A 57,671-nucleotide genomic window follows, 5' to 3' on the forward strand; every position below is an offset into this window, starting at 1 on the left:
GCCCGGAGTTATAGAAGCGTTAAAAACTCCGGGCGCTAACGCTTACGGCTCGCCGGCCAAATTTTGTTGCTGAAATGGCCGCGCGGATGTGGTAAGAAAGATCGTAGACAGTAGGACTGTGGACGATGGTTTTTCGTAGGCCGGAACAAGCTGTGCGCAGTTCCGGTACGAAGCGGCACAGAGCAATAGGTGCCGGAACTGCGCGGAGCTTGTTCACGGCCTACATCTACAGTCCTCCCAATTTGCTTTGCAACATTTAAGAGGCCGCAAACCAAGCAAACCTCGCAAAGCTGGCAAACCTGAAGAGATACTGTTAGCCAGATTAATAATTACGAGTCGGAGACTCGTACCACACTGGATTTAAAAAACAATGATTCATGACAAATCGAAATAAACCCGGACAAGTTGGAAGAGTTGGAAAAGTTGGACGTCTTGACCAGCGGGCGATGGCGATCCGTTCGTCAGTACCCATACCGCGCGATGTAGTCGGCCCAGCGCTCGCGAATGACCTGACGTTGTTCCTCGGGCAAATCGTATTGATTAGGCCGATAGTTTTTGACTTCGGCCAAATGTTTTTGCAGAGACGGTTCGATCTGTGAAAAGTCGTCGAGCTCCAGCTGTTCGTAAACCGTACGAACCGACTCCAACGGGTTTTTCACCAGGTCCTCGTACTTCAATTCGATGAGTTGATTGCATGCGAGCAATTCGCGGTCGGCATTATAAGCCGCGTACATTCGCTCGAAAGTGCTCAGCACAAATTCATCGAGCCACAATTCATCACCCAAAGCCTGCACGCGTTGAACTTCGTTGAGCGATTTCCACAAACCAATGGTCGAGATAAACACTTCATAAGGATCACGCACGATATGCACGAATTTGGCTTGCGGATATAGCTGCCGCAGCGTGCGGACCCGTGCCGTGTGCGGCGGCGACTTCACCACGATCCGGCGAGGATCGCGATAAGTCACGCGGCGGAAGAAGTTATGCAGGGCAGCGCACCAATCTTCGCGCTGGGCATCGGTGAGGTTGTGCAGATCGAGATACTCTTCATCGGCAGGGCCGCGCTTGGGAAAGAGCATCGACAAATAGGGCGTTGGAACACCCAGGTTGCACAAAGCAAACTCGTCTTCTTGAGGACGCTTCCAACCCGCGGCCATGTTGTCCATGGGACGCCGTTTGGGGATGAGGATGCTCGTGAGGGGCGCAAGCCAACTTTCGGTAAGCACAAAATGATGGGGGACGAAGCACTGGTAGGTGCCAGGGAAAGTATGCCGTGGGTCGCGAATCAAAAGCTCGTGCAGGAACGTTGTTCCGGAGCGCCAATGCCCAAGGATGAACAACGGCGGCTGAGCGAGATCGACTTTTGCGATCCGCCGAGAGTAAATCAGGTGATCGAGCGTGGCCAGCGCGCTGTTGATAAATGTGACGCCGGTGATGCTCAGCGCCGTGTGCAACTTGCACAAGCCGACGTTGAAATCATTGCGAGCGAGTGTTTTCATCCACGTCGAGAAACACATCCCGTGCCAGAAGCGGGGTGTGTACCACGGCACGGGATTCTTGACGACTCGCTTATTGCGAGGAGCGGACAGTCGTTCGGAGATCACGCTCATCGCTACTTACTGATCTTGAAAGTCGGGAAGTTTATCGGGCAGACGTGTTGGGGAAGCGCGTCGCTGGGAAACGAACATTCTCGCGAGGCCAAAAATCATCGCCGCGAAAAGACAGCCTCCCACGACCAAGCCCCAAAGGCTCGGCTGCGCGGAGGGTTGTTTAAGCCACGTGACCGAAGCCGCCAGTATGATAGGAGTATAACGCTGTTGCTGGGCCTCTGTCTCCCCTGGGCCTTCGACGACTTTCCGCGAACGATACCGCCAGCCCTTGAAAAAGACGCCGTCGAACCGCACTCCCGCGCGAATCGCGTCGCCCGTGGGAAAATCTGCTGGCATTTGTGTCACGCAGCAAACGACCGGCAAGTTTTGCGAATCGGGCGTAAAAACTTCGAGTTCGTAGTACTCGCTGATTGGCTGTCCTACGGCAAGTTGTTCCTCGTCGCTTACGGATATCCGTACCGCACGACGAGCGGTTCCTTCGAGACGCACCAATTCACCCACCACTTGGCGGGGCTCCAAAAAAAGTGGTGCGACCGACGACAAACCGAGGTCTGCTTGTTTATTGATAGCAGTTGTCAACGCCGCACTGCGCTTCGAGTCGGGCGATTTGCTGAGTGCAACTTGCCGAGCAATGCTGGCCAGCGTTTCTCGTGCGAGTTCGCTGGTGGGAATTTTTTGCAATATCGCGAGACAAGTATAAAACGCTTGTGCCTCGCGGCCTTGTTCCGGAGAGATGAACGAACTCCCTTGCACGACGTCATCCCACAACGATGCATCCATGCCAAAGCGGGCGAGCAACAATTTGCCATCCGGCAGGCCGCTCGTGGGAAACCAAGCGAGATGGGTCGTCAAGAAAAGGGGCACTTCACCGGTATTGAGCAGCACGCCTTGAAACGACACCGCTTCGGCAAGGGGTTCGGTAAGGTTCCAGCGCTTGGGCACGCGAGTTGTTAACAGATCGATGCTGTTATTATCAGAGAGTTTCAAACGACAACGAAAGAGAGTTTTGATGTCCGATTGTTCGGCGAGTTTGCTGGGCAAAGATAGAGGTTCGATCGTTTCAACGGTTCCGGAGACTTCAAACAGTTCACCAACGTTTTCAGGAGCAAATTCTTGATTTGTCAGAATCCAGCTGGGTAGCTCGTTTCGATGTTGTTCGAGTCGCGAGACAATTTGCGAGATTGTCTTCCAGTTTGGTTCGCTTGGTTCGTTGGCTGAGATGCCGGTGAGATCGTCTGGACCGATATCGACGATTTCGAGCAAGCCGCGGAAGCCATTCTTTGTTGAGCCTGTTTGGGCTGAGCAATGGCTGGCGACCACGACTAGAAAAAGTAGTGCAGTAAAGAGGCGGAATGATTTCATCGCTCGGCCTCTGTGATCTCGGGGGGGAGTTTAATAATGATGTTTTGCTTACCAAGAGAAGAAGTAGGACGACGAGATTGCCGCCAGACGAACCAGCCGACGAATGATGCTATCGCAGCGCCGATAACAATTGCGGCCACAATATTTTGCCAGTTCACGTTTTGCCGTTTGATCGGGACAACTGTGGGAGGTTGCCAGTTGACGTTACTAGCTAAAATCACCGGCGCGAGGCCTAGCCCGTCTTGCCAGGCATACGACCAGTTTTTGAAGAAGATACCGTCAACGTGCAAGTCGGCATGGATGTCGTCACCGCGTGGAAATTTTGCAGGCAGGTTCAAACTATAAACAACCAACGGCCAAACACCGCCGCCCGTTGGTCGAATGACAAGACGATGATATTCATCGATCCCGATGTCATTGGTTGGAGCTTTGATCGTTTCCTCGCGCATGGCCGTGCCAGTAATAGTAACGACTTTACCGCGGTAAGTGTCTGGTTGCTTGATGAATTGGGCGTAAGTGATTTCACCGAGGGATTCTTGCTTGAGATTTTTTGAAGACAATGTTTGAAGATGTTTAAGGGTCGCAAACCACGCGGCATTCTCTTCCACACGGAAATAGGTATTGTCCTTCACGGCTGACAAATCAACAGCGGTTGACTTGGAAGAATTAACCACAGGGGCCGTTTGTGGCTGGCTCGATTCGGTAGACGTGGAGGCTAAGATCGCCACTTCAGGTTCGACATTTGAACCGTGAGAAGATGGACTTGTCGGTTCTTTTTGGACTGAGGGTGTAAATAACGAGTCAAACTTTTCGACGGTTTGGGGCTCCTGAAGAAAACGCATGAAGACAACGACCAGACAAGCAGCCGCGAACAGCATCCACAACCGCCAACGCTCGCGCACCGGGCCACGGCTTCGTCGTTGTTGTTCAATAGGTGAGCCAAATCTCAGCAAAAGTGCTTTTCCTTTAGTGGCGGATTTCAAACTTGTCATGATCAATATTAAGTGTAGTTGGCTAGTTCGGCCGGGAGCAATCAAGCCTTATAATCGTTCTATTCGGCATAGTTTACCCGTTTCCTTGCCGCCGGGGCTGCTGTTCCCGGCCTGAACATTGTGTAAAATAACTTATTCTGCCGGAACAGAAGAACTCCCCTCGGATCCACCAGACATGCCGCGTGATAGTCGGGCCCACGCTGGTTCGTTGCACGAATGCGCCGTCCTCTATTTGAGTTCCTTGCTTGCCGAGCGTAGCAAGGTCGGGTGGAAACTCTGTGCGTATCTTGTGGTGTGGGTGATCGTTGTCACCACTTCTGTTGCTTGGGGGCAAGACAAAAAAGCCCCCGAGGCCGACATTCCCACGCGTTTTCTGGAGAAGTTGCGCGAGCGGGGTTGGAATGACGTGGCCATCGACTACCTCGAGCAGGCTGAAGATGATCCGCTCACAACACAAGAATTTCTAGCTGACCGCGACTATCATCTGGCCGTAACGCGAGCGGCTATGGCTCGTCAAGCGGTGGGAGAAAATGAACGCCAGAATTTACTGCAACAAGCGGTCGAAGGTTTTCAAAAGTTTGCCAAAGAGCATTCTGGCTCTCCCCAATACATTTCCGCCTTGAGCCAAGTGGGCAACATGCTCACCGAGCAAGCGCTGGCAACGCTCAACAAGGCCGATCGGCTACCCAAGGAAGCGACGGCAGAACAAGAATCGCTTCGCGCTAGCGCTCGTGAGAATATTGAGCAAGCGGCGGCGGCGGTGAATCAACTGTTGACGAGTATCGACGACCAATTGTCTCAACTTCCTCGCGGAGCAGAACTTCAGGCCGACAAGGGTGCCGCGGCACTTAAACAAGACCTGCTAGCCAAGCAAGCCGAGGGACGTTTTCTGGCGGCGAATCTAAAGTTTGAAATCTCGCGAGCTTATCCCATCGATGCTCCGGAACGAGAACTAGCACTTGATACTGCTGCGGCATCGTTTGCAAAGCTGCGTAAAGACTATGAAAACAAGCTGGTCGGTTTCTATGCAGTGCTTTATGAAGGGCGCTGTTATCAGGCTGCTGGGGAGTTGAATAAGGCCCTCAAGACATTTGGCGAGCTCGTCAATCAGCCCGTCGGCCAGGCGGATTTTCGCAAACTTGTCTCTCGTGCGTACCGGTATCGCGCCGAATGCTATTTGGCCGAAGGGGAATATTACAAGGCGATCGAGGAATGTAGCGAATGGCTCAATCAGGCGAGTTCTGATGAGCTGAAACAGCCCGAATGGTTGGCGGTTGAATATCAATTGGCAACGGCTTACTCCGCCAAGGCGAGCAAGGACCCTGGCGGCGAAGATGCCAGTCGTCTCAGGACAGATGCTCGAAAACTCTTCCGCGAAGTGACGCGCCATCCTAGTGAATTTCAGGATGATGCACGGACCGCATTAGCTCTATCGGGGAACGAAGATTCCAGCCAAGTAGAGGTGACAGGTTTCGCAGATGCGTTTTCGGCTGGCAAGGCGGCACTTGAGCGAATGTCTTCAGCTCAGATGGCTGTCAATCTTGCAAAGGACAACAATCCTGAAGGCGTGGCCGATATTGAAGACCAAGTCTCGGCAAGTCGACAACAAGCGATCGATTACCTGCAACAAGCCTTGCCGTTTATCGATGAAAAGATCTCCCAGGATGATGCTGCGGCGGCACGTTATTACTTATGTTGGCTGTACTGGGACACCGGCAAGAGCCAGCAGGCTGCTGAATTAGGCCAGCTCATTACCGACGAACATGCCGAGACTCAATATGCACCCACGGCCGCCCGAGTCGCGCTCGGTGCGTATGAACGGCTTTACTTGGAAGCGAAGCAAGCCAATGCGCCCGATGCCGATGTCTATGCAGATAAGCTTCGTAGTATCGCCGAACTGATTATCGAGCGCTGGAACGATACCGAAGCAGCGACCAATGCCACAGAATTGCTGATCTCCCTTGCGATTCAAAAGAACGAATTCAATGAAGCTGACCGTCTACTCAATGAATTGCCTGAAGAGTCCCGAGGAGCGGCGGGGCTGAGTTTGGGCGGTTCATTATGGAGTCAGTACCTCCAGAAAGCTTCCAAATCACCCAATCAGACAATTGCGCAAATCGAAGGTCTCAAGAATCGGGCAGGAAAGCTGCTCTCAGCGGGTTATGAAGCGTTTGCCAAATCCTCGGATGTCACGACTGCTCAAGCCGCAGCAGTGCTGTATTACGTCCAGTTTCTGTTAGCCAGTGGAGACTCTGCCAAAGCTATTGAGGTGTTAGAGAATCCTTCGATTGGTCCTTTGAGTGTGATCAAACGGGGGGGCAAGGACGAGAAAGGACGGGCCTTTGCTTTAGAAGCAAGTAAGGCGGCACTGCGGTCGTATGTTTCTGTGGACCCTCCAAGGACTGATGATGCCATCGCCATGATGGAGCAATTGGAAAAGATCACCGGCGATTCCCCACAGGCTAGCAAGCAACTTACGGGAATTTATGTGACTTTAGGATTGCAGCTTCAAGATCAAATCAAGCAGCTCACCGCTGCCGGAGAGAAAGCAAAAGCAGCGGGCGTTGCCGCGGCATTTTCAAGCCTGCTCGAACGAGTGGCACAACGCGGCGACTCGAAAAGCTGGGCCGTGCAGAATTGGCTTGCTCAGACCAGTTTGCAACTGGGCAGCGGACTGAGCGGCAAAGATGCTGACCGCTATCTCAGTCAAGCGGAAGACGCCTATCGCAAGATACTAGCCGAGATCGGCAAAGACCCAAGTTTCGCGCCCAATGAATTGGCCGCCTTGGCGGTAAGAAAAAAGCTCGGTGAAACATTGCAAGCTCGGGGCAAATTTGCCTTGGCGGTGGAAGAATATGCCAAGATTCTTCAAGAGAAGCCCAACATGCTCGAATTGCAGCAAGACACCGCAGCTGCGTTGCAGGCCTGGGGAAACGTCGCGAAAGATCAAAAGACGTTGGAGAAATCGATCCATGGTATGACCCCCCAAGCCAACGGCAAGAACTTGATTTGGGGCTGGCTGCAGATTGCCGTCGTTTCTGATGCTGCCAAGCGGCAAGCCTTGCATCCTCGAGGTGACACGCCCCCGAATCAGGACTCAGCAGACAAATTTCAAGAACTCTATTTCGCAGCTAGATATCATGTCGTCGAAACACGTTTTCAAGCTGCGAAATTGTCAGATGTGGAGAGCAGAACCAAGCAACTTGAAGCTGTACGTCAGAATATTAATGCCCTGAAGCAGCTTTACCCAGATTTAGGTGGCGCCGATTGGCAAGCAAAGTTTGAGGCGCTCTTGAAAGAGGTTAATGTTTTGTTGAAGGAGGCAGGGAAATGAGCAGTCTCACGAGAATTAGCCTCGCGGTTGTCATTGTTTCCTTTTCAACGGTCGCACTCCACGCTCAAGCGACGGATCGCGTGCAGCGCGAGAGCGGCATCGATTCCGGGCAGATTACGGCAGTCACACCCCTAGGGGTTAGGATTTCCAAAGGGGGTGTTACCAGCAAAATCCCCGCTGAGGAGATCGAGAGCATTCAATACGCCGAGGAACCGCCAGAACTTAATAGCGTGCGTACACAATATCGCCGTGGCCGCTATGATACGGCTGCGGAGCGGCTTCAAAAAATTGATCGTACGAAAGTCACGCGTCCTGAAGTAATTCAAGATCTCGATTTTTACACTGCGGCTTGTAACTCCAATCTAGCGTTGGCCGGGAAGGGCGATCTTAAGAAATCGATCAATGAAATCGGCTCTTTTCTGAGTGGTCAACGCACGAGCTACCATGTTCCTGCGGCGATTGAGTTGCATGGCGATCTGTACCGCGCCGCCGGTGATTTGGATCTCGCTCGCAAAAAGTACGAAACTTTGGCCAAAGCTCCTTCTCCTTATTACAAATCGCGGTCGGCCTTGTTGATTGCGCAACTCCTGCAAGAACAAGGCAACCACACGGAGGCCCTGGCCCAGTTCGAAGGCTCTCTTCTTGCCGCGGGGACAAACACTTTAGCCGACGGCATGAAAAAGGAAGCGACTTTGGGGCGGGCCGTGAGTCTGGCGGCCACGGACAAAGTGGGCGAAGGAATTACAGTCATCAGGCAAGTCATTCAGCAAACTCCACTCAACGATACCGAGGCTTTGGCTCAGGGTTATAACGCCTTAGGGGATTGTTTACTGGCGGCGGGTAACAAACGGGGCGCCCGAGAGGCTTTTTTGCACGTCGATCTCTTGTTCAATGTTTCCTCGTCTGAACATGCCAAAGCTCTTGCTCGGCTGACGGATCTCTGGAAAACACTGCGTCAGCCGACCCGAGCCCAGGATGCCCAGCAACGGTTAAGCGACGAATATCCGCTAAGCCGTTGGGCGAGATGATAAGAGGAGTTGATTGTGGGAATTGTAGGGGTGCAAAGTTTGACATAGCGGTTGCATTCCGAGTTGGCCCGGCACGGTCCCCAGAGTACATTGAAGTTTCTAGCGATATTTTTGAGCATCCTTTTCGGATTGCGGAGCAGTTAATCATGCCAATGTTGCGTTCGGTTCGTCTCTTCGTGCTGTTGTTGGTCGCGATCTTTCATGTTTGTTCCGTGCCATCGACTCTTAGGGCTCAGGAGGAAGCCGAAGTGGTCGTTGAAGAAGATGCGGCTCCGGTGGCAGAGGCCGAAGTCGAGCAGATCAGCTACTTGCAATGGGCCGCCCAATCGCTGGGATGGATGTATGGCATCGCGTTTCTGGGCATGTCGTTTTCGCTGGTTGCTTTGATCATCATGAACGCGCTCTCGTCGCGTCGCTCGAATATGGTGCCGAGTCTGCTCATTGAGGATTTCGACAAACTGATCGATGCCAAGCAATATCAACAAGCTTACGATTTGGCAAAAACTGACGAATCGTTCTTGGGTCACGTGCTGGCGGCCGGCATGGCCAAGGTTTCCACCGGATATGAAGCAGCCGTCGAGTCCATGCAAAATATCGGTGAGGAAGAAAATATGAAGGTCGAGCATCGGCTCAGCTATCTGGCCCTGATCGGGTCGATTGCTCCGATGGTGGGACTTTTGGGAACGGTCGACGGCATGATCAGGTCTTTTAAGGTGATCGCCAATACCACGACCGGTGCCCCTGATCCTCAGTCGCTGGCCGAAGGGGTTGCGACCGCGTTGTTTACGACGTTGGTGGGCTTGCTGTTGGCGATCCCGGCAATCGCGGCATTCAACATCCTGCGAAACAGAATTGCCCGGAATGTGTTGGAGATCGGCGTCGTGAGCGAAGAAATGATGAGTCGTTTCAAAAAGTCGGCCTAAGCATTTGTCCTGGAGAGAATCGCCATGCGTATCAGGCGAAGAGGCCCGCAAGGTATCGTCGAAGGGGATATGACCCCGATGATCGATTGCGCCTTCCAATTGATCTCCTTTTTCATGTTCGTACTGAATTTTAACGACGTTGAACAAGACCAGCGAGTCACTTTGCCGGCCAGCGAATTGGCCAAGCCACCGGTTGCTCCCTACGACTATCCGCTGACAATTCATCTCACCAAGGACGATCATTTCGTGTATGGCGGGGAAGAACTGACGACGTTCGACGCGTTGCAATCTCAGCTTCTCAAAGAAACACAGATTATCAATCGGCTGACCGACAAGAAGATTGGCGACGTGACGGTCATTATCCGTGCCGACGAGGATGCAAAGACTGGCATGGTGCAGAAGGTGATCCAGGCTTGCCAGAAACTTGCCTTCGAGCGATTTGCCTTGCGCGGCAAGCAGAGTGAAATCCGCACGATCGGCGGCGGATAGTAAGACGTTTTCGGAACTTCTTGTTTCTCGCGCTTCACTTTTTGAATCGTTGCTATGAAATTCAACAGACACAGCCGCCATGACGAAGTCTTCGTGCAGATGACGCCGATGATCGACATTGTGTTTCAGTTGATGGTGTTCTTTGTCTTTACATTTAAGATCGTGCTGCCCGAAGGGGATTTCAACATCCGCATGCCGTCGGCTCCGCAAAGCTCGGCCAGCACGCCCAGCGAATCGCCGCTCTTGAAAGTGCGGCTGCGGGCCGACGAGAACGGCCAACTGGCCGGCGTGCAATTGGGAGACGTGGCGATTGCGGGTGACGCCCCGTTCTATCAACTGCAATCTAAGATTCGCAGCCTGATCGGCGACGCGGCGGGGCCTGGTTCCTCGGATCAGGAAGTCGAAATCGACGCCGATTTCAACTTGAAATACCGTTATGCCATGAACGCGATCACGGCCGTCACGGGTTATGTCGACGACAACGGTGAGCAGCATAAGCTCGTGGAACGGGTGCGGTTTTCGCCGTTGGCGACTCAGGGTGAGTGAGGCCCTGTGTCGTGGCGAAAATTTCGGGCGCGGACTCTCGCATTCACCGTTTCCCCGAAGGTATAATCACCCCCATGAGCACAGCCCAATCTTCTTTGTTCGAAAACGGCGATGCCGTGATCACGATCGTGCCGCTCGGTGAACTCACCAACGGCCAGGAAGCCGATTTCTTCGCTTTGCTGGCGGCTAAGGAAGAACTGACCACTCGCGACGGCAAGCCTTATTACCGCGTGACGTTTCGCGACGCGACGCGTGAGGTAAGTTTCCCCATCTGGAGCGATACCAGTTGGGCGACCGTTTGCAAGGAACAATGGACCGTCGGCGAGTTCTATAAGCTGCGTGCCCTTTATCGCGAAACCAACTACGGGCCACAATTGGAGATTCGTAAAATTCGCGGTGTCATTGACGCCGACGCCAACGATGGATTTACTCCAGCCATGTGCCTGCCGGCATCTCGTTTCGATCCGCAGGAAATGTACGAAGAGTTGATCGCCATCACGCGGGACATGATCGACGACGAAGAATTGTCGAACTTCGTGCAATCAATCCTAAAACAGTACCAAAGCATTTTGCTGACGTTGCCCGCGGCGAAGTATCACCACCACGCGCATTTGGGCGGGTTTTTGGAACACGTGCTGAATGTGGCGAGATCGTGCGTTTACTTCGCGGAAAAATACACCGACTTGTATCGCGATTTGCAGCCGCCGCTGGATAAGGGCCTCATCATCGCTGGCGGGATTCTGCACGACATCGGCAAGGTCCGCGAATTGACGACCACTCCCGCGGGTGCCGAGTACACGGCTTCCGGGAATTTGATCGGCCACATTCTGCAAGGCCGCGACATCGTTCGTGAAACGGCGCTTCATTACCCTCTCGATCCTGAAAAACTCCTGCGTTTGGAACACATCATCGTCACGCATCAGCGTCTGCCGGAATGGGGTTCCCCCAAACCGCCGATGACGCTTGAGGCTTTCATCGTTCACCATGCCGACGATCTCGACGCGAAGCTGCACATGATGGTTCTCGCGATCGAAGACGACGCCGAAGGACCATTCACGACGACTCGCAACCCGCTGCGGCAGAAGATCTATCGCGGCGGCGGCTTGGAAGAGGAGTGAGAAATTATGATTTAGGAATTATGATATATGATTGTAAACAATCAGAAATCATAATTCACAAATCAGAAAGTCTTCGCTTGTCTCATTTCAAGACTTCCAACTTGTCCAACTCTTCCAACTTGGCAGGGTTTATTTTGATTTTGTCAGTGCTTTATTTTTTCGTGTGGGATTAATTTTTTTGGTGTTAGCGCGCAGCTTCGCCGTCGACACTACGCTGAGCGCGGTGATTGTCATTCCCGCGCAGGCGGGAATCCAAATGTAGGCCGCGAACAAGCTCCGCGCAGTTCCGGCCTACAGGGACCATCGTCCACAGTCCTACTGTCTACGGTCCTTCATACCACATCCGCGCGGCCAAATCGCCTAGCCAAAAATAAAATTAGTTGCGGGGTCGCGATTCGAACAACATTACGGCATCGGGACGATGCCGGCTAACCCTATGCGGCCTTTGGGAGCTTTGGCAGCTTGCGGCCTTGGAGTTGATAGACGTAGGCCAGCACTTCGGCGACGGCGGCGTAACTGGAATCTGGAATCGGGTGGTTCACCTCGACTTCTTTATAAAGCAACTGCGCGAGCGGCTTGCGTTCGATCACGGGAATGTTGTTCTCGAGCGCTAAGCGGCGAATCCGCTGGGCGATCACTCCGGCCCCTTTGGCGACGACGACGGGGGCGCGCATCTCGTCGGGCTTGTATTGAATCGCCACGGCGAGCTCGGTCGGGTTTGTCACGATCACGTCGGCCTTGGGAACTTTGTCGCCAACGCGATTGAGGGCCATTTGCCGCTGCACGGCGCGACGGCGGGCGATGATCTGCGGATCGCCCTGCATGTTCTTCATTTCATCGAGCACCTCGCGATGGGTCATTTTGAGGTCTTGCTCGTGTTTCCATTTCTGAAACGCGTAATCGAAGATCGCGAGCACGAACAAGGCAATGCCCACCCAATAGGCAGTCGACAGCAAAATGTCGATGAGGAAGACGCCCAGTTCGGCTGTGTCGAAATCGTTGGAGTACAGCACTTGGGCGTAGCGTTGGTAAACGACAACCGCCGCAACGACCGAAACGATGGTGATCTTAAACATGCCGAAGCCAAGTTTCACCGCGCCTGAGATAGAAAGAATGCGTTTGAGGCCGCTCAAAGGGCTGAGGCGGCTGATGTCGGGAGAAAGGCGATCGGGGACAAACATGAACCCCGTTTGGAAGATGCTCGACATAGCGCCAGCCAGCGCCAAGAGTCCGAGAATGGGAAGCAATACGGCGCCCCAAGTGCTCAATAAGAATTGTGACTCGCTAATCCAGTCGGTGCTATGAAGTGTGAGTTGATGCACGTCGCCGAGCTGATGGCGGAGGAAGCCACCAGCGAGGTCCACCGCGGCACCGCCCCACGAGCGAAGTAACATCACTCCGATGATCAGCAGCGCCGCCGATCCGAGGTCCTGGCTGTGTACGACTTGACCCTGCTTACGCGCTTCATCGCGGCGATGCTGGGTGGGGTCTTGTGTTTTTTCGCCCGACTCTTCGGCCATGTTCCGTTACTACCGATTTAAGGGGCGGGGGAAGCGGGTGTGAGTGCGGACTTCAAAACGTCGAGGGCTGTGCCCGTTTGTTGAGGGAAGGCCCAGGCGATCACACCGACGGACGTAAACAAACAGCCGAGCGATAACAGCGAGTTGACGCCGAAGCCGACGGCGAGGATGTTGATTTGGGGGAGCGTGCGGCCAATGAGACCGAGCACCAGCGTTGCTAAGAGTAACGCGGTCATCGCGGGTGCCGCGGCGCGGAGGCCAAGCGCGAAGCTTTGTCCCATCAAGATGGTGAGGGCGTTCACATAGTCGGAGCCGAGATTGGCTTCACCCGGCGGCAAGGTGTGAAAGGATTCGAGCAGGGCATCCATCGTAAGGCGATGACCGTCGAGCAGCACAAACATGGTGAGTGTGAGAAAGAAAAAGAACTGCGAATAGACGGATACACTTTCTTCCAGTTCGGGATCGAAGGCTTCGGCGATCGCCGTGCCACCGAGTTGGCTGATGATTTGGCCGGTGATTTGAATCCCGTTGAGGAGGATCGTGATTCCCACGCCGAAGAGCATGCCGATGAGGACTTCGCTCAGCAAATGCTTGGCGAAAACCGGCAAGTTACCCATATCGACGGTCGAATGCTTAGCTAGTAGAGGCGTGACCAACAATGAAATCATGAGGGCGATGAGCGCCCGGCCTTGGAGCGGCATCGAGCGATTGCCGAAGATGGGGGCGGTCATGATGAGTGCCCCAACGCGGCCGAGCACCAGCGTGTAGGTGCCTAAGTGAACGAGCAGCAGCTTTTCCAGCAACGTCATGACAAATCGCGGGGGACGCCGCTACAGCGTGTTAGGGATGTTCGAAATCAGCCGTTCGGAATAACTCACAAGTTGCGACAGCACCCAGGGGAGCGAGAGTGCCAGCGCGACCGCCATAGCGATCAGTTTCGGCACGAACGCAACCGTTTGTTCTTGAATTTGCGTAAGCGCCTGCATCAAACCAATGATGAGGCCCACGATCATGCCCGCCAGTAAAATTGGTGCGGCGATGAGCATGGCGATATAGAGCGCCTCGCGGCTGAGATCGATGGCTTGTTGTGGATCCATGATTGATTATCCCAGCACGAAAAAGCTATCGAGCAACATTTCCACGACCAACCGCCAGCCATCGACCAGCACGAACAACAGAAGCTTGAAAGGCAACGAAATCAGCACGGGAGGCAACATCAGCATGCCCATGGAGATGGTCACGCAGGCCACCACGATGTCGAGAATCACAAACGGCAGATAAACTTGAAAGCCAATCAAAAACGCCGTTTTCAACTCGCTGAGCATGTAAGCTGGCAGCAAGGCTTGCAGCGGGACGTTCTTTTCTTCGCCCGTGGCACCGTAATAAACGTAGTCGGGATACTCGCCGGTCTCGGGATTGATTTCCTCGGGCATGTAACGCAAGAACAAATAGACATCGTCGTCGTTTTCGGTGCGAACAATCTGATCGGCCATGAACTTACGAATCGGCTCGGTGCCACGGTTCCAAGCTTCTTCCATGCCGATTTCTTTGTCGGTGTAGGGCTTGATCGCATCGTTGTAGACGGCCGTCCAAACGGGGCTCATCACCAACAGCGTCATGAAGAGCGCAATGGAAGTGATGACTTGGCTGGGAGGAAGCTGCTGCGTGCCGATGGCTTGTCGCATCAGGCCGAGGACGACCAAGATACGGACAAAACTGGTGGTCATCAGCAACAGGGCAGGGGCTAAGCTCACCACGGTGAGCAGCAGCATGATCTGAATCGAAGAAGTCAATCCTTCAGGACTGGTCCATTCCTGAGGACCTCCCAGATTGCCCGGCAGAAAATTGGGACCGGCCAGCGCCGAGGGACTTGCGGCTGTTTGCGCAAGCGCATGATCACCCACCGCCACAAAGGCAGTGATGAGTACAAGCGAGCGAATTGCCGTGCGAAGATCCATGAAAATTAAACTATCCGCGTGCGGTGCGTGCGTAGGTTGCGGCTTCTTTGCCGAGAAAACCGCGCGTGGGTTCCTTGGCCATTTGTTGCAGCATGCGTTGGAATTCGACCGACGTACTTTGCTTGTTCCCCTTCATGCAGAGGGCGAGCAAGCGTTCAACTTCCGCCGGTTCGGTCACTTCGGTAATCGTGTCGGTCCGGTCGCCGGAAATGGAAATAAGGACGAGCTTATTGCCGACTTGCAGCAAATGGGCGAATTGCTTGGGAGTGAGTGGAATGCGTCCCAACATCGCCACGGCGTCACGTGGCAACGGAGACATGGGGTTCGGACCGCTGCGGCGCATCAGAGTCAAGCACAGCAGGAATAATCCTACGACAAGGACCAAGCCTGCTCCGGCGGTGCCAAGTGAACCAAACTGGGGAAGCTGAAAAGGGAGTTGGCTGGTACGTGGCTTCTCGCCAGGGACAGCGGGCAACAGATCGGCCCGTGAAAGGGGCGCGAGACGGCGCACATCTTTGGGTGGTTCGGTTATCGCGGGTGTCGTCGTTGACGTTGGGATCACGGCTGGATCGTGGCGAATTATTGTTTCAGGAAGCGGGGCAGGGGGCGCTTGTTCAAGACTGAGATTGGTTTCAGCCGCGGCGGGAAGGGGTGCGGCCGTGGTTTGTGGTTCGGCCTCTTTGCGATCGAATGAGAACAGGACGTTGGGATCAGATTCTTGTTGCGCGCGGAGGGATGCTGTGCTCATCGTGAGCAACATGACAAGCACGCAGGAAGCGATAAACATCCGCTGAAGGATCATGATCGTTCGCAATTGACTGGAAGGCTGATGAAGCACTGCTGGGCAAGCCAGCAGTGGCACCCACAAGATAAGGCAGCAATGCACCCATAAACGCAGTGGGGCTTATAGAAATCGCCGTGGAAATCAGCCAGATCAGTTGCGTGTTGCAGGCACTCGCTAGGCGGTGCTAGCAAGGCATTTAAGCGGCTTCACCGACGATCAATTCGGCGACGCGAATGCAGAAGTTGTCGTTCAAGACCAAGACTTCGCCGCGGGCGATCAGCCGGCCGTTGACGAAAATATCAGCCGGATCACCGGCGAGCTTATCCAGAGGCACGACGGCCCCTTTGCGGAGTTGCAGCACGTCTTCCAAGTGCATGTGCGTGCGCCCAAGCTCGACCGTCATATCGAGTTGCACGTCGCGCATGAGTTCGAGCGTGGCAGCATCGGAATTGGCCGACGAGCCGCGGAATTTTTCGAATTCAAAGGTTCGCATGCCTACAGGAAGGGGCTGCATCGAATCTTTGCCTGAATCAAGCGAAGCCAGTGCTTCCTCGGCTTTGTTGAGTAGCAATTCGATGTCGTCTTGGGAAACTCCCTCATAGCCAACGGTAGGCTTGGCACTGACCGAGGGTTTCACGGGCGGAGCAGCGGCTGGAGCACCCGCTCCGAGCAGAGCGTCGATATCCGACTGATCGACGGACTGGCTTGGCGCTGGATTCGCTTGGCGCAGCAGTTCTTCGATTTCGTTTTGATTGACTTTTTTCGAGTCGTCCGCCATGGGAATCCTTCCAAACGCGGTATGCTAGCACGCGTCCTGCGTGCATCATGCGAAATAAGCTTGGCGAACTGAGTCGCCTTTATCGGTATCGGCAGATTTACCGTTCGATAAACGAAAACTTACTGAAGATTGCTTCGTTCAGCAGCGGCTTGCCGAGAGTGCGATTCGTTTTCTCTAAAATTTGGCGTTTCAGCAAGCCCAAGTCCGGATCGCTCAGATCGGCGACTTCGGCCGCGCGGACGGTTACGAGAATCTGTTCCCGCAGACGAACCTGATTGGCTTCGTATAAGTGACTGAATTCTGGCTCTTCTTTTGCTAGCACCGTGCCATAAAGTTCGAAGTCGATATTCAAACTTGTGCCGGTGTCGGTATTGAACGTCACGACGTGATAGCTGCCGAGCTTAACTTCGCGCATGTCGTGCGAGCCTGGAGCGCCGTGGGCGTCGGCGTCGATTTCTGCATCCGCGGCCGCGACTGCGGCGTGTGCGTCCGCTTCCTCGGCTTCTTGGACGGCATCGGCAGCGACGAGCTTCTCGGCGATATCAGTGGTTTCCTTGGCCGAGGGCATTAACATCGAAACGCCTACCAATTGCAACAACACTAGAACCGAGACCACGGCCAAGGCTTTGATGAGGGTCATGAAGCCGGGCTTTTTGACGGCAGGTGCTTCCGCTTGGGGCGCAGGATGGGCAGCAGTCGCAGCAGACATGTCTAATCCTTCGAGAAATCACGTTCACTGAATTACGCGCAATTGTAGGTCATGATTTTGCACGCTTTCTGACCGTCGGCGGAATCGTTACAACCGGTCCGAATCCTCCTCAAGCAAGCGAATTTCTACCCGGGAATTCTCGCGAAGTCGCAGCACGTCTGCGCCGTTGTAGAGTGGTTCGCTCATCCCCGCATTGGCCAAGCGGATGCGGTTGGGATTGATGCCTTGCTCGACCAGGAACTTCATCGTGCTGTGGCAGCGACGGTCGGCAAGGTCCCAGACGTCACGAATACCGCTGTGGGGATCAATAGTTATCTGAGTGGCATGGCCACGGATCTCGATGCGAACTTCGGAAGCGTTGAGTTGCCGTGCGATTTGGTGCAGGGCTCGTTTGTTTGCTTCGGTAAGCTCGGTTGCTGATTCCTCAAACAGGAAGATGCCACCGGGAAGCGTATCGTCTTGCTGAAGGGCGTCGGGGATGTCGTCCCCTTGAGCCGCCACGACGAGATTTTTCTCCGACTCGCCGTGTGCGGGGTTATGGCCGAACTGCTCTTGGAGCAAAGTGACAAGCGATTGAAACTGCTTGGGGGATTCAAAATTGCTCATCGACACGAGCATGATAAAGAACGCCAAGAGCAACGACATCATGTCGGCAAACGTGACGAACCATTCCGGGACGGAGTGGGTTGGTTCTTCTTCAAATTCAAATGTGTGCATCAACTCACCCTCCGCATCAGGCGGCACGGCGCTTTTCGGTGGCGGTTTCTTGCCGTATCGTGGGGCGGATTTCGCTCAGCGTACGATCAGGATCGAACGATTTGAGCTTTTGTTCGAGCAGGCGAGGATGCTCGCCGGCTTGGATTGCCAGCACACCCCGAACGATGAGCTCCATCGCCAAGAGTTCCTGACGGCTGGTGAATTTGAGTTTCTCGGCTATGGGCAGAAACACCACATTGGCCGCCAGTGCTCCGTAGAGCGTGGTGAGCAACGCCACCGCCATGCCTGAGCCGATTTTCGACGGATCGCGCATGTTGCCGAGCATCATTACGAGCCCCATCAAGGTGCCGATCATGCCAAAGGCGGGCGAGAAACGACCCATGCAATCGATCACCCCCTTGCCGTCGCGATGGCGGTGCGCCACCGCGGAGAGTTCGGTTCGCAAAATATCTTCCGTCACCTCGGGGCGCGTGCCGTCGATGGCCAACTGCACGCCCAACAGCAGAAAGGGGTGTCGAATCTTTGTAAGCTGCGTTTCCAACGAAAGCAAGCCATGACGGCGGGCCAACTCGGCTAGGCGTACAATTTCGCCCGACAGCTGGGGCACGGATTCCAGCCGGTAGAACAACGACTTGGCCGTCACGCGAAACACACTGGCGAAGTTTCGCAGAGGAAACGAAACCAGCGCAGAGGCCATTGCTCCCCCCAACACGATCAGCGCCGAGGGGAGATCGATGAACGCCGCGAACGAACCGCCACCGAGCGCGATCGAGCTCACGATCAACGAAACGGCAACGGCGAGTCCGAGCAACGTGGCGATATCCATAAAACTTTCAGCGATAAAAACTCTTAGCTAACCCGGTTCAAATTACCGCTGAAGCGCCATCAACTCATCGAGCAATTCTTGCACGGCTGTGATGACTCGCGCGCCGCCGCGATATTGCGTCGACGCTAGAATCAAATCGATCAAGTTTTGACCGATGTCTGTGTTAGACAACTCCACGGCACCAGCAGTGAGCGAACCGATACCGGCATCGCCGGGGATGCCGTATTGCGGCTGTCCCGAGTTCACGCCGATCGTGTACATATTGTTGCCGACTTGGAGCAAACCGGTGTTGTTAATAAACCGAGACATCACGATCTGGCCGAGCGTTTGGCCGATGCCGTTGCTGTAGACGCCACGGATTTCGCCCGTTTCGGTGATTGAGAAGTCGGTGAGCACGCCGGGCGGGAAGCCGTCCTGCGTGGTGAAGTTGAGCCGACTTGTGCCCTGTTCCTTGCCGTTGGTTTGCGAGAAATCAAGTTGAAAGTCGAGTGGCGATTCCGAGGCGGTGTCATTTCGTTCGATCACCACCGTGAGGTTACCGCTGTTGGCGAGGTCAAACACGCCATTGTCGTCATAGCTGATGAGACCCGTGCCGACCACCGTGCTGTCGCCTGTGAGGGGCTCGTTATCACCCGAGGTGGCGAACCAGCGCCAGACGGTCGAACTGTCGTTCTTTTGTTCGACCACCGTGGTGAGTTGTACAGTCAGCGGCACGCCTAGACTGTCGTAAACGACGAACTCTGTGGAGGTTCCTTCTCCGGCAGCCTGTTGAATCTGATCGAAACCCAAGTTTTTGGTTTCCGGCCGACCTGTGGAAGTTGGCGTGAATTCTAAAGACGCCGGTCCGATTTGTAGGGCATTGGCGATACCTTTGTTGGCCTCAACAGTGATCCGTCCGTCGAGTACTACAATTGAGGACGCATCGGGGACGTTCGTGTCGATACCCATCGATTCTTGCAAGAATCGCATGTAGTCGAGAACCGTCGACGTTGCAGTCACTTCGAAAGTTTTGGTCGGAATCGCTTTGCCACCTTTGGTCGCGTCAAAAGTGAGGACACCCGGGCCGGAGAAGACCTTGGTATAGTCACCCCCGCTGCGTTGGACGACGTCGGTCAGCAATGTGTCGTTCGTAATCTTGGGGCCATCGAGATCGATCAAATCTTCGTTTTCGATACTCGCATCAGAGGCGGAATCCATGTAGCTCTGTTGACCCGCAGGGATAGTCGCGAGTCGATGGAATTGGCTGTTGTCGTCCGAGGTGGTTCGATAAAGACGGATTTGAGTAAAGCCTGCGGCAATGGCATCAGCGGAGGGTTGAGGGATATCGGTAATACGAATTCTTTGATTGGACGAATTGATCGAGATCGGTCCTTGCAAAGAATTTGGCCGTGTTTCGATGCCATCCGATAAGCGGTAGTAGGTGACGTAGTAACTGTAGTTGCCAGAGTTTTCTAGGGATGACGTGTCGAGAGCATTGGCTGGAACAGTCAACGCTCCATCAAGCACGGTATCGGTAAAGGTCGTATCCGTGGCGTTCAGGGGCGCGGCATTGACTCGGTAATATTCCACGCCACCCGCTGTTGTGCGGTAAATATTACGTCCTACATAATTCGCTCCATCGGCAGTGGGCAGATTGCTGAGATCAATATCACCGCCGGTCGAATTGACCGTGAAAGCTGTGGAGCCCGCGGATTCATTGCCATCGGAGTCTACATAAGTGACTCGGTAGGAATATGCGCCCGCGGGAATCGTGGCCGATCCGTCGCCAGCGCCGGTCGAGGTGGAAACATCAATTGGCGGAGTGGAAAGAAAGCTGCCAGTGGCGAAATTTTGCGGTATGGGGAATGAAGCGTTGCCTAGCACATCCGATTCGATGATGTTGGCAACACCGACCGCGGCACTGGGGCTCAGCGTTCCCGAAAACGATGCCGCGCTGGTGACCTTGTTGACCACGCTGCCGCCGATGGGAATCACGAGCGGTTCGAGATTCTCTGTGATGACGCCGTTGACGGCGTTGTAGCCGAGCACGCGGTTGCCGTTGATCGTGATGACTTCGTTATTCTGGTTGGTTTTGAGTTGACCATTGCGAGTGTAAAGCTGCTCCCCTTGGCCACCTTGGACAATCAAAAAGCCGTCTCCTTGAATGGCCACATCCAAGGGGTTCGAGCTGATCTCGATGGTTCCTTGGGTGAAGTCGGGAGAAATTTCGGCCACTTTCACACCTAAACCAATCTGCCGAGGGTTGGTGCCACCATTGCCACTGCCGGGAGCAGCACCGATGCTGACCGTTTGCAAGAACTGGGTCGCGAAGTTGACGCCCGATTCCTTGAAGCCAACCGTCTGCGCGTTGGCGACGTTGTTGCCGGCGACGTCGATGATCGTTTCGGCGGCATTGAGGCCCGTCAAAGCCGTGCTTAGTGCGGATTGCAAACCCATGGTACAGTCCTCGCGTTCAAATTTGGGGTCGTTGGTTTGTGGGGAGCGCGCTCCGCGTTGCTTTGCAACTCGTCGCGGTTAACACACGATTAGGTTTCGGTGGTGTCGGGGTCGGGGGTGGTGTCGGGATCGGTTGGATCGGGATCCGTCGTGTCTGGGTCGGTTGGTTCTGGTGCCGTGGCGGGGGGACGGATTTCGCCGACGTTGTTGAGGCTCACTTCATAAGTGCGCCCTGCGTTGAGTACCATTCGCGGCGTGCCGTTGAGCACGGTTGCGGAAAGGTCTTCATCGGAGGTGGTGTCGTGGAACGTGGCGGTCTTGCCACTATTGATCGTGCCGACCAAGTGATACTGGCCCTCGCCGCCGACCTTGGTGCGATAAATTTGCTTGGCCTTAGATGTTTCCGGAAGGTTGGCGAGCATGACAGACTTGCCGTCCGCATCCACGGATACGGGGGTTGTTGTTTCGATGCCCAAGAGCGTACCGTCGGAGGCTTCCCAGGTGATCATGTAGCGATAGTCGCCTTCGGCCAGTTCGCCTTCTTCGTCGGAGACACTCGCCCCTGCGTTTTCTTGGAGATGAAGCTTGGCGACACCTTCTGAGATGCCGACTTTTTTGACCGTACCGGTGACGCGTTGGTTGTCGTCAGAAATGGCGTCGATCTCGGCACCGATCAAGTTGGTGGCACTCGCGATGTTCTGACCAAGCAGCACCGAGTCGAGCGTTTGCGTGAGGCTTTCGCTCGCGGCGATCTCGCGCATCTGGCCGATCTGAGCGAGCATTTGATCGTTTTCCATCGGATTGAGCGGATCTTGATTCTGGAGCTCGGTAATCATGAGCTTCAGAAAGTCGTCGACGTTCATATCTCGGATCGCACTGCTGCCCGATTGGTTGCCGGTGAGCGAATTGGCGACGGTGTTGATTTGCGACATATTAGGAATCTCGGTTTGTAGTGAAACCTGTGTGTGTTATTAAATTCTCACGTCGAGGCCGGCGTCGGTGGCAGTACCCGAACTGCGTGTCACGCGAGTTGTGAGAATCTCGCTGTTGGTCGATTGTGTGCGTATGCGATTTTGCGCGACGCCACGCTGCGATTGTTGTTCTGTTTGTTGTTCGCGGGCATTGGCCTGGCCGTCGGGTTGCCCTCCTTCGCGGCGGATATCGACTTCGAACTTTTCGATGCGAATATCTTGCTCGGCGAGACGTTGGCGCAGCGCTGGCAGATTGTCGAGTAGCACTCGGCGGGCGTCGGCCGTTTCGGCTTCAAGGTTGGCGGACAGCACGCCGTTGCGAACCGCGATCTCAATGCGGAGTGAACCCAACTCGGGGGGACTGAGCCGCAACTGAATGTGACCCTCATTGTTCTGTGCCGAACGGAACGCGTTGGCGACACGCTGCACGAACCGGGCGCGATCGATTGTGGGGAGCGTCGGATCGGAATCTTGCTTGGTGACCGGGGCGGAATTCGCTCCGTGCCAACTTGTTGACGGTTGAGCCGTGATTTGGCCTGTGGTCGTTGGAGTGGCTGGAGTTGTCGCTTCGGGTGTTTTGACGCTGAGTTCCGACGTTTTGCCATCGGATTCGGAGATGGTTTGCGTGGCCTCTTTCGCCGCCAATTCTGGAATTTGCGTGTCGATTTCCAGAACCGATATTTCTTCGGCAGCTTCGTCTTCGGAGTCGGTTGTAGGCGGCACTTTCGAATCAGCAGTTGCGTCTTGTGCGATGACAGGATCAACAATCGGTGCAGCAGGTAATTCGGCTTGCGATTCTCCAGCACCTTGCTCGGCAGTAGCAGCGGTTTCTTCGACCACGGCAACCATCGTATCTGTGGTGAATGTCGAGTTATTTGCGGCCGTGGTGTCGGACAAAATCGGTTCGGTCTTTGTCGCGGCAGCCAATTCGTCAATCCACTGCGGAGCCGTCGCTGATTCGCCTGTTGGCAATTGCTCGGCTTGTGGCATCACCGTGATGGGCTCCGCGGTCAGTTCTTCCCCCGTGAATTCAACGGCGGTGATGATCTCTGTGGGCGGAGTGACAGTCACGCTTGCCACGGCGGACAGTAACACTTCGTCGACGATGGTGGCATCGGTTTCCTCGTCGGTCGCAGTTTCAGATTCGATGAGCGTGGTGTTGGCTTCTTCGTCGGGTGACGACGTGGTTCCTTGTTGGTCGCCGCTGGTGGTCGCACTCTCCACGGATTTACGCGTCTGAGTGCTTTGATCTTTGCCAGGCTTTTCGGAGGCTGTTTGTGACGAGGCCGCTTGTCGAAGGTAATTATCAAATTCTTCGGCCGAATCGCGCGCGGCAGCCGGCGCGGCCGGCTTGACGGGCGTGGTAGTCACTTTCAGCAAAGTGTCGATCGTGGAACTCATGACAAAACTTTCCCTATCGCCTACTGAGCATCGAGGGGAGTCGAGGCAGCCATCTTTTTCAATTGTTCTTCAACAAACGGCTTGATCGGATCGCCGTCGAGCATCTGTTCTTGAATCTCGTAAAGCATGTCGAGGTCTTCGGCCGAGTCGAACGTCTTGAGGATGTCGCTCCGCTTCTTGGCCGACATGCCGTTAAGCAGCAGAATCACTTGTTTGGTGCGGTTTTCCTTGATCATGGCGATCAACAAGGGCTTGGCTTGTTTCTTGGGCGTCAGGTTTTGTAGCTGATTCCGCACAGCCAGCAGGCCATCGTTTTCAGCCTCTTTCTTGACTTTTTCCAGGTAAACTTCGACCTCGCGGTGATAGCCTTGGTAGAGCTGATTCTGTGTATTGAGCTGACGGAACTTGGCGTCGAAGTTGGCTAACTGCTTGTCGAGGTCGTCTCGCTTGGATTGCAAATGGAGCGTGGCCACTTGCAGAATCTCTTGGCTTTGCTCGTAGGACGTTTCCTCGGGGGGAACTTCGGGCTCGGTGATCTCGTCGTTCTTCTGAGCAATCTTTTCGAGATCGACATCATGCAGCAGCGCGACCAAACGAAAAATCTTGTCGTCGTCGAGTTGCCCCGAGTGACGCAGATAACCGTAGCAGGAGAGGGCTGTCACGACAGTCGCCGTGCAGAAGAATCCCACCAACGGAAATATGAGACGGATCAGGCCAGCCATAAGTCAGCCTCCTGGCCACGACGCGCCGCGACTTCATCGAGCACTTTGGTTTCGGCCCGCAATTGCTCGTGGCGATGTTCTTCGAGTTTGTGTTCGCGGAGTTTTTCCAAAACCTTCACTTGGCGATCGGCTTCGACCACGACCCCGCGGCGACGTTCGACTTCCGCGGCGAGCAAGCGGTTTTGTTCTTGCATCGTGGTATATTGGCCCGCCAAAACCCCTTGATACCGCTGGGCTTCGAGCAACTGTTCGACGTTAAGTTGTTGTGAAGTCACACCCGCGCGGCGGAAGGCCTGAAGCTCTTGAATTTCGGCAGCCACCTGGGCCATCTGTTCTTCCAAGATTCGTTGAGCTTGCACCGCTTCGGCCAGCTTCGACCGCAACTCGTCGCGCTGGATTTCGCGGAGTTTCTGGAGGGTCGCTAGTCGGAAGTGGAATTTGGCCATGATTTATTTTTGTTATGCCGGTTGAGCTGTCGGGGCGGGGGCTTTCAAATTTGCCGCGCATTGTTGGGCGAGCTTTTGCACCGTGGCGTGAATCTCGGCGAGTGGTTGCTGGTGATCGACGGCTTGACGTAGGAGTGAATGAATGTCGTTTCGCATCGCCACGGCGACGTCGAGTTCGCGGTTTGTGCCGCGACGATAGGCGCCGATGGCGAGCAAGTCTTCATTCTCGTGCAGCACGGCAAGCATTTTCCGCAGCATTTGCGCTGCGAGGCGATATTCGTGCGGCGTGACGTCGCTCATCAACCGGCTTATGCTCCGCAGCACGTCGATCGCCGGGAAATGGCCGCGTTCGGCCAGTCGGCGTGACAGCCAGACGTGCCCATCGAGCAAACCGCGCATCGTGTCGGCGACGGGTTCGTTTTCGTCGTCACCTTCGACGAGCACGGAATAAAAAGCTGTAATACTGCCGTTGGGGGTGCGCCCGGCGCGTTCCACGAGTTGCGGCAGTAGGTTGAACACCGAGGGTGGAAAACCACGCGTGGTGGGGGGTTCGCCAGCGGAGAGACCAATTTCGCGCTGCGCGAGCGCGAAACGAGTGACTGAATCCATCACCAACAGTACGTCTTTGCCGGCATCACGAAAATGCTCGGCGATTGTTGTCGCGGTGTACGCGGCTTGAATTCTCAGTAGCGCGGGGTCATCGCTCGTGGCAACAACAATCACACTGCGGGCGATTCCCTCGTGGCCAAGTTCGCGTTGAATGAATTCATTGACTTCGCGGCCACGTTCGCCGATGAGGGCAATCACCGAGACATCGGCATCAGTATAGCGGCCCATCATGCCCATCAGCACGCTTTTGCCTACGCCCGAACCCGCGAAGATTCCCAAGCGTTGGCCGCGACCACAAGTGAGCAAACCATCGATCGCACGAACGCCGGTCGCCAACGGTTCTTCGATGCGTGGCCGCTGAGTAGCAGGGATGGGTTGGACTTTTAAGGGACGTCGCGACGTGAGCAACGGCTGGGGACGCCCATCGATGCAGCGCCCGCGGGCATCGATCACGCGGCCCAGCAAGGCATCGCCAACGCTCAAGGTGCGCGAGCTACGGACGAGCGTCACGGGGCTGCCACGACGAACTCCTTCAAGACTGCTGTACGGCATCACCAGGGTGAGCTTGTCGCGAAAGCCCACGACCTCGGCTTCGATCAATTCGCCCGACTGTTTGGTGATGGTAACGAGCGCACCCACGGGGGCTGGAAAATCCGCAACCGCGGCGGTTAAGCCGATGGTTTGCGCGACGCTGCCGGTGAGGCCAGCCAGCACGGCGGAATCCAGAAGTTCGGGGGCGAGTGAGTTCATGGCGACTTGTAAAGCGTGTTAGCTAAGTTCCTGAGCAATCCGTGCGAGTTGTGTTTCGAGTTGTTGATCGATGCTGCCGAACCGCGTGTCTAACCGACAGCCACCTTGCGAAATCTTCTCGTCGGCGACGATTCGGGCTGGTGAGATCGGTGAAAAAGTCAGGGCCAGTTGTTCCACTTGGCTGCGCAGCGTGGCCAGATCATTGGGGTGAAGCCGCAGTGTGATTTCTTCAGCACCACCAGCAAGCGTGAGTGCTTCGCGAATCCATTCGAGCGTGAGCTCGGGCTCTTGGGTGAGTTCGCGGCGAACGATGCGTTTGGCGATGCCACAGGCGATTTGCACGATGGCTGATTCCCAATGACGCTGCCAATCGGCACGCGAGTCAACGATCTGACCGACAGCCGCATTAAGCGCAGGTGTCAGCGAAATCATTTGCTTGGCGACTTTCTCATCGAGTATTTTCTCGATCGCGGCTTCGGCGGCTTTGCGGCCCGCTTGTTCGGCTTGCGAGCGAATCTTTTCAGCTTCCTGCTTAGCCTGCATGACAATCTTGGCGGCCTCGGTGCGAACTCGCGCGAGATAGTCGTCGGCTTGTCCCGAGAAATCGCTCAGGTCGTACGCCACTTGGCGCAGCGGCGTGCCCGTGGTGTGAGCTTGCGTCGAGGATTTGATGATCGTGGCCATGCGGTTCAGTTCTTGTGATAGGCAGCGGCTTGGCGGAGGACTTCTTGTTGGGCGGCGAGCAAATCGCTCAAGCGAATCGGACCGATGTCGCGAAGTTGTTGGCGGAAGGCCTTGGCTTCGCGGCGCGGCAAACCACGCAGTACGCGTTTCAAAGTTTTTTCGCCGGTTCCCACGAGGGCGAGCGACACGACTTGTGATTCACATTGCGACAGCGCGCCGAGCAAGGCTTCGTCGGAAAGTTTTTCTATGCGCGTTTGGCATTCGGCCGCGGTGAGTTGAGCGAACGGATCGAGTTGTTGTGTGGTTTGAGACGCTTTGGGAAGCGGTTCGTAGCGCATCGGAGGCCGCAAGGTTTCGCGTTGCGGCGTTGATTGGCAATATTCACTGGCGATTGTGGAAGTTGCTTTGGGCAACCTGCCGCCAATCACGGTCGAATGATTTGGTGATGCAGGAGTCGTGGTGCGGCTCATGATGCGTTCGACCATTTCGCGACCAGCGGCCATTCGTTCCTGGCGCCGACGATGATCGTGAATCCACTGTGTGACTTGTGCCTCGATCACGCGGATCGCGTGTTCGTCGGTCGTGTCGAGTTCGCCCAATCGGTCGAGAATGTCGGATTGTTGTGCGGCAGGGAGTTTGTTCAGTAGTTCAGCGGCGCGACTGGGATCGAGTCGTGATAGTACGACAGCAATTGTCTGCGCACTTTCGCTTTTGAGCATCTCGACCAGAAACTCGGCGTCGTTCGCCGATAGGCTTTGGAGCAAGTGAGTTGGTTGATGTAGGACCGGGGAATAATCGTCGTGATCGATTCGCTCTTGTAACGAGGCTTCTAATTCCACGCCTGTCGAAGAATGTTCCACGGGTTGAGCCAAGCTTTGCCGGAACTCGGCAACGATTCGGCGTTGTTCGTCGGGATCGACGTCCGTGAGCTGATCAAGTTGCAGGCGGACGCTACGGGCCTGTTGCGGCGAGAGCGTGCTCAGAATCCGATCGCTCCATGCCTCGTCGAGGCTGGCAACCAGAATAGCGACTTTGCGTAGTGATTTGTCTTGAATAGTTTTCATATGGGAGCTTCAGGTCTTAGCTGGCGTTAGAAATCCAGGTGCGCAAAATGGCCGCGGCCGAATCGGGGTCTTCTTTGACGATGGCGGTTAGTTCGTCGCGGAGGCTGGTGCCTTTCTTCAAACGAAGACGGGGCCGTTCTTCGTCTGCTTCCTGTTCCTCTTCGCTGGATTCGGATTTGTCATTCGTCGTGGAACCCGTGCCTCCAGCGATGGTCAGCGTAGGATTGGCCGCGGCGGCGAGCGGTTCCGGCGTGGGCAAACCTTTGACGAGCGAACGCAGCATCACAAGCCCGACCAAGACCAATCCACTCATCGTGAGCGTGTTGAAGTTTTGGCTCGTCCAGACGAGAGCATCGCTGGCAATGGATGGCTCTTCGATGGTTTCTGGCGTGAGTGTTTCAAAGAACGAAACCACGACGTCGCTCAAGTTGTATTGAGCGAGCTCCTTGGGTAGCAGCGGCACGACCGCGGCTTTGACGGAATCTTCCACGTCTTTCTTATAAACTTCGAGCGTGGTGTTGATATCGGCGGGCAACGGTTGATTGGGATCCTCGCCTTTGCGTCGTTGTTGCTCGCGATACATCGAGATGAGATAACCGGTGGGTACGGCCACTGCCGCGCGGACATGTTCGGGAACGAGGCCGGCTTGAGTTGTCAGTTCGTCCTTGGTTGGAACAAAGTAATTTTGTTCCGATTGTGTGTCTGATTCGGTGTTCTTGACGGTCACTTCGTTGACACCTTCCGCTCCGCGGCCAGGACCTTGTGCCACCAAGCCGGGGCGGCCCCCTTTGTTGAGGTGCTGGGTGTCGATAACTTTTTCTTGGTTCGATTCGCGCAAGGCGGTGGCTTCTCCTTCGGCTGCGATCGTGCGAGTTTCGGCCGTGAGCGTCGGACTCAACTCAGCGGTCACTTGCACCTGCACGCCGGGGATGTGCATCAGCAATTTTTCGATCTTGCCCTGCATTTGACGCTCGAAGGCCACCCTATGTTGAAAATAGGGCGTATCGAACGACTCGGGAGAGATTTCATCGCCGAAGGTGTTGCCGTCGCCCAAGTTGATGACCGTAACGTCATCGATGTTGAGATTGGCGATCGCACCAGCGACGGCCTTACGAATGAGTTTTGTGCGCTGCGGATCAAGCGACCGTCCCGGGGCGGGGCGAACACTGACGGTCGCGCTGGCTTGAGCAGCACGCGACAGGCCGCGAGCTTCGGTGACGTCGTAAATGACTTTGGCTTCTTCAATGCCGTCCATAGCGCGGATGATCATTGAAAGTTGTTGTTCGCGCGCGGCCTTCAAACGTTCGCGGCGTGTTTTGTCGTCGACGAACGGCCCCAAATCGAGCGCCTGCAAAATGATCGAATCGTGATTGGGGGGCAGCGCACCGGCGTCGGCCACCGCACCCAAATACTCCGCCATTTGGCTGCGGGGGACCATGATGCGATTGCCATTCCGTTCCCAGCCATTAAGGCCGGCTTGGGCAATCGCGGCTTCCACGCGGTCGGCATCCGCAGGGCGGAGCGATTCGCCATTGAAGAGATAAGCTTCGGGTCCCGCACCGTTTTGTTTGACAAGAAACCCGAGGCTCACGCCAATGACGGCCACGAGCAGCACGGAGGTAACCCGAGCAGCAGGGGTCATCGACAGGAACAGATCGCGGATCTGGGCGAAGGCTTGATTCAGGAAATCCATCCATGGACCTCAATTTGACTTGTACTAACTTCTGAGTTCGGGAGTGCAACCTGCTAGTATCTACACACGAATTTCTCGCACCTCTTGGTAGACCTGCATCATCTTGTTTCTCATTTGCATCATCAGTCGGAACGCGAGATCCGCTTTTTGGACGGCCGTGAGGACTTCCGCAGGATCGGCATCGCCACCGGTCATCATGGTTTCGACGGCATGGTCGGCTTGATTCTGCATGTTGTTGACGTCGCGAATCGAATCGACCAGGAAGTCTTTGAACGATCCGGCGTCAATCGTTGTGGGTTTGTTCAGCGCGGCAGGCGAGGAAATCGACTGCTGGGCAAACGACTGGGCGGGGGTAATAGCACTCATGGCTCGGTAGTTGTCGGCGTTGGCCCCCCAACGTGCGATTACGTCAACTTACGAGACAACAACTCCTTTCTTTAATTGCGGGTCAAAAGGCGTTTAGGCCAAAATTTGCAGGGTGCGGTTGCTGATGTCTTTGGAAACTTCAATTACGCCGACGTTGGCCTCGTACGCGCGGGTCGCTCCGAGGGCGTCGACGAATTCGGTGGTCATGTCAATATTTGGGTAGGCCACATAGCCTTCGGCGTCGGCGTCGGGATGGCCCGGTTCGTATTTCATATTGGGTAACACCGTGGAATATTCAACGCGGTCGATCTTCACACCCTGGCCGCCGCCGGAGGTGGTGATTTCGTCGTCCGTTTGAAAAATCACAAACCGTGGGGTGTATGGTTCCACTTGGCCGGACTCATTGCGCGTCGTGGAGATATTGGCCAGATTCGACGAAATCGCGTCGAGTCGTGTCCGCTGGGCAATCAAGCCGCTCGAACTGACATCGAAGACCGAATACATCGTTGGTTACTCCTTACACGCTATTAATTTGTCCGACTAAACACGCTCGGTCACGGCTGCCCGGAGCAGACGAAACTGAGCGTTCATGATCGTTAACGCGACATTGTGCTGGGTTTGGTTCTTAGTGATTTCAGTGACCTGTTTTTCCAGGCTGACGTTGTGCTCATCGTGAAACAAAATGTCGTCGGTCACCTGGCGAACCTTATCCCAAGGTTCTTTGGCGACGTCCATAGGCTCGGCACCGTAGTAGTCGCTGTTTGCATAGGATGGCAACTCGGCGGCGTGGCGATGGGCGGAGACGGCTTCCTGCAGCTGTGTTTGAAATTTTTCTACTGACAAATCGCGGGACTTGTAGCCCGGCGTGTCGATATTGGCAATGTTGCCCGCCAACACGCCGTGGCGTGCTTGCGTGAAGTTCACGACCTGCTCGAGCGCGGGCAGGGACGATGAATCAAACATGTTCGACAGCATGGTTACCTCGTGGGACTTTGGCCCAATGGCTTAGCTGGCACGCAAGCAAGTCACGTACCGACGAAGTTCAAATCAACTTTTGTGTTTCAAACGGTTTTGGAATTGCTTTGTTTTGTCCCAGTTTCAATGTATTGCGTGTTCTACTCGTGTTTCGTTTCTTGTGCAGTTTACGCTGACTGCCGTGGCCGCAGTTCGGCAGAATCTGCCGATGCCATCGGCAGATTCTGCCGAACGGGGGCTGTCTCGGCGAATTCCTTGGCATGGGGTGCGTAACCATAAGACCGGAGCTTGCCGCTCAAGGTACGAATGCCGATACCCAAGGCTTCCGCCGTGCGGGCACGGTGTCCTTGATAGTGTTCGAGCGTCGCGACAATCATTTCCCGCTCCATGTCTTCGAGCGTCGTGCCAACAGGCAAGGCTGCGGGACGGCGGTAGTCGATGCTCTCGGGTTGCTCGAGCCAGGGCCGAAGTTCAACCGCAGTGATCGCACGGCCGTCGTTGAGCACACAAGCTCGTGTGACAATGTTTTCCAGTTCGCGGACATTGCCGGGCCAGTGATAGGCGGCGAACAGATCGCGAACGTCGTCGGTGAGTGTACAAATGTCGCGGCTCAGCCGTTTGGCGGCGCGCTCGAGGAAGAAATCCGTAAGCAAATGAACGTCTTCATCACGCTCTCTTAGTGGCGGCAACATCAGCGGCACGACGGCCAGCCGATAGTACAAGTCTTGGCGGAAGCGACCTGCAGCAACTTCCTTGGCAATGTCGCGGTTGGTGCTGGCCAGGACGCGGACATTCGCCGCGCGGGTTTTGCTACAACCGACACGCTCGAAGGTGCGTTCCTGCAAGACACGCAAGAGTTTGGCTTGCAAGCCGAGATCGATTTCCGTGATTTCGTCGAGAAAGATCGTGCCGCTTTCAGCAGTTTCAAACCGGCCGATGCGATCATCATCGGCACCGGTGAAAGCTCCGCGGCGATGACCAAAGAGTTCACTTTCCGTAAGTTGTGGTGATAGGGCAGGGCAGTTCAGGCTGACCAGCGGCCCCGTGGCACGCTTACTTTGGTGATGAATGGCCTTGGCCACAAGTTCTTTGCCCGTGCCGCTTTCGCCGCAGATCAAAACTGTCTCGTCAGTCTTTGCTACCTGGGCCAATCGAATACGAAGTTCCTGCATGGCACGACTATTGCCGACGAGCCCGGGAATTTCGCCCATGGAAATTGAGGCTGCCGCATGTTGTTCATCAGGAACCAACAGTTGTCCACGCTCAAGGGCACGATTGACGGTCGCTTCGAGTTGGGTCGCGTTAAAAGGTTTTTCTAAGTAGTCAAACGCTCCATAACGCATCGCTTCGACGGCAGAAGCAATTGTGGCGTGAGCGGTGACCATAATTACCTGTACGCGCAAGTTGCGGTGATGAATCTGGCGGATGAATTCGAGTCCATCCATACCGGGCATTTGCAAATCGGTGACGATGACTTGGAATTCGTTGCGTGTCAGTAGCCCCAAGGCTTCGCTGGCACTCGATGCGCAGATGACTTCGTGGCCAGCTTGGCGGAGAACGTCGGCGACCGATTCGCGCGCTGCCGCGTGATCGTCAACGACCAACATCCGCCGGATATGTTTGGCTTGCTGTGCCATTACGCTGCGATCCTGTGCGTTTGAACTTGAGCTTGCTTGTAGGGAAGTTCGATGGTGAACGCCGCGCCCCCTTCAGGACAATTGCTGGCTGACACGCGGCCGCCGTGGGCTTCGGCAATACGATGGACGATGGCAAGGCCCAATCCCGTACCGTTGCTCTTGGTGGTGAAGAACGGCTCAAAGACTTTACCCAAATGATTCTGGCTGAGGCCCTGACCGCTGTCGGCAACCTCGAGAACAAAGCCACGTGGTCCATCAAAAGCGGTGATCACGAGCTCGCCGCCTTTGGACATCGCGTCGAGCGCATTGAGGGCGAGATTCAGCACGGCACGGCGCAGCATTTCGCGGTCGGCATAAATCTGGGCCTTCGTGGAAACTTCCAAATCGACGTGAATCGATTGGGCTTTGAGCTGTGGTCCCAGGGCATCGCAAACTTCGCGAATCATATCCAGGGCTGGAAACGATTGCCAACGGGGCTCACGATGCGACGTGAAATTCAGGAGATCGTTCACGGTAACGTCCAGGGCGATGAACCCTGCCTCGATTTTGGTCAGGATGTCCATGCTGTCGGCGTCGCTGGTGAGCCGGCGTTTGAGCAAGTCCATGTACAAAGTGACGGGAACCAAACTGTTGCGAACTTCATGGGCGACGTGCGAGGCCATCCGGCCTAGATCGGCCAGGCGATTTTGCAGCGCTAATTGTTTGTTTTTGACTTCCAGCTCATCGTTCAACCGACGGACTTCGCCTTGCAGCAACTCATGTGTTTCCTGCAGCCGTACGGTGGCTTCATGCCATGCGGCGAGGACGGTTTCGAGGCTGCAGCCCGCGGTCAATTCAAGTGGCTCCGCCACGGAGTTCTCCTCCGCGGTGAAGAGTCGCAGGGTCGGCTGATTTTCGTAGCGGGCATTCATATTCGTGTCGAATCTTGGGTTAGACTTCGGATTGCAAATCGAGTGAAGTCGTTTGCGCGTCCACGGAAGTGAGCATCATAGGTTTGGGGGATTGTCGTTGATGGGCTTGGTAGGCCCGGCGAGCGGTATTCGCCGATTGCACGGTCTGCAATTGGCTGGCCACGCGGTCGCGGCGTTCGATCATCTTTTGTTCGTTTTCGCGTTCCAGCCGCATAATTTCGTCGAGCAAGGTTTGGCACTCGGCGGCTTGGCGAGCGGAGTGTTCGCGGTCGGTGGTACTGGCCCACACGCGGCTGTCGGGATCTTGAGCATGAAACGGCGTGAGTTGTTGTTCAGTGGTTTGTAGCACGGCAATCAATTGGTTCTTCACTGCCAATAATCTCAGCAGCGGACCCATTTCGCCGGTGCCGACGAGTTCGGTTTGCTTCAGGCCGAGCTTATGCAACTGCACGAGGCAAGCATGCCGTTGCGAGATGAGCTCAGCAAGTTTTTTGGTGGAGTGATCTACCATTTCGCCATTTCTTGAAGCAAAAGGGCCCACTGTTGTCGGCTAAAATTCGTGGATTCTTGGAAGTTTGCGTCCGCTGGTAATCGTTCTAAGACGAGCTTCGCCTGGGCAATCGTTTGCCGAGCGTTCAAGTCTTGGTTCAAGCGATGCCAACAGTTGGCGATATGGACAAAACTTTCGAGGACGAACGGCTCGTGCTGATACAGGGTCGAAACATTCGCATAGGCCTTGCGAGCATCTTCGTAACGCCGAAGCTGAAACAGGACGGTCCCCTGCATCATGTAGCAATTACGGAGCAATGTTTTCGTCAGGGCGGACTCGACGTTGCGCCCATCGAGGGTGATGCTGCGCTGGACGTCGCTATAAGTTTGCAAAGCGGCTTCGAGATTTTGATCACGTAGCCGACGATTCTTTTGCCGTTCGTTTTCGGTTTTAGCTTCTTTGGCTTTTTGGGCAGGCTCTTCGGCGGCGCTGTGAAAAGCACGCGCGATTGTGTAGCGAGCGATCATGGCTTGGGGAGCATCGGGATAACGAGCGACGGCTTCTTCAAGCCTGTTGATCGCCTCGGTGTACTTGCCTTCCTCATGGAGTTGATCGCCGAGCAAGAAGAGCGAATCGCGCCACTCGTGGCTTGCGGGGGTGAGTGTATCGCCCGTGAGATTCGTGATCAGCAATTCCTTGGCTTTTTCGTTCTGACCGGCCAGTAGGTAGGCTTTGACGCATTCAACTCGAGCCGCATAAACGTTGGAATCTCGAGGATGCATTTCAATGCATTCTTCCAGTGCTGCGATGGCCTCTTTGGTTTTGCCAAGGGCAAGTTTCGATTGACCATACCGCAATAGTGCCAAAGCTCGCCGTGTGAGAGCTTCATTATGCAGATAATCATCGAGCACCAAGGCGGTGTGCGTGTAGCTTTGACCGCGAAAGTAATTTTCAGCGGCGGCCCAAAGATCGTCGGTGTAAAAGCGAGATGAATATCGCAAATCGGCCAATGTTTGATACGCACGTCCTGCAGCTCGATAGTGGTACCGAGCTTCGGTCCTAAAGGCTTCCATCGAGCGATAGCGTTCCGTGTCGTCTGCTTTGGCCATGCACGAATCGCCCCACGTGACGTGAGTCCGGGCTTTGAGTTCGGTCACGGTAGTGGGACCAAACAGTGCGGGCAGATGTTCAACAAGTCCCATCGCCTGTTCAAATTGGTGGCGATGCAGAAATAGGGCATGAGCTTCAAGGAATTTGGAACGCAACTGAGCAAGGCTCAAGAGGGGATTGATATAGGTGGTGGGATCGCCGATCGATTCCAAGACCGCGCGATAGCCAGCCAAGGCTTTGTCGTTGTGGCCTGCCTGTTGGGCGAGTTTGGCTTTGGTAAACGTAGCGACAATGCTTTCGGGAGTGTCGCCGTAGCGGTTGCCCACGGCTTCGTATTGTTCGATGGCTGAGAAAGGATCGTTACGCAATTCGTAGCATTCGCCGATCATGACCATAGCCTGCCGCGAGATTTCTCCCTTTTTCTTGTCGAGGCGTTCCGCTTCACGGAGTTTTTCTAAGGCATTTTCAATCAATGTAACTTGCTGGTCGCCAGGTTCCTGAATGGCCTTGGCCGTAGCGAGCGTGATTTGTCCGGCCATAAGTTGCTTGCGTGCTCGCAATGCTTCGTCATCAGGAAGAGAATTCAAAAGGTCCTGAGCTTCGGCCAAGCGACTAAGTCGCATGAAGATCGTGATGCGAGCCAGGGTCGCCTCAATACGTAATTCGGGAGTGAGCGAATTGGTGGACAGTAAGATTTCATTATGCCGCAGCGCTTTTTCTAAATCAGGGTTAGGTAAGCTCAAGTACGCTTCGGTGAGTAACCGATGGACTTCGGCAGGGGGTTGTTCGTTGCCGACGAGTCCATCATGCAAAATCGCAATTCCCTGACGAGATTGATTGCCATAGATCAAGCTGCGACCCAACAGAAACAGCAATTCTTTTTCGCGTTCAGAGGGAACTCCCATCTCGCGAGCCTTTTGCAAATAGCGCGCGGCGACGAGTTGTGTCGCGCGTTGCCGTTCCTGCGACCATTCCCCGTCGGCTTGATAGGCCTTAACGGCACCCAAAATAAACAGCGACGCACCTACGTCGGCTTCACCGGGTTGTTTATTCAAACGATTTACAAGCAAGCGAGCTTCTTCGTACTTTTGCTCGTCGAGGGCTTGGAAAGCCATTTCCAGCGTGACTTCTTTGACGTCGAGCACGGCAACGTGGCCAACGTAGCTCCACATGCCGAACGTGCCCACCAAGGCGGCTAACGCCAATATGCCCATCAGCACATTGCGCAACTTCTTTGCACTGAAAAGCCGTGCGAACTTTCCAGGAGCAGCTTGTTGGCCGACGGGTTGTGTGGCTGGTTGATTGGACATCTGATTTTCGGTTTGTCACCAAGGAGTTTCTTGCGCACGGGCAGAACGATTCCTCGGCGCGGAGAAACGCGGGGTGCTTGTACCGAAATCGGTGCGCACGTGTCAACCGACAATTGCGGTGATAGCTAGCCCAAGAAGTGCTGGCTCGGCAAGAAGATGCAACAGGCAAACCGTTAGCTGGCAGCAACGGCGGTGGGGCAGAAGAATTCCATCAACCAGACGTTCATATCGGCAAACATCGTGTCGGTGAGGACATCCCCTTCGGGATAGAGACGGAGCGAAAGTGAGAAACCCGCGGAGTGCAACAGACGCAGGTCGTCCATCACCTGGTTGTTGGTGAATTCCGTCTCTGTCGGCGAGACTGATAGCATGAGTGGCAATTGGCGGGCTGCTTTGATATGCCGGAAGGCATTGCCCCCGCGAGGAACGCGACCGCCTATCGAAATCGCACCGGCGAATAGTTCGGGGTGTTCCATGCCCACGCGGAGGGCCATGGTGCCACCATCGCCACGTCCGGCGACGAAAATTCGATCGGGATGAACATTGAATTGCGAGCGAGCAATATCCAGGCACTGGCGCACTTGTTGGCAAGCGTCGGCGACTTCACCGGCCGTTTGCCGCCAAGTGAATACGCGGCGAGTCTTGCTTGTGCGCCGTGTACCACGCGGAGAGATGCCCACGAAATTGCGGACACTCACGAGCGGCATCATTTGTTGGAGTTCCAACTCGCTGCTCTCGCTGCCGTGGAGCCAGATAATCAGTGGATACGAATAACCGGGCTCGTAGTGAATTGGTGTGAACAGCGAATGCGGCAGCGATTCGCTGGGGCGCGCGGGAGCGAGTGAGGCACGACGTTTCTGAGACCAGTTGGCAACGATTGTGGATGCGGATGAGGTCTGCGAAAGCGACGACGTGCGTAACATAGTGAAGCTGCAGGTGGGTGTTGTGGAGGACCGAAGACGAACGTTACATCACCGCTATCACTTCCATGACCAACACCCGTGCCGGATTAAATTTGCTGCTCGCGAGGGGCGAGACTGGCTAGCTTGTCTGGCACGCTATATCCATCGTGCAAGCACTTGCACGAATATCAGTCGTCGATGACGTAACGATGGGTTTTTAATCCAGGTTTCATCGTGTGTCAACGTCATGGCGGGAAAAGGCACAGGCGGCGAGTGCTAGCACTTCCGATTCCCTGCACGTTTACTCGGGCGCGGGCCTCATTTCGCGCAAACGAGCCAACTGTTGCGATTACCCCAAACCGATGGGGAATTGTGGACAATTTGCTAGGCGCAACACAAACTTGTTACGCCATTTTATCCATCACACCCACAAGTTCTTTCACAGCGTCGACGCTCTTTTGGAAGGCCACTTTTTCTTCAGCGGTCAGTTTGAGTTCTATAATTTTCTCGACACCATCGGAACCAAGAATCACGGGCACACCGACATAGTAACCACCTACGCCATATTCTTTGTCGCAGTAAGCGGCGCAAGGAATCAAACGCTTCTTGTCGCGAACAACCGCTTCGACCATTTGCGTTGTGGAGGCAGCGGGGGCGTAATAAGCACTTCCTGTTTTGAGATAGCTGACGATCTCGGCGCCGCCGTTGCGAGTGCGCGTGACGATTTCTTCCAGCCGTTGGGGATCGATCAACTGTTGCACCGGAATACCACCGACGGAGGTGCAGCTTGGAATCGGCACCATTGTGTCGCCATGACCTCCCATCAATAGGGCGGAGATGTCCTCAACGCTCACCCCAAGTTCCATGGCAAGGAACGTGCGATAGCGGGCTGTATCTAGTACGCCGGCTTGACCCACCACGCGCTTGGGTGGGAAGCCCGTCACTTGCATTGCCTTTTGCACCATGGCATCGAGCGGATTGCTGACAACGATCACGACGGCGTTTTCGCTCGAACGGCGAACTTCGAGGCACACGCTTTCCATGATTTTGGCATTCGTGGCAAGCAAATCGTCGCGGCTCATGCCGGGCTTGCGGGGTATGCCAGCAGTGATGACGACAACGTCGCTGCCCGCGGTATCTTCATAGTTCGTGGTGCCAATGATATTGGAATCAAACCCCATCACGGGGGATGCTTGCATCAAATCGAGCGCTTTGCCCTTAGGCATTTGCTCGGTTTGGGGAATGTCCAACAGAACAATGTCACCCAACTCTGCTGCCGCGCACCAATGGGCCGTGGTGGCACCGACATTTCCCGCTCCGATGATGGTGATCTTGGCACGCCGCATCAAACTGCTCCCTTACTATTCTGACTAAGAAACTCGCGTCAAAACCGTGAGTATCGCGCCAAAGGGCCGATGTGGCAAGTGGCCCCGGGCGGGCCGTGGATTACGACAATTGTCGCTATCTTAATTGCGAACCGCTGAGCCATGCCAAGCGGCTGAGCGCAGCCTGCATACCGGCTGCCAGATTTTCGGCAGATTGCTGTCCGACAAGTTTTTGCAGCGATTGACCCTGAGGAGACACGAATTCCACCGTGGGAAAGCCACTGACGGCAAAATAGGCGCACACGTCGCGTTCTTGGTCGGCGTCAACCAAGACACAGACAAAATTCTGTCCTAGCGTACCCACGCGAGCATCGGAAAATGCAGTTTCGGCCATGCGGTGGCAAAACGTGCACCATTCAGCCGTGAAGAAGAACAAGCAGGGAATCCCACGGTCGGCGGCGATTTGGCAGCCCGTGCGGACATCGTTTACGAAATAGAGCTGCCCATGCTGTTCGATGAATTTGGAATCAACTGCCGTTAGGAATTCTGGTTGCGACTTGCGGCTCGCGTCGCCACACCCCATGCACACTCCGGCCATTAGCACTATTAATAAGGTGCGAACGCGGATTCTGCGCAGGGATTTCCAGGTCATAAGCAGTGCCCAAGATGGCGAGAGGGAGGTGCAAGCGGGCTCTTGGTTGTTATCGCCCACGATGCTAGCGTGACTTCAGTGGAAGTATTCACGCGGAAATTGCGGTCTGGACAACGCAACCCGCAGTTCTTAACATCCCGCCCTCTCTTCTACCAATTCTTTTCAAAACCTATTCGATCGCGGAGTCCACGGATGGCTTCTGAGCTGTCTGGCGTTGCGGGCATTGTCCGTCGTAGCCAGGATCTCGTTCTGCCGGTTGCTATAGTCACCAGCGTGCTGGTGATTTTGGTGCCGTTGCCGCCCGCGCTATTGGACGTGCTGTTGGCGGGGAATATCACCATTGCGGTGATCGTTCTGCTCACCACGATCTATGTCAAGACGCCGCTTGAATTCAGCATCTTTCCTTCGGTGCTGTTGGCCACAACACTCGCGCGGTTGGTGCTTAATGTCGCGACGACTCGCTTGATTTTGACCCGTGCCGCGGTGGATGGCGAAAATGCCGCGGGAGGAGTAATCACGGCGTTTGCGAATTTCGTCGCCGGCGAAGGCAATCTCGTCGTCGGCTCGATCATCTTTATCATTATCATTGTGATCCAGTTCGTGGTGATCACTAAAGGTGCCACCCGCATCAGCGAAGTGGCCGCACGGTTTGCCTTGGACGGTATGCCCGGTAAGCAAATGGCGATCGATGCCGATTTGAATGCTGGCATCATCGACGAACGCGAAGCTCAGCGGCGACGTGGCGAAATCACGCAGCAAGCCGACTTCTTCGGGGCCATGGACGGTGCCAGCAAGTTCGTGCGTGGCGATGCGATTGCAGGCATCATCATTACCGTGATCAACGTGCTGGGTGGTTTGATCATCGGTGTGGTTGAATACGACATGCCGGTGGCCGATGCTGCAGCGATGTTTACCCGGCTTTCGATTGGCGATGGCTTGGTGAGCCAAGTGCCTGCGTTCTTGATTTCGCTCGCCGCGGGTTTGCTTGTCACTCGTTCGAGCAAGAGCAGCAACCTACCGCATGAATTCATGACTCAACTTTTCTCGCGGCCCCAAGCTTTGGCCGTGGCCGCGGGATTCTTGGCTGTTTTGATCACAACCGATCTGCCGCGAACACCGCTGATCGTGATGTGTGCCGCGTGCTTGGGCATGGCCCGCATGCTTACTCAGTCCGAGGTCCGAAAACAAACGCAAGATGCCGCCGACGCGGAAGACAAGAAACCGAAAGCCGAAGAACGTATCGAAGATTTCTTGACGGTCGATCCCATGGAAGTGGAGGTCGGCGTGGGGCTGATACGCCTTGCCGATCCGAAACGTGGTGGCGACTTGCTCGAACGCATCCAACGCGTGCGGCAAAGCGTCGCGGCGGAGATCGGCATCATCATGCCGAAGGTGCGAATTCGCGACAACATGCGGCTCGATCCGAATGAGTATCGGATCAAAATCGCCGACATGCCCGTCGCGCAGGATCGGCTCGAACCAACTTACCTGCTGGCCATCGATTCCGGTATGACGACCGGCAAGATCGACGGCATTGTGACCAAGGATCCCGCGTTCGGGACGGAAGCTCGCTGGATTCTGCCGGGATTGCAAGATCAGGCCGAGTTGATGGGTTACACGGTTGTGGAACCCGGGGCTGTCTTGGCAACGCATCTCACGGAGGTTTGTCGTCGGCATGCCGACGAAATCCTCACACGCGACTCGGCCAAACACTTGGTCAACGAGCTCAAGCAAACTCAACCCGCGGTTGTTGATGAACTGATCCCCAGCACGATGTCGCTGGCAGAAGTACAGGGTGTATTGCAATTGTTGCTTCGCGAACAAGTGCCGATTCGGCAGCTCGCGACGATCTTGGAAACGCTCGGCGATTATGCGCACCGCACGAAAGACCAAGTTTTGCTCACCGAATATGTCCGGCATCGGCTGGCGCGGCAGATTTGTACGCGCTATCGCAATGAGGAGGGTCAACTGCATGTGATCGCCCTCGATCCGGCGATGGAAGACCGCATTCGCGCGGGCTTTGAACACACCGAGCGTGGCATGTTCATTCGCATGTCGCCACAAGCGATTGAAGCGACCTGCCAGTCGATTGCCAAGGAACTGCCCAAGCTTACCAACTCGCACCACACGCCGATCGTGCTGGTCAGTCCGCAGATCCGCGCTGCCCTCAAACAAATCACCGAGAACCACTTGAGCCAACTCGTGGTGCTCAGCTTTAACGAAATCACTCGTGACACACAGATCATGACCGTGGGGCTTGCCTCAGATAACTGATAGAATTGACTATGAATATTCAAACTTTTCGTGCTAAATCGATGCAACAGGCGATCGACATGGTTCGCAGGGAATTGGGTCCCGAGGCCACCGTGTTGCACACGCGTGAGTTGCACGCCAGCGTGCTGGGACGGCTGTTCTTCGGCAAGGAATATGAAGTTGCCGCTTCATGCGAGGCCGACATTCCTTCGCGATTGGCTCCGGCTGTGAGCTATGAGCCCACGCCCGCGATCGTCGAACTGGCCACGATTGAAACCGATTATCGCTCGCGTTATCGCGATGACTTTCGCCAACAATTGGGCGCCGAACTCGACGAATTGCAATTCATGGCTGGTGACTTGAATTGTCGCGCGAGTGATTCTGCCGTGCAGCATCTGCCCGAGGCATTGTTTGAAGTCTACACCGACTTGATCGAGGCGGAACTCGAGGAACGCGTCGCCCAAGAGTTCATCGAGCACCTGCGTTCGGAAACCACGGTCGATCTGACTGACAAATTCGCGCTGCGTGCGGAATTGGCTCGGCTTGTGGAAAGTGAAATTCAAGTGGCTGGACCGCTTAAAACTTCGGCGGGTCAAGGCCGCGTGGTTGCGTTGGTGGGACCTACCGGCGTGGGGAAGACGACCACCATCGCCAAGCTCGCAGCAAACTATCGTTTGCGTGAAAACAAAACGGTCGGTTTGATCACGGTCGACACCTATCGCATCGCCGCCGTCGAACAACTGCGGACTTATGCCGAGATCATCGACCTCCCCATGGAAGTTGTGAGCACTCCGCGAGAAATGCGCGAAGCCATTGCCCGTATGAAGTCGCTCGACCTTGTGTTGATGGATACCGCCGGTCGCAGCCCACGCGATGAAGTCCGAATTCAAGAACTCAAGGCGATCCTGGCCGAGGCGAACCCCGCTGAAGTCCATCTGGTGCTCAGTGCCACGGGTGGCGCGAAGAGTCTCACGACGACCGCCAAACAATTCGCGACTGTCGGCACCACGGCGATGATTGTCACCAAACTCGACGAAGCGATGGGCCTTGGCAATTTGCTCTCGGTTGTTCGCGGTTGCGGCCTGCCGATCAGCTATATCACCGACGGTCAGAATGTGCCGGATGACATTCAAGTGGCCCAGCGACGTCCCCTCGCACAACAAATTCTCGGACTCAACTAATCTCTGACCTCCGACCTCCAAACTCTCACCTCCTTTCTTATGTTCGACCAAGCCGACAAACTGCGACAACTGGTCCGCGAAACGATCAAGGAACACACGGCCCTCGAGCCGGGCGTGCCGATGGTCGTCGTCAGCGGTGCGCAGGCTGGCGTGGGCACGAGCACGGTCGCAATTCGCTTGGCCGAGGAGCTCACACAACTCGGTAAGCGAGTCGTGCTGGTCGACGGCAATCTGCTGCATCCGAAACTGGCGGGTATGCTGGAAACGGAAGCCGATGCGGGCATCGCGGAAGTTCTGAGCGGCGCACGTTCGGCAAGCGAAGTTTTGGAAACGATCACTCCCGACTTGCACTTGCTGGCCGGCACGCATGCTGCCGACGAATCCCCTGAAATCAACATTCGCGCGCTCCGGCGTTTGGTTATTGAGTTGCGTTCGCTCCATAGCCATGCCGACCTCATCGTGCTCGACGCCAGCTTTGGTATGTCGCCGTGGGTCGAACGGATGTGGACGGCCGCGCTACAAATCTTGCTCGTGACGACGACCGACACGGGCGCCGTCCGCGACGCCTACACCGCCGTGAAACTCGCTCCCTGGGGCGACGTCGATGGCAAATTGCGCCTAGTCGTGAATCAATGCGATGATCCCGCCCTCGGCACGCGCGTCGGTGAAGGGTTCAGCTCCACCTGTCGGCAGTTCCTCGGGATGAAGCTCGTCGGAGCCTCAGCCCAAGTCGCGTGTACAAGCGCCAGCGGTCATCGCCAATCGGTGCGGCTGCTAGCGGCCGACGTGCTGTCGCAAGTTTGTGTTTACTCTCATCGCTTGCCGCGTGAGTCGGAGCGTCACGCTCTGGAATCTCAAGCCGCAGTGCTCATGACGCGCGAAGGCTTGGAGCACTCGCGACTTTGAAAAATTCTTTTCCATTTTTCCAACAAAACTCAACTATAAACCTGATGATGTCGATAACTTTTGAAAGTCTGATGGCCTGCAATCAAGCGTTAAAATGGCGGGGTTGCAGAAAGTTTGAGGCCGTTGGGGACTTGTCACGTGGCTCGCACTTATGCAGGCATCTTAGCCTTGGTCGGAATGCTTTGCGTGCTATTCCGCGCTCTCAAGAACGGTGCAGGGTTCGACGGGACGATTCTTCAAGCGTTGGCCATGATGGGTTTATTAGCAGCCGTGGGTCTGATGGTCGGAGCGATTGCCGAGGCAACGATCGACGAATCGGTCCGCAAGCGGATGCAAGCCGAAATCGATGCCATGACGGGCGTCGACCAAACTCCCAAGTCAAACTAAACGCCGCGGATTGAGCAAGCTTATACACATCGAGAAGGGATTCTCGTATACAGGTTGCCGCTGAGTCGGCGACCTTAGGAAGCATCACGGAGGATTGCATGGTATCATCGACCGTCGAGATAGAAGAAGCCATCACCAAGCCACAAGATGAGATGGCTGAGGTGTGGCAGCAATTCAAGAAAAACCCCAGCAGTCGCGACTTGCGCAACCGCCTTGTCGAACGCTATCTGCCGCTGGTGAAATATAACGGCGAACGCATCTGGTCGCGGCTTCCCGACGGCGTGGAGCTCGATGACCTCATCTCGGCCGGCGTCTTTGGCCTGATGGACGCGATCAAAGCGTTCGACATGGGCCGCGGCGTGAAGTTCGAGACTTACTGCGTGCCACGTATTCGTGGTGCGATGCTCGACGAACTGCGGAGCATGGACTGGGTGCCACGCTTGGTCCGCTCGAAGGCGAGCAAGCTCAACGAAGCCGTCAAGCAACTCGAAGCGTTCTTGGGCCGTTCGCCCACCGAGATCGAGCTGGCCGAGAAGATGGAAATCTCGGTGCAAGAGCTCGAAAAGATGATGAGCGACGCCAATGCCGTCGGCCTCATCAGCCTGAACAAGAAGTGGTACGAGACCGACAGCTACAAAGACGTCCGCGAGATCGACATTCTCGAGGACAAAAAGGGCGAAGATCCCACGCGACGGATTCAGAAGTCGGACCTGATGAAGCTCGTGACCAAAGGTCTCAATCGCAACGAACGGCTGATCATCATTCTCTACTATTACGAAGAGATGACGATGAAAGAAATCGGCTCGACGCTCGACCTGAGCGAAAGCCGCGTCAGCCAGATGCACAGCGCGATCGTCCAACGGCTGCAAAGTCAACTGGGCCGTCGCCGTCCGGAATTCGGCACCTGAATCAGAGTGGTACGACACTCCGTGTCGTAATCCTTCGACTCGGAGAGTCGAACCACACTGGGGCCAGAACAGAGAAGCTTAAGCCGCGAGGTAACGCCAGTTGCCTCGCGGTTTTTTGTTGCGCCGTGGGAAAGAAACTCACTATGGGAGCGGGGTAGGCCGGACCGAGCCACGCGAGTTCCGGCGAGTTTTAAATGTCATTCTGATGGAGCCTAGGTCCGCCGGAGGCGGAAAGAATCTGGCTTCAATCTCCTTGCCTGTTCACGCGAATGCGACGATACGTTGCCGGAACTGCGCACCGCTTGTTCCGGCCTACATAATTCGCAACTCCTTGGTATTCTCAATTCAAGACTTCCAACTCTTCCAACTTGTCGAACTTTTCCGGGGAGTTTCAAAATCCAAGCTGAGTTTTCGCGTTTGGGCCGGGGTCCCAACTTTGGTGACGAAACTCCTGGGTTTTGTCACTTGTCGAACTCACAAGTGCTGAAAATTCAAGCTTTTGCGACATTCGCACGTTCCAAAATGGCCCGAATTTAGGTCGAAACGTTTCGATTCCACGTTCCAAAATTCCGCGCGAAAACTCTCCGTCCGACTGTGAATCGAGCCGCAGTGTTTTGCGTGAGGGAGTGCCAGGTTGTCAAAGAACGTCGGCTTTGGGGCCAAACGGTTCACCCTAGCACAATGCGTGGCACAATTTCTACAAAAAAGTGGAGAGAATTTGGTACAGGAGGGTGTGGAGAGTAGGCCAGAACGAGTGACGCGAGTTCCGGCGACTTTTATTCGTCATTCTGATGGAGCCTAGGCGACTGAAGAATCTGGCTTCTGTCTCCTTGCACATTCTCGCGAAGGCGATGACATGGATTGCACACGAGTAAAGATTTTAAGCCAACCCCACATCGGCAGAACTCGTAGGAAAGAGAAGATCACTGCCTTCTCCCAATCACTCACTACACGTAACACTCAACTCTCGAAGGTACGAAATCGCCTCATCGAGACTCGGCACTTCGACGCCGACGCGCCTGCCGGCTCGGTCGCAAACGCCTAGCAATTCCAACTCTTCAAAGCTCTCTGATTCTTTCAGCGCTCGGAGCTTTCGCCAGCCGATCGTTCCATCAGCAATTTGGTGAGCCAGCATGTGATGTTCGATCAGCCAGGCCACTCGTTCGGTGATATACCCTTCAAGGGCTTCCAACGCGACGGCGACATGGTCTTCACGATCGATCCCTTTGCCGACATCGTGCAGTAATGCGGCCGTTAGAAACTCTTCATCGTAGGGAAGTTCACGACAGGCTAGGTCAAACACCTGCAGGCTATGGTAAAGGGCGTCCCCCTCGGGGTGATACTTGGGGCTTTGCTTGACGTTTTCCAGCGGCAACAACAGGGCCTCATAGAACTGGAAACGGTCGACTTGCTCCCCCGCTTCCGCCAGGGCCGACTCGACATTCAGCTCGGGGTACTCCTCTTCCAGGAATTGTTCCAACTCGGCGATGCTCACCCGTTCGATCACTTTGCCAGTGATCGAGCTTTTGAACACGTAATGAACCAAATTGCTGGCGTAAATCGTGAGCTCAAAATTATGCTCGCCGAGAATGTGGACGTGCTGATAAACACGCTGTTCGCCATGTTTGCGAACCTGCTTTCGCTCGACGTCGTAGACGAGTCCCTCTTCGTCGAGGACGTGGGTCACGGCTTCGAGACTATCCGAGAAGACATGCAGATCAATATCGGAACCTTTGCGGACGTGGCCGGTGAGGACACTGCCGATTAAGCGAGGCCGAAACCGAGAGAGCAGCCGCATCATGGCGAGCGCGGCGAGTCGCATGTTCTTCAGGTCGGCGGTCCGCTGGTCCCCTTCGTAGAGCCTGGCGAAGAGTTGAATCTGGTCGCGGATCTCGGCGTTGCTGGGCAAGTCTTCGGGCTTGGCCCATCCTCGACAAAGCTGGCGAGCCGCTTTCATTTTGGCTCGATAGTATTCGGATTCCTGGCGCTGGTAGATCATGCGGGCCGCCTCCCAGGCGATCCGCCGTCGCAACTTGGTATTCTCCAATTTGAAGCGTCGTTAGCCCATTGAGTCGACGCGTGGGCATCAAGAAAGATTGGTGGAACTCGTGGCGAGTTCTGGGTATGGGAATAGTATACGGTGAATTAGTGTTGTGTCGACGGTGGGAGAGGGTTTTTCGTAGTATTCCGTCTGCCACCTCTACTTCCTGCCCCGTTTCCTCTCGCCTACTTGTTTTTCAAGCCAACCGTGGCGGGGTGTCAATCTCAGGTCAATATCTTGGGTGATTCTACTAACAATTAGAAGGCTTTTATCCAGCACTGATTTTCGCAAAAATGATTGCGTATCAAAAATAAAATTTGGATTTTGAGATGATCGACATAAGTTTCAAAGAATTATCTGAGGCAGTACGCAAACGAACTTTTGAGATCGATTGTCCCGAAATACGATTGCAATTAAACGTGGCAGGTCAAGTTTGCAAAATTGCAGGTCCTGGAAGTATCTACATAGAAGAAGGGCGTTTTAAATTTAAGTTCTTTTCAAAAAATCGGATGCCTGTCGTGGCATCTGATACCGTGGCCGGTCAAATAGTTCCTGCAGAACAATTGTGGAGTTTTTCTGCAATAGATATGCAGGATAGAAGTTGGAGCAGCTCACACGTTTCTCCATATGAAGATGTTTCGTATGGATCAGATCATACCGGGATCATCATCAGAGGGGAGCTTTGGCAACTTGAAGCACGAAGCTGCAATGGAATATCTTGCTCTATGGGTATTCGCATGGATATTCCAGGAGAATTCAATATCCCACTTTTTGATTCAACCAATACCGTTACCCATAATCCTTCACTAGGCCAACAAACTGAGTCTTCGAAGCGAGATACAGCTTCGCTAGAGATTGATGGTTGTAGAATAACAATAGTTAAGCACTCGTCGTTTGTCCGATTTCACATTGATGGTAAGAATCTGCAGTCTGAAATAGCGACCAGAGTCTGTGAAGCGTTTCAATTTGTAACGGCTAGATCGACTTGGTGGGAGTCACTGTACTCATCGGACGAGGAGGGCGATTACATAAGGCTTAGGTTGAGAAATCCTCTTGATAGCAATAGACGGATGCAGCCTCCTTTGAACACCTTCTTTGACTTGGACTATTGGAAACTTTTCGAGTGCTATTTCCGATATGTCTCTCAGAATACGTTAGGGAAAAACTTGCATGCCATTTCCGCATTTTTATCCGATGTTTCTGAAGCAAGCGCCACTTCGTTTGAACTATATTGCCTCATTCTATCTGTGGCAGTAGAAGGCGTAGTCAAGTTTTTACCAAGCCATGAAGATGATAATACAAATGTCTTTGCTGTGGTTGGACGACTTGTCGAGTATGTCATGAAATGGCCTGAGTTCGATGTGCCTGATGTTATGCGAGAGGAACAACCAACTACGACTCAGAAACTCAAAATGCGGATTTCCGGATTATTAAACACCCTAAATCAGCCCCGCGCAGTTGACCGCTTGCAGGCGCTTCAAAGCCATGGTGCCCTGCAAGACGATTTAATCCGTAACTGGAAAAAGTTAAGACATCCAGCCGCTCACGGGAATTCATTTGTTGAAAATATTACTCAGGTCGAATTTGATAAATGCGATAAGGCATTAACTCTCTTGTATCAGATTATTTTTTTGATCATCGGCTACACCGGAAAGTTCAGTAATTATTCAAAACATTCTTGGCCAGTTGAAGAGTTTAAGGGTGCCAACTGACTGAGCATCACCCGGCATGGGATGATGCCGGCCAACGGACTAGGGGTTGGTGGTGGAGGGGGCGAAATTCCATCGCAGCACGTGTTGATTGCGGCCTCGGCGTTGCTGTGTCAGTACACCATGCAGTTAGCTCGGCCGCGGGTTAGAACGTAAGTGTCCTAGGGTGGCGGTCGCCGAGACGACCTGACCCTAGGCTACGATGAGTAACCGCTTCACAGTAAAGAATTCCGGTGGTGGCGATATCCCTGGATCTGGATTCCCGCATGCGCGGGAATGACGGAGGATCCGACCTCGGAGAGGTCGGCCACAGGCGGCGGCTGGAAGCCACCGATACGAGTCGGAGACTCGTGCCACACTGGGAAACCGCTCCGCGTTGCCGACCAACGCTGCGCGTCGGTGCCCGAACACGTCGCGGCTAACAACTGACAACTCGGCACCTGCCACCCGCCACTCGCAACTCGTGACTCGTCGCTCGCAACTGCGTACTATTCTTGTCGTTCCAACTTCATCAACGTTCGTTCGCATGCAGAAAGTAAACGCCGTGTCGCGACCTGTTACCGTGAGTGTTCCCCATCAGCTGGGCCGCGAGGAAGCGCGGCGGCGGATTGCTGAGGGGTTTGGTCAGCTTCAGCAGCAGATGACCGGCGGCTTGAAGGGGATGGTCGCTTGCCAACAGCGGTGGGAAGGGGATCGGCTCCACTTCGAGGCGAGCTCGCTCGGGCAGAAAATGACCGGCCGGTTGGATGTGTCCGACGATGCGCTGCGGATCGAAGTGGATTTGCCGGCGATATTGGCAGCGCTGGCCGAACGGATTGCGGGGAAGTTGAAGGAGACGAGTCGGCAGTTGTTGGAGAAGAAGTAAGTTGGGGGCTGGGGATTAGGGGATGGGGACTTGGGGACTTGGGGCTGGGGCCTGGATTCCCGCCCCCACCTTCGTGAGGGCAAGCACTGCGCGGGAATGACGGATGATCCGACCTCGGAGAGGTCAGCTACAGAGACGAGTCGGAGACTCGTGCCACACTGTTAGATCGACGCCGTGATGGGGGCGTTCGTTTCGACTTGCACGAGGTGGCGGGTGCCTTTGCGCAGGAGGTCTTCGATGTCGCGTTTGGGGAGTGGCTTGGAGAAGAAGTAGCCTTGGCCGAGTTCGCAATCGAGCTCGCGGAGTTGGCACAATTGCTCGTAGGTTTCGATCCCCTCGGCCACGAGCTTCACGCCGCCGTTCTTGGCGAGCATGACGATCGCTTGAACCGTCGTGGGGCTTTCGAGTTCTTTGTCCAAATTGCTCACGAAGCTGCGGTCGAGCTTGATCGTCGAGAACGGCAACGTGTGCAGAATGCTGAGCGACGAATAGCCCGTGCCGAAGTCGTCGAGATAAAACTCGATGCCACGTGCAGAAATGTCTTCGATGATTTCGCGGACCATGGCGAGATCGGTCATCATGGCCGACTCGGTGATTTCGAGCTTGAGCGCCGAGGGGTCGAAGTTGTGGTTGTGTAAGCACTCGTCGATCAGGTTCACGATGCGACGATTACGAAGTTGCCGGGGCGAGAGATTGATGCTGACGCTCAAATCGCGGGCTTCGGAGAGCGTGTTGCGCCAATGGCCAACTTGGTCGAGGGCCTGACGGAAGACGCTCTCGCCGATCGCGTCGATCATGCCGGTCTCTTCGGCCACCGAGATAAACGCATCCGGCGAAAGCAATCCTTGCACCGGATGCTGCCAACGGACGAGCGCTTCCAGGCTGACGATTTCGCCCGTGATGAGCGAAACGATCGGCTGGTAGTACACGATGAATTGATCTTCTTCGATCGCGCGGCGGAGATCGCTTTCTAAGTTCATGCGGTGGGTGACTTGCGTGCGCATGTTCAAGTCGAACATCGACACGCAGCATTTGCCCAAATCCTTGGCGTGATACAAAGCCGTGTCGGCATCGCGGAGCATGTCGGTCGCGTCGTCGTATTCGCCGTTGCTGATGGCCACGCCGATGCTGATGCTGGGGAGCAATTCGTTTTGATCGATTTTGACAGTTTGGCAAACCACTTCGCGGATGCGGTCGGCAATCTGCATGGCGTGCTCTTCGCCGATAATGTTGTCCAAGAGCACAACAAACTCGTCACCGCTCAAGCGCGAAACAACGTCGTAGCCGCCGCGAATGTCGCGAGTGGTCGTGCGGAGGGCGTGGCGAAGCCGTTCGGCGATGTGCGTGAGCAATTGATCGCCCACGCGGTGGCCGAGGCTGTCGTTGACGATTTTGAAATTATCGAGATCGCAATAGAGCAGTGCGAAGTGATAGTCTTGTTGCCGTTTGCTGCGTTCAATGCACTCGTTGATGCGGTCGGAGAGCAGCATGCGATTGGGCAGGCCGGTGAGCGCGTCGTGAAACGCGATGTGGCGGATGCGTTCGTCGGCTTCGCGGCGAGCTTCCATCTCGCGCGAGAGATGCGTGTTGGCATCGGCCAGCGATTGGACTTGCTCCTTGAGCTTGCCGTTGGCGATTTCCAGCTTCTGGGCGTGTTCTTCGAGGCTTTGTTCGAGTTCGACGGTCCGCATCGCGACCCATTTGGAGAGATTCCATTTTTCTGTCAGCGAGCAAGCGAGCTGCTTCACCTCGACCACGTCGAACGGCTTTTTGAGAATCAAAAGCCAATCGTTGATACCGAACTTGTCGAGGATCGTTTGCCACGAATAGTCGGAATAGGCCGTGCAGATGGCGACCTGCAGGAGGGGATCGAGCCGCTTCAATTCTTGAATCGTGTGAATGCCATCCCAGCCGGGAGGCATACGGACGTCGACGATAGCGAGCGCATAGGGATTGCCAGCCGCGTTGGCCTGGCAGACCATGTTGAAACCATCTTCGCCTTGATAGGCGGATTCGATGTCGTACTTTACCGCGTGCGAACTGACGGGAATTGCATCATCGAACAAAGCTGCCGAGAGAGAATCGAGTTCGGCATTCACGCGCGGGGGTTCCAAGATCGAACGAATGTCGGCGTGAATCGCCTCGTTGTCGTCAACGATCAGGATGCGGCGGTTTTTGAATTGCTTGGTCATAAATGCTGTCGCGGTGGGCCGCGCGGCGCATGTCATGGGCCGTGGAGTGATCGCTCGGGATCTCGTTTCACAGTAAGGTCTTTTCGTGGAGCGAAGTTGCCACGATCTGTCCAAACATAGTTGCGAGAATGGGCCTGCCGCGGCTGGTGGGATGCGAAAAGTACGTTGCAGCTAAGTATTTGCCCGTAGGCGGGAGGTGGTCGCACTTTTTAAAACGGGTGTGCGGATTGCAGCGGTTTTCCGCCCGTGGTTCGCGGCGGGCGTTGCGGAGGGCTCACCGAATTCAAAAACGTGCGTATTTCGCGCAAAAAACCGATTCAAACCGGCGCCGTTTCGTTCTATTGGCCAGGAGATTGGCTTAGAATGAAGGCCTCTTAAGGGAGCTTGTCTTTCCGCTTTTCGTGATGAACCTAAATTCGTTGCCGCGAGGACGAGCCTTGTTGGCGAATTCGCTTTTGAGGAAACGCAGCATGAGTTGGGTGTCTCAATCCACGACGGCATGGCACCATTGGGTGGCCGTGGGGGTCTTAGCGATCAGTGCTTGCCTCGGGCAACTGCCGAGCGTGCACGGCTATCTGATTATCGAAGAGCAATTCCTGACGGGCGGTAGTCCCGCGAGCGGTCAGTACAACACTTCGCTGGGACTCGCCGGGCAGAATCCGACCGTGGCGGGATTTAGTGGGGCGTGGTATTCGAGCAATGGTAGCGCGATGAACGTGAACGCTGGTTCGCTTTCTTATAGCAACGGCACGTATCCGAGTTCGTCGGGGGGAAGCTTGTTTAGCCCCACGAACAACAACCGCGTGCATCGGCTGCTGGACAACGCGACCAATCCGTTTCAATCGTCCTATAACGGAACCGTTTATCTGTCGTATCTTTACCAAAACTCTGCCTCGAGCAACAACAATTACATTGCCTTCGAGATGCACAACGGCGGGAATAGCGACGGCAACCGCACGTTCCATCTCGGCGTGGGGCAATCGGATTTTCTGGGTGGTTCGACGTTTGGGTTTCGCATCAATCAGAATTCTTCGTTGGCTTCACCCTTAGGGGCGCGGAATACGGCGGTGAATCTGTTTGTGATTAAGTTCGATCTTTCGTCTGCCGCGGGTGGCGATGCGATTACGGTTTGGCAGAATCCAAGTTATTCGTCGCCGCTTGATGATCCCACGGGGGGCGTGACGTTCGCGGGGTTCGATTTCTTTGCCGATCGATTGGGGGTGGGGCGGTTTACCTCGGATTCCAATTTCGATTTCTCGATTGACGAGCTGCGCGTCGGAACGCGGTTTGGCGACGTGGTACTCGACAACTTTCTGGCTTGCGATATCAACGGCAACGGGGTGTGCAATTCGACCGACATGCGAATCTTGAGCACCAACTTGTTCAAGGCCGGGGAATATGACGACGGAGATCTCAACGGCGACGGCACGGTGGATTTCGCAGATTATCGGTTGTTGAAAGACGATCCAGCGCGGGTCGCGGGTTTTGATCCACCGCCGTCGGGTGGATTGTTGGTACCGGAACCAACAGGCGTAGTGCTGTTGCTGATGGGACTTCCGTTACTATTGCGAAGACCACCGGCTTGCGCCGGCGGTTATGGCGGAAAAAAGAGTTCATTGGTTGTGGTGCTGCTTTTAATGGGAGCCGCGCAGAGCCTTCATGCCCAGTCGCATCCGACGGGACCGATCACGACGTTTTCTGGTGCGACGCTGCGGATGAAACGCTACGCCAGCATTCCCACCTCGCCAATTATTTCGATGACGACCCAACCCTTGAACACCGGCAATGAAGATTTGTTCGTCACGACGCAGAACGGCAATATCTATTCGCTCCGTGACAATGGCGTGGGGGGCGTGAGTGTTTCGTCGTTTTTCAACTACAACACGGCGGTAAGCCAATTCGTTGCGAATCCGAATAACGGGTTTGTGCTTGATAACAGTAACTCCACGCACGGCGGATTGCGGAATATTTCGTTTCATCCCGAGTTCGCGCTTAATGGCAAGTTTTATACGTCGGCGTTGGTGGATTCGCCAAGCGGCGTCGCGGGGTTGAATTATTTGGGGACGACGCTCGCCAATCCCGCCGCGGAAAGTTTGGTCGCGGAATGGACCTATGACCGGCAAGCGAATCAGGTCAGCGGCTATCGCGAGTTGTTTCGCGTGCAGATGCCGGTGTTCGATCATCCGGTCAAGCAGATGAGTTTCAATAATTTTGCCAAGCCGGGGGATGACGATTATGGATTGCTGTACATCGCTCACGGCGACGGCAGCCAGTTTTCGACGACCGTGGGTGGCGGTGCGCCGGATAATGCGTTAGGGAAAGTTTTGCGCATCAATCCGCTGCAGGATGGCCCGAGCCGCTACACGACGCCGGGGAATGTGTTGGCGGGGCAACCGGGTTATCTGCCAGAGATTTATACGCTGGGGCATCGCAACCCGCATCACTTGTCGTTCGCGCGGGATGACAATGGCGACACGCATATCATTGTGGCCGAGCCGGGGCGGGATAACATCGAAGAAGTGAATGTCCTTCAGAACGGCGGGAACTATGGCTGGTCGAGCCGCGAAGGGACTTGGGTCCAGTTGCCAGGTTCTGGCGGTTATGGTGTCGGTGTGGGGATTCAACCGCTGCCGGCCAATGAGTGGCAGCTGAACGACTTTATCTATCCCGCGGCCCAGTACGATCACGACACGTCGTTCGGCACCGGCTTCGCGGGAGTTTCCATCGCGGGTGGGTTCACGATTCAAAACAATTCGGATCCTCAGCTTCAGGATCAATATATTTTCCTCGATCACGCCAACGCCAATGGTCGGGTCTATCAGTCGGCACTCGATGAATTGCTCGGCGCGCACACGCAGCTGGCCGATGGCGAATTGCCGGCGGCTTTATCGCAGGCGGAGATCCAGCGATTGCATTTGACACTCGACGTGGACGGTGACGGCGACGTTGACCGCACGGCGGACGACATGAACTCGCTGCTACAAGTTTCGCGGAACGACAGCCGGTTTGGGCGCGGATCCAACGGCGAGATGTTCATTTCCAGCAAGTCAACCGGACAAGTGTATTTGGTCACTAACAGCGTGCCCGACGTAGATCGGTTGACGTTGACGATCGATCGCGGCACGGGGGATATGACGATTTCCAATTCGTCGGGCGAAGATGTTGCGATCAACTATCTGTCGGTGACTTCGCCCTCGGGTTCGATTGCCCCGTTAGAGCTTCAAGCGTTGGGTGCGGGCTGGAATCTGGGGGGTGGCAATACATCGCAATACGCCATTCAGAAGAATGCCTCGGGCTCGCTCAATTTCACAGGCGTGACGAACGCCGATTTGGGGGATGCCTACGACGCACAGCTGTTTGCCTTTGAGACGCCCGCGGGGGAGGACGTGGCGTTTGTGTTTGAAACCGCTGACGGTGTAGAGGTGTTGGGGAACGTGGTGTACACGGGCGAGTCGCAGGTGCGTGACACGATAGTGATGACGGTCAATCTAGCGAATGGCGAAGCCGTGGTTCGCAATGAAACGCCGTTCTCGCAAGAGGTGGAAGCTTACACGATCACATCGCCATTGGGGTCACTCAATTTTGAGGGATGGAATTCCTTCGAGATGCAGGGAATCGACGACGGTGATTGGTTTGCCACTCCGCCGGAAGAAGAGATGAACCGCCTCACGGAAGTACAGGACCTCGGTACGACGACTTTTGATGAGAATACGAGCTATACCCTGGGCGAAATTTATGTGCTGGGTGGGCAGCGTGATCTGACGTTCGAATTCCTGCTTGCCGGGGAAGGTGAATTGCGCGAAGGTTTGGTCGTGTATCTGTTGCCGGGTGATTTCGACGGTGATTTGGATGTCGACGGCCGTGATTTTCTCGCCTGGCAGCGGGGTGGGTCGCCGAATCCGTTCAGTGCCGAGGATCTCTCCTCTTGGGAAGAGAACTATGGCATAGACGTTTTGCTACCGCTCGCTGTCTTGAATGTGCCAGAACCGGCGAGTTTGGTTTTGGTAGGAATGCTGGTCGGTTTTGTCACACAACGTCGTCGGAATTTTTAGGAACGCTAATTACCACTAATCAACGCTAATAAATTATTAGTGGAGGTTAGCGAAGATAAGTGTTCAGCGATTCTTACTTGCTTGTCATTTTCTTGAGCAGCCAATCGCCAAGCTTTGGTGACAACGCAGCGAGTGCCATCAAGAGGCGGGCTTTGCCAGGAACGATCAACTCGGGATCGCGCCGTTCGCAAGCAGTGAGAATTTGCTCGGCGAGCCCGTCGGGGTCGAGGCTGCTGATCTTGGCACCGCCCCCGGGTTGAGAGGCTTCTGCGGGAAGGTTCTCGGGAGTTTGGTAACGCGGCGCGCCTTCCTTGCGTGTGATCGGGCCGGGGCAAACCAAGAGCACGTGCAGCCCCTGCGGTCCTAGTTCTAAACGCAACTGCTGCGAATAAGCGCTCACGGCGTACTTCGTGGCGGGGTAGCTGCCGTAGTAGCGAGTCGCGATTTTGCCCGCGAGCGAGCTGATGTTGACGAGATGCCCTTGGCGTTCGATCAACGTGGGAGCGAACGCGCGGGTCATCCGCACCATGGTCAGAAAGTTGACATCCCAGAGGTGCTCAAAATCTTCGGGGGTTGTTTCCAGGATTGCCGAGCGGGTGGATTGGCCCACGCAGTTGCACAAGAAGTCGAGCCCGCCGAATTGTGTGCGGACGGCTTCGGCGATGCGATCGACGTCGTCTTGCACGGTAACGTCCCCTGGCAGCGCGAACGCTTGGCCGCCGGTAGCTTGCAAGAGATCGACGGCCTCGTTAAGTGGGCCAGCGCTTCGTGCATTCATCAAGACAGTCGCGCCGTGACTGACGAGCGCGCGTGAAATGGCGAGCCCCAAGCCGCCCGAGGCTCCCGTTACCAAGCCAATTTTATTTTCCCAATAATTCATGTCGCTTGCGGCTGCGGCCACAATAAGTTCCGTCTGTACTATTTGTAATGCTAATGATGTCTGCAAAGTTTCGCTTGTCTAGCGGCAAAATGCGACATGCGCTAGGACTTTCATAAAGAAACCTAGGCTTGGGGAGGTGTTCACCACGAAATTGTCGCCGACGTGGCCACCCCGTGTGAGACGAAACATATTCCCTTGACGGCGACTTAGGGCCACAATAATGGCGACGACGACCAACCACGTGCCCACCGGCACGTCCCCCTCCTACCTGACGAATCTCACCGGCGGCCTAGACCAGATAGAGCATCTTATGGACGAGTACGATTTGCCGCTTGAACGAATTCAAACCGCCCGTACGAAGATCGTGGCGACGGTTGGGCCTTCGTGCCGCGAGCCAATTCAGTTGGCAGCTTTGGCGAAGCTGGGGGCAAAGGTCTTTCGTTTAAATATGGCCCATGGTGGTCCCGAGGTGCAGCAGGAGCACGTTAACCGTATTCGCCAGGTGAGCGAAGACATCAACGAGCCGCTGGCGATCCTGGTCGACCTGGCGGGGCCGAAGTTCCGTTTGCGCGAACTCCCCAACGACCATATTTTCTGCCAACGTGATGAGACATTCTTTTTCGTCAAAAGCGAGCCGACCGATCCCCACGAATTGGTGACCAGTTACGAACCACTCATTGATGAACTGACGGTAGGTGATCAGGTGATGCTCGCCGACGGCACGGTCAGCATGGTCGTCGAAGAATTGATGCCGGATCGCGCGCGGTTGCGGGTTTTGCAACAGGGGATCATTCGCAGTCGGCAAGGTATCAATTTGCCGGGAGTTAGACTGAGTGCCCCCGCGATCAGCGTCGAGGATCATCAGCATGCAATTTGGGCTGCCAAGGCCGGGGCCGACTTTGTGAGCTTGAGCTTTGTGCGTTCGCCCGACGAAGTGCGGACATTGAAAGATATTTTGCGTTCGAGCAGTTCACAGGCTCGCGTGATTGCCAAAATCGAAAAACGCGAAGCGCTTGAACGGTTGGAAGAAATCGTCATGGAATCGGACGGCATCATGGTCGCGCGGGGCGACTTGGGTGTTGAGATCGACGTTGCCGAAATGCCGATCGCTCAGAAACGGATCATTCGCATGTGTCAGGAGTATCACAA

At 55.1% G+C, this 57,671-nt stretch carries 50 protein-coding genes (1 of these 50 running past the window's edge); 16 read left to right on the plus strand and 34 right to left on the minus strand.

Features of this window, described 5'->3' with window-relative positions:
* Positions 1–461: 461 nt before the first annotated feature.
* Genes AC6T8Q_RS08170 through AC6T8Q_RS08180 form a run of 3 tightly spaced genes read right to left on the minus strand, consistent with a single transcriptional unit; the run spans position 462 to position 3,964 of the window.
* Complete coding sequence (locus AC6T8Q_RS08170) at positions 462–1,610, minus strand: sulfotransferase family protein (protein ID WP_500678605.1); 1,149 nt, start codon at positions 1,608–1,610, stop codon at positions 462–464.
* A gap of 6 nt (positions 1,611–1,616) precedes the next feature.
* Positions 1,617–2,972 carry a hypothetical protein gene (locus AC6T8Q_RS08175; RefSeq protein WP_500678606.1) on the minus strand — a complete coding sequence of 452 codons (1,356 nt, stop codon included), beginning with the start codon at positions 2,970–2,972 and terminating at the stop codon, positions 1,617–1,619.
* Positions 2,969–3,964 carry a hypothetical protein gene (locus AC6T8Q_RS08180; protein WP_500678607.1) on the minus strand — a complete coding sequence of 332 codons (996 nt, stop codon included), beginning with the start codon at positions 3,962–3,964 and terminating at the stop codon, positions 2,969–2,971. Before AC6T8Q_RS08180 ends, AC6T8Q_RS08175 begins: the two co-directional genes overlap by 4 nt.
* A 175-nt stretch (positions 3,965–4,139) precedes the next feature.
* Here AC6T8Q_RS08180 and AC6T8Q_RS08185 point away from each other — a divergent pair, with 175 nt between their 5' ends.
* From AC6T8Q_RS08185 to AC6T8Q_RS08210, 6 genes are all read left to right on the plus strand, one after another.
* On the plus strand, positions 4,140–7,298 hold the full coding sequence (locus AC6T8Q_RS08185) for a hypothetical protein (protein WP_500678608.1): 3,159 nt from the start codon (positions 4,140–4,142) through the stop codon (positions 7,296–7,298).
* Positions 7,295–8,326 (plus strand): tetratricopeptide repeat protein, encoded by a 1,032-nt coding sequence (locus AC6T8Q_RS08190; protein ID WP_500678609.1) that lies wholly within the window; start codon positions 7,295–7,297, stop codon positions 8,324–8,326. Before AC6T8Q_RS08185 ends, AC6T8Q_RS08190 begins: the two co-directional genes overlap by 4 nt.
* A 146-nt stretch (positions 8,327–8,472) precedes the next feature.
* On the plus strand, positions 8,473–9,249 hold the full coding sequence (locus tag AC6T8Q_RS08195; RefSeq protein ID WP_500678610.1) for a MotA/TolQ/ExbB proton channel family protein: 777 nt from the start codon (positions 8,473–8,475) through the stop codon (positions 9,247–9,249).
* A gap of 24 nt (positions 9,250–9,273) precedes the next feature.
* Positions 9,274–9,738 (plus strand): ExbD/TolR family protein, encoded by a 465-nt coding sequence (locus AC6T8Q_RS08200; RefSeq protein WP_500678611.1) that lies wholly within the window; start codon positions 9,274–9,276, stop codon positions 9,736–9,738.
* Positions 9,739–9,792: 54 nt separating this feature from the next.
* Positions 9,793–10,284, plus strand: coding sequence for an ExbD/TolR family protein (locus AC6T8Q_RS08205; protein ID WP_500678612.1), 492 nt, complete (start codon positions 9,793–9,795; stop codon positions 10,282–10,284).
* 74 nt (positions 10,285–10,358) lie between these two features.
* A complete protein-coding gene (locus AC6T8Q_RS08210) occupies positions 10,359–11,402 on the plus strand; it encodes a 3'-5' exoribonuclease YhaM family protein (protein ID WP_500678613.1) in 1,044 nt (347 codons plus the stop codon).
* Positions 11,403–11,836: 434 nt separating this feature from the next.
* On the opposite strand, the gene AC6T8Q_RS08215 is transcribed toward AC6T8Q_RS08210, so the two are convergent.
* The 25 genes from AC6T8Q_RS08215 to AC6T8Q_RS08335 all read right to left on the minus strand — a co-directional run bounded on the left by AC6T8Q_RS08215 (position 11,837) and on the right by AC6T8Q_RS08335 (position 35,051).
* The gene (locus AC6T8Q_RS08215) at positions 11,837–12,922 is read right to left on the minus strand and encodes an EscU/YscU/HrcU family type III secretion system export apparatus switch protein (RefSeq protein ID WP_500678614.1); all 1,086 of its coding nucleotides are present in this window, start codon (positions 12,920–12,922) and stop codon (positions 11,837–11,839) included.
* Positions 12,923–12,939: 17 nt separating this feature from the next.
* A complete protein-coding gene (gene fliR, locus AC6T8Q_RS08220; protein ID WP_500678615.1) occupies positions 12,940–13,731 on the minus strand; it encodes a flagellar biosynthetic protein FliR in 792 nt (263 codons plus the stop codon).
* Positions 13,732–13,752: 21 nt separating this feature from the next.
* Entirely contained in the window at positions 13,753–14,019 is a 267-nt protein-coding gene (gene fliQ / locus AC6T8Q_RS08225; RefSeq protein ID WP_500678616.1) for a flagellar biosynthesis protein FliQ, read from the minus strand.
* 6 nt (positions 14,020–14,025) lie between these two features.
* On the minus strand, positions 14,026–14,880 hold the full coding sequence (gene fliP / locus AC6T8Q_RS08230) for a flagellar type III secretion system pore protein FliP (protein WP_500678617.1): 855 nt from the start codon (positions 14,878–14,880) through the stop codon (positions 14,026–14,028).
* Positions 14,881–14,890: 10 nt separating this feature from the next.
* Complete coding sequence (locus AC6T8Q_RS08235) at positions 14,891–15,628, minus strand: flagellar biosynthetic protein FliO (RefSeq protein WP_500678618.1); 738 nt, start codon at positions 15,626–15,628, stop codon at positions 14,891–14,893.
* A gap of 232 nt (positions 15,629–15,860) precedes the next feature.
* Entirely contained in the window at positions 15,861–16,442 is a 582-nt protein-coding gene (gene fliN / locus AC6T8Q_RS08240) for a flagellar motor switch protein FliN (protein ID WP_500678619.1), read from the minus strand.
* A gap of 97 nt (positions 16,443–16,539) precedes the next feature.
* Positions 16,540–17,151, minus strand: coding sequence for a hypothetical protein (locus tag AC6T8Q_RS08245; protein ID WP_500678620.1), 612 nt, complete (start codon positions 17,149–17,151; stop codon positions 16,540–16,542).
* 87 nt (positions 17,152–17,238) lie between these two features.
* On the minus strand, positions 17,239–17,868 hold the full coding sequence (locus AC6T8Q_RS08250; protein ID WP_500678621.1) for an OmpA/MotB family protein: 630 nt from the start codon (positions 17,866–17,868) through the stop codon (positions 17,239–17,241).
* 16 nt (positions 17,869–17,884) lie between these two features.
* The gene (locus AC6T8Q_RS08255) at positions 17,885–18,694 is read right to left on the minus strand and encodes a motility protein A (protein WP_500678622.1); all 810 of its coding nucleotides are present in this window, start codon (positions 18,692–18,694) and stop codon (positions 17,885–17,887) included.
* 42 nt (positions 18,695–18,736) lie between these two features.
* On the minus strand, positions 18,737–21,130 hold the full coding sequence (locus AC6T8Q_RS08260; protein WP_500678623.1) for a flagellar hook-basal body complex protein: 2,394 nt from the start codon (positions 21,128–21,130) through the stop codon (positions 18,737–18,739).
* 89 nt (positions 21,131–21,219) lie between these two features.
* Positions 21,220–22,062 carry a flagellar hook assembly protein FlgD gene (locus AC6T8Q_RS08265; protein WP_500678624.1) on the minus strand — a complete coding sequence of 281 codons (843 nt, stop codon included), beginning with the start codon at positions 22,060–22,062 and terminating at the stop codon, positions 21,220–21,222.
* A gap of 39 nt (positions 22,063–22,101) precedes the next feature.
* On the minus strand, positions 22,102–23,502 hold the full coding sequence (locus tag AC6T8Q_RS08270) for a flagellar hook-length control protein FliK (protein WP_500678625.1): 1,401 nt from the start codon (positions 23,500–23,502) through the stop codon (positions 22,102–22,104).
* A 20-nt stretch (positions 23,503–23,522) separates the two neighbouring features.
* A complete protein-coding gene (locus tag AC6T8Q_RS08275; RefSeq protein WP_500678626.1) occupies positions 23,523–24,224 on the minus strand; it encodes a hypothetical protein in 702 nt (233 codons plus the stop codon).
* Complete coding sequence (gene fliJ, locus AC6T8Q_RS08280; RefSeq protein WP_500678627.1) at positions 24,212–24,670, minus strand: flagellar export protein FliJ; 459 nt, start codon at positions 24,668–24,670, stop codon at positions 24,212–24,214. The genes AC6T8Q_RS08275 and fliJ overlap by 13 nt, the downstream gene beginning before the upstream one ends.
* 12 nt (positions 24,671–24,682) lie before the next feature.
* On the minus strand, positions 24,683–26,029 hold the full coding sequence (locus AC6T8Q_RS08285; protein WP_500678628.1) for a FliI/YscN family ATPase: 1,347 nt from the start codon (positions 26,027–26,029) through the stop codon (positions 24,683–24,685).
* Positions 26,030–26,047: 18 nt separating this feature from the next.
* A complete protein-coding gene (locus tag AC6T8Q_RS08290) occupies positions 26,048–26,713 on the minus strand; it encodes a FliH/SctL family protein (RefSeq protein WP_496921700.1) in 666 nt (221 codons plus the stop codon).
* A gap of 5 nt (positions 26,714–26,718) precedes the next feature.
* On the minus strand, positions 26,719–27,777 hold the full coding sequence (locus tag AC6T8Q_RS08295) for a FliG C-terminal domain-containing protein (protein WP_500678629.1): 1,059 nt from the start codon (positions 27,775–27,777) through the stop codon (positions 26,719–26,721).
* Positions 27,778–27,793: 16 nt separating this feature from the next.
* On the minus strand, positions 27,794–29,470 hold the full coding sequence (locus AC6T8Q_RS08300) for a hypothetical protein (protein ID WP_500678630.1): 1,677 nt from the start codon (positions 29,468–29,470) through the stop codon (positions 27,794–27,796).
* Between the two features lie 60 nt (positions 29,471–29,530).
* Entirely contained in the window at positions 29,531–29,836 is a 306-nt protein-coding gene (gene fliE / locus AC6T8Q_RS08305; protein ID WP_496921703.1) for a flagellar hook-basal body complex protein FliE, read from the minus strand.
* A gap of 93 nt (positions 29,837–29,929) precedes the next feature.
* Positions 29,930–30,340 (minus strand): flagellar basal body rod protein FlgC, encoded by a 411-nt coding sequence (flgC, locus tag AC6T8Q_RS08310; protein ID WP_496921704.1) that lies wholly within the window; start codon positions 30,338–30,340, stop codon positions 29,930–29,932.
* Between the two features lie 36 nt (positions 30,341–30,376).
* Entirely contained in the window at positions 30,377–30,811 is a 435-nt protein-coding gene (gene flgB / locus AC6T8Q_RS08315; protein ID WP_500678631.1) for a flagellar basal body rod protein FlgB, read from the minus strand.
* Between the two features lie 167 nt (positions 30,812–30,978).
* Positions 30,979–32,448 carry a sigma-54-dependent transcriptional regulator gene (locus AC6T8Q_RS08320; RefSeq protein WP_500678632.1) on the minus strand — a complete coding sequence of 490 codons (1,470 nt, stop codon included), beginning with the start codon at positions 32,446–32,448 and terminating at the stop codon, positions 30,979–30,981.
* Positions 32,448–33,299 (minus strand): sensor histidine kinase, encoded by an 852-nt coding sequence (locus tag AC6T8Q_RS08325; RefSeq protein ID WP_500678633.1) that lies wholly within the window; start codon positions 33,297–33,299, stop codon positions 32,448–32,450. The genes AC6T8Q_RS08320 and AC6T8Q_RS08325 overlap by 1 nt, the downstream gene beginning before the upstream one ends.
* A gap of 79 nt (positions 33,300–33,378) precedes the next feature.
* Entirely contained in the window at positions 33,379–33,870 is a 492-nt protein-coding gene (locus AC6T8Q_RS08330; RefSeq protein ID WP_500678634.1) for a hypothetical protein, read from the minus strand.
* Positions 33,864–35,051 (minus strand): tetratricopeptide repeat protein, encoded by a 1,188-nt coding sequence (locus tag AC6T8Q_RS08335; RefSeq protein ID WP_500678635.1) that lies wholly within the window; start codon positions 35,049–35,051, stop codon positions 33,864–33,866. Before AC6T8Q_RS08335 ends, AC6T8Q_RS08330 begins: the two co-directional genes overlap by 7 nt.
* A gap of 714 nt (positions 35,052–35,765) precedes the next feature.
* On the opposite strand from AC6T8Q_RS08335, the gene AC6T8Q_RS08340 reads away from it, so the two are divergent.
* Entirely contained in the window at positions 35,766–36,158 is a 393-nt protein-coding gene (locus AC6T8Q_RS08340) for a hypothetical protein (RefSeq protein ID WP_500678636.1), read from the plus strand.
* A 284-nt stretch (positions 36,159–36,442) separates the two neighbouring features.
* Here AC6T8Q_RS08340 and AC6T8Q_RS08345 read toward each other — a convergent pair whose 3' ends face one another.
* The 3 genes from AC6T8Q_RS08345 to AC6T8Q_RS08355 all read right to left on the minus strand — a co-directional run bounded on the left by AC6T8Q_RS08345 (position 36,443) and on the right by AC6T8Q_RS08355 (position 39,079).
* On the minus strand, positions 36,443–37,192 hold the full coding sequence (locus AC6T8Q_RS08345; protein WP_500678637.1) for an alpha/beta hydrolase: 750 nt from the start codon (positions 37,190–37,192) through the stop codon (positions 36,443–36,445).
* A gap of 383 nt (positions 37,193–37,575) precedes the next feature.
* On the minus strand, positions 37,576–38,517 hold the full coding sequence (gene mdh, locus AC6T8Q_RS08350; protein ID WP_500678638.1) for a malate dehydrogenase: 942 nt from the start codon (positions 38,515–38,517) through the stop codon (positions 37,576–37,578).
* 115 nt (positions 38,518–38,632) lie between these two features.
* On the minus strand, positions 38,633–39,079 hold the full coding sequence (locus AC6T8Q_RS08355) for a thioredoxin domain-containing protein (protein ID WP_500678639.1): 447 nt from the start codon (positions 39,077–39,079) through the stop codon (positions 38,633–38,635).
* 261 nt (positions 39,080–39,340) lie between these two features.
* Here AC6T8Q_RS08355 and flhA point away from each other — a divergent pair, with 261 nt between their 5' ends.
* From flhA to AC6T8Q_RS08380, 5 genes are all read left to right on the plus strand, one after another.
* Entirely contained in the window at positions 39,341–41,422 is a 2,082-nt protein-coding gene (gene flhA / locus AC6T8Q_RS08360; RefSeq protein ID WP_500678640.1) for a flagellar biosynthesis protein FlhA, read from the plus strand.
* Between the two features lie 11 nt (positions 41,423–41,433).
* A complete protein-coding gene (flhF, locus tag AC6T8Q_RS08365; protein ID WP_500678641.1) occupies positions 41,434–42,582 on the plus strand; it encodes a flagellar biosynthesis GTPase FlhF in 1,149 nt (382 codons plus the stop codon).
* Positions 42,583–42,621: 39 nt separating this feature from the next.
* Positions 42,622–43,488 carry a MinD/ParA family ATP-binding protein gene (locus AC6T8Q_RS08370; protein WP_500678642.1) on the plus strand — a complete coding sequence of 289 codons (867 nt, stop codon included), beginning with the start codon at positions 42,622–42,624 and terminating at the stop codon, positions 43,486–43,488.
* A 138-nt stretch (positions 43,489–43,626) separates the two neighbouring features.
* Complete coding sequence (locus AC6T8Q_RS08375) at positions 43,627–43,875, plus strand: hypothetical protein (protein ID WP_496921715.1); 249 nt, start codon at positions 43,627–43,629, stop codon at positions 43,873–43,875.
* 98 nt (positions 43,876–43,973) lie between these two features.
* A complete protein-coding gene (locus AC6T8Q_RS08380; protein WP_500678643.1) occupies positions 43,974–44,783 on the plus strand; it encodes a FliA/WhiG family RNA polymerase sigma factor in 810 nt (269 codons plus the stop codon).
* A gap of 940 nt (positions 44,784–45,723) precedes the next feature.
* On the opposite strand, the gene AC6T8Q_RS08385 is transcribed toward AC6T8Q_RS08380, so the two are convergent.
* Positions 45,724–46,782 carry an HD domain-containing protein gene (locus AC6T8Q_RS08385; protein WP_500678644.1) on the minus strand — a complete coding sequence of 353 codons (1,059 nt, stop codon included), beginning with the start codon at positions 46,780–46,782 and terminating at the stop codon, positions 45,724–45,726.
* 371 nt (positions 46,783–47,153) lie between these two features.
* Here AC6T8Q_RS08385 and AC6T8Q_RS08390 point away from each other — a divergent pair, with 371 nt between their 5' ends.
* Both AC6T8Q_RS08390 and AC6T8Q_RS08395 read left to right on the plus strand, forming a co-directional pair.
* The gene (locus tag AC6T8Q_RS08390; protein ID WP_500678645.1) at positions 47,154–48,536 is read left to right on the plus strand and encodes a hypothetical protein; all 1,383 of its coding nucleotides are present in this window, start codon (positions 47,154–47,156) and stop codon (positions 48,534–48,536) included.
* A gap of 541 nt (positions 48,537–49,077) precedes the next feature.
* Entirely contained in the window at positions 49,078–49,398 is a 321-nt protein-coding gene (locus tag AC6T8Q_RS08395) for a polyhydroxyalkanoic acid system family protein (RefSeq protein WP_496921717.1), read from the plus strand.
* Positions 49,399–49,559: 161 nt separating this feature from the next.
* Here the strand turns inward: AC6T8Q_RS08395 and AC6T8Q_RS08400 are convergent, their stop codons facing one another.
* Entirely contained in the window at positions 49,560–51,590 is a 2,031-nt protein-coding gene (locus tag AC6T8Q_RS08400; protein WP_500678646.1) for a GGDEF/EAL domain-containing response regulator, read from the minus strand.
* Positions 51,591–52,060: 470 nt separating this feature from the next.
* On the opposite strand from AC6T8Q_RS08400, the gene AC6T8Q_RS08405 reads away from it, so the two are divergent.
* Positions 52,061–55,642, plus strand: coding sequence for a PQQ-dependent sugar dehydrogenase (locus AC6T8Q_RS08405; RefSeq protein WP_500678647.1), 3,582 nt, complete (start codon positions 52,061–52,063; stop codon positions 55,640–55,642).
* A gap of 73 nt (positions 55,643–55,715) precedes the next feature.
* Here AC6T8Q_RS08405 and AC6T8Q_RS08410 read toward each other — a convergent pair whose 3' ends face one another.
* Complete coding sequence (locus tag AC6T8Q_RS08410; RefSeq protein WP_500678648.1) at positions 55,716–56,543, minus strand: SDR family NAD(P)-dependent oxidoreductase; 828 nt, start codon at positions 56,541–56,543, stop codon at positions 55,716–55,718.
* Positions 56,544–56,742: 199 nt separating this feature from the next.
* On the opposite strand from AC6T8Q_RS08410, the gene pyk reads away from it, so the two are divergent.
* Positions 56,743–57,671: the 5' portion of a pyruvate kinase gene (pyk, locus tag AC6T8Q_RS08415; protein ID WP_500678649.1), read on the plus strand. It continues 655 nt past the right edge of the window; 929 of the gene's 1,584 nt are visible here — the first part of the coding sequence; it begins with the start codon at positions 56,743–56,745; the stop codon falls past the right edge of the window.

It is taken from the genome of Bythopirellula sp. (assembly GCF_041737835.1).
In the GTDB taxonomy this organism is placed as follows: Bacteria; Planctomycetota; Planctomycetia; order Pirellulales; family Lacipirellulaceae; genus Bythopirellula.

Bases quoted from the DNA above. Each gene is read 5' to 3' on its own strand.
- AC6T8Q_RS08190 (WP_500678609.1), top strand. From the start codon at position 7,295: ATGAGCAGTCTCACGAGAATTAGCCTCGCGGTTGTCATTGTTTCCTTT.
- AC6T8Q_RS08390 (WP_500678645.1), top strand. From the start codon at position 47,154: ATGATCGACATAAGTTTCAAAGAATTATCTGAGGCAGTACGCAAACGA.
- AC6T8Q_RS08270 (WP_500678625.1), bottom strand. From the start codon at position 23,502: ATGAGTTCCACGATCGACACTTTGCTGAAAGTGACTACCACGCCCGTC.
- fliR (WP_500678615.1), bottom strand. From the start codon at position 13,731: ATGACGTTGCTGGAAAAGCTGCTGCTCGTTCACTTAGGCACCTACACG.
- AC6T8Q_RS08245 (WP_500678620.1), bottom strand. From the start codon at position 17,151: ATGTCTGCTGCGACTGCTGCCCATCCTGCGCCCCAAGCGGAAGCACCT.
- flhA (WP_500678640.1), top strand. From the start codon at position 39,341: ATGGCTTCTGAGCTGTCTGGCGTTGCGGGCATTGTCCGTCGTAGCCAG.
- flgB (WP_500678631.1), bottom strand. From the start codon at position 30,811: ATGCTGTCGAACATGTTTGATTCATCGTCCCTGCCCGCGCTCGAGCAG.
- AC6T8Q_RS08405 (WP_500678647.1), top strand. From the start codon at position 52,061: ATGAGTTGGGTGTCTCAATCCACGACGGCATGGCACCATTGGGTGGCC.
- AC6T8Q_RS08170 (WP_500678605.1), bottom strand. From the start codon at position 1,610: ATGAGCGTGATCTCCGAACGACTGTCCGCTCCTCGCAATAAGCGAGTC.
- AC6T8Q_RS08300 (WP_500678630.1), bottom strand. From the start codon at position 29,470: ATGGATTTCCTGAATCAAGCCTTCGCCCAGATCCGCGATCTGTTCCTG.
- flhF (WP_500678641.1), top strand. From the start codon at position 41,434: ATGAATATTCAAACTTTTCGTGCTAAATCGATGCAACAGGCGATCGAC.
- AC6T8Q_RS08200 (WP_500678611.1), top strand. From the start codon at position 9,274: ATGCGTATCAGGCGAAGAGGCCCGCAAGGTATCGTCGAAGGGGATATG.
- flgC (WP_496921704.1), bottom strand. From the start codon at position 30,340: ATGTATTCGGTCTTCGATGTCAGTTCGAGCGGCTTGATTGCCCAGCGG.
- AC6T8Q_RS08370 (WP_500678642.1), top strand. From the start codon at position 42,622: ATGTTCGACCAAGCCGACAAACTGCGACAACTGGTCCGCGAAACGATC.
- AC6T8Q_RS08195 (WP_500678610.1), top strand. From the start codon at position 8,473: ATGCCAATGTTGCGTTCGGTTCGTCTCTTCGTGCTGTTGTTGGTCGCG.
- AC6T8Q_RS08320 (WP_500678632.1), bottom strand. From the start codon at position 32,448: ATGGCACAGCAAGCCAAACATATCCGGCGGATGTTGGTCGTTGACGAT.
- AC6T8Q_RS08250 (WP_500678621.1), bottom strand. From the start codon at position 17,868: ATGCACACATTTGAATTTGAAGAAGAACCAACCCACTCCGTCCCGGAA.
- AC6T8Q_RS08285 (WP_500678628.1), bottom strand. From the start codon at position 26,029: ATGAACTCACTCGCCCCCGAACTTCTGGATTCCGCCGTGCTGGCTGGC.
- AC6T8Q_RS08295 (WP_500678629.1), bottom strand. From the start codon at position 27,777: ATGAAAACTATTCAAGACAAATCACTACGCAAAGTCGCTATTCTGGTT.
- AC6T8Q_RS08265 (WP_500678624.1), bottom strand. From the start codon at position 22,062: ATGTCGCAAATCAACACCGTCGCCAATTCGCTCACCGGCAACCAATCG.
- AC6T8Q_RS08355 (WP_500678639.1), bottom strand. From the start codon at position 39,079: ATGGGGTGTGGCGACGCGAGCCGCAAGTCGCAACCAGAATTCCTAACG.
- fliP (WP_500678617.1), bottom strand. From the start codon at position 14,880: ATGGATCTTCGCACGGCAATTCGCTCGCTTGTACTCATCACTGCCTTT.
- AC6T8Q_RS08180 (WP_500678607.1), bottom strand. From the start codon at position 3,964: ATGACAAGTTTGAAATCCGCCACTAAAGGAAAAGCACTTTTGCTGAGA.
- AC6T8Q_RS08235 (WP_500678618.1), bottom strand. From the start codon at position 15,628: ATGAGCACAGCATCCCTCCGCGCGCAACAAGAATCTGATCCCAACGTC.
- AC6T8Q_RS08290 (WP_496921700.1), bottom strand. From the start codon at position 26,713: ATGGCCACGATCATCAAATCCTCGACGCAAGCTCACACCACGGGCACG.
- AC6T8Q_RS08210 (WP_500678613.1), top strand. From the start codon at position 10,359: ATGAGCACAGCCCAATCTTCTTTGTTCGAAAACGGCGATGCCGTGATC.
- mdh (WP_500678638.1), bottom strand. From the start codon at position 38,517: ATGCGGCGTGCCAAGATCACCATCATCGGAGCGGGAAATGTCGGTGCC.
- fliJ (WP_500678627.1), bottom strand. From the start codon at position 24,670: ATGGCCAAATTCCACTTCCGACTAGCGACCCTCCAGAAACTCCGCGAA.
- AC6T8Q_RS08400 (WP_500678646.1), bottom strand. From the start codon at position 51,590: ATGACCAAGCAATTCAAAAACCGCCGCATCCTGATCGTTGACGACAAC.
- AC6T8Q_RS08380 (WP_500678643.1), top strand. From the start codon at position 43,974: ATGGTATCATCGACCGTCGAGATAGAAGAAGCCATCACCAAGCCACAA.
- AC6T8Q_RS08385 (WP_500678644.1), bottom strand. From the start codon at position 46,782: ATGATCTACCAGCGCCAGGAATCCGAATACTATCGAGCCAAAATGAAA.
- AC6T8Q_RS08185 (WP_500678608.1), top strand. From the start codon at position 4,140: ATGCCGCGTGATAGTCGGGCCCACGCTGGTTCGTTGCACGAATGCGCC.
- AC6T8Q_RS08260 (WP_500678623.1), bottom strand. From the start codon at position 21,130: ATGGGTTTGCAATCCGCACTAAGCACGGCTTTGACGGGCCTCAATGCC.
- AC6T8Q_RS08205 (WP_500678612.1), top strand. From the start codon at position 9,793: ATGAAATTCAACAGACACAGCCGCCATGACGAAGTCTTCGTGCAGATG.
- AC6T8Q_RS08255 (WP_500678622.1), bottom strand. From the start codon at position 18,694: ATGGATATCGCCACGTTGCTCGGACTCGCCGTTGCCGTTTCGTTGATC.
- fliE (WP_496921703.1), bottom strand. From the start codon at position 29,836: ATGAGTGCTATTACCCCCGCCCAGTCGTTTGCCCAGCAGTCGATTTCC.
- AC6T8Q_RS08275 (WP_500678626.1), bottom strand. From the start codon at position 24,224: ATGGCTGGCCTGATCCGTCTCATATTTCCGTTGGTGGGATTCTTCTGC.
- fliQ (WP_500678616.1), bottom strand. From the start codon at position 14,019: ATGGATCCACAACAAGCCATCGATCTCAGCCGCGAGGCGCTCTATATC.
- AC6T8Q_RS08335 (WP_500678635.1), bottom strand. From the start codon at position 35,051: ATGGGACTTGTTGAACATCTGCCCGCACTGTTTGGTCCCACTACCGTG.
- AC6T8Q_RS08175 (WP_500678606.1), bottom strand. From the start codon at position 2,972: ATGAAATCATTCCGCCTCTTTACTGCACTACTTTTTCTAGTCGTGGTC.
- AC6T8Q_RS08330 (WP_500678634.1), bottom strand. From the start codon at position 33,870: ATGGTAGATCACTCCACCAAAAAACTTGCTGAGCTCATCTCGCAACGG.
- fliN (WP_500678619.1), bottom strand. From the start codon at position 16,442: ATGGCGGACGACTCGAAAAAAGTCAATCAAAACGAAATCGAAGAACTG.
- AC6T8Q_RS08340 (WP_500678636.1), top strand. From the start codon at position 35,766: ATGCAAAATCGCAATTCCCTGACGAGATTGATTGCCATAGATCAAGCT.
- AC6T8Q_RS08215 (WP_500678614.1), bottom strand. From the start codon at position 12,922: ATGGCCGAAGAGTCGGGCGAAAAAACACAAGACCCCACCCAGCATCGC.
- AC6T8Q_RS08345 (WP_500678637.1), bottom strand. From the start codon at position 37,192: ATGTTACGCACGTCGTCGCTTTCGCAGACCTCATCCGCATCCACAATC.